At 49.5% G+C, this 57,671-nt stretch carries 48 protein-coding genes and 2 tRNA genes (1 of these 50 only partly in view); 18 read left to right on the top strand and 32 right to left on the bottom strand.

From position 1 onward, the window contains the following. The 4 genes in view from C9I99_RS13780 to C9I99_RS13765 are tightly spaced (at most 28 nt apart) and all read right to left on the bottom strand, a layout consistent with a single transcriptional unit that may run on beyond the window. Nucleotides 1–383 carry the start of a glycine betaine ABC transporter substrate-binding protein gene (locus tag C9I99_RS13780; protein ID WP_107349464.1) on the bottom strand. Its footprint begins 505 nt before the window's first position, so the window shows 383 of its 888 coding nt (coding positions 1–383); it begins with the start codon at nt 381–383; the stop codon falls past the left edge of the window. Between the two features lie 17 nt (nt 384–400). Next, nucleotides 401–1,135 carry an ABC transporter permease gene (locus C9I99_RS13775; RefSeq protein WP_107349463.1) on the bottom strand — a complete coding sequence of 245 codons (735 nt, stop codon included), beginning with the start codon at nt 1,133–1,135 and terminating at the stop codon, nt 401–403. A gap of 3 nt (nt 1,136–1,138) precedes the next feature. Beyond that, on the bottom strand, nt 1,139–2,260 hold the full coding sequence (locus tag C9I99_RS13770; protein WP_107349462.1) for an ABC transporter ATP-binding protein: 1,122 nt from the start codon (nt 2,258–2,260) through the stop codon (nt 1,139–1,141). A gap of 28 nt (nt 2,261–2,288) precedes the next feature. Beyond that, nucleotides 2,289–2,945 (bottom strand): ABC transporter permease, encoded by a 657-nt coding sequence (locus C9I99_RS13765; RefSeq protein ID WP_039458410.1) that lies wholly within the window; start codon nt 2,943–2,945, stop codon nt 2,289–2,291. A gap of 484 nt (nt 2,946–3,429) precedes the next feature. Between C9I99_RS13765 and C9I99_RS13760 the strand changes: the two genes are divergently transcribed. Both C9I99_RS13760 and C9I99_RS13755 read left to right on the top strand, forming a co-directional pair. Beyond that, entirely contained in the window at nt 3,430–3,927 is a 498-nt protein-coding gene (locus tag C9I99_RS13760; protein WP_107349461.1) for a putative pterin-binding protein, read from the top strand. 11 nt (nt 3,928–3,938) lie between these two features. Beyond that, nucleotides 3,939–5,090: a GGDEF domain-containing protein gene (locus C9I99_RS13755; RefSeq protein WP_107349460.1), complete on the top strand. Its 1,152-nt coding sequence runs from the start codon at nt 3,939–3,941 to the stop codon at nt 5,088–5,090. A gap of 85 nt (nt 5,091–5,175) precedes the next feature. Here the strand turns inward: C9I99_RS13755 and yiaY are convergent, their stop codons facing one another. The 7 genes from yiaY to cobA form a co-directional block, all read right to left on the bottom strand. Then, nucleotides 5,176–6,324 (bottom strand): L-threonine dehydrogenase, encoded by a 1,149-nt coding sequence (yiaY, locus tag C9I99_RS13750; RefSeq protein WP_107349459.1) that lies wholly within the window; start codon nt 6,322–6,324, stop codon nt 5,176–5,178. Nucleotides 6,325–6,682: 358 nt separating this feature from the next. Continuing rightward, nucleotides 6,683–8,191: a lytic polysaccharide monooxygenase gene (locus C9I99_RS13745; RefSeq protein WP_107349458.1), complete on the bottom strand. Its 1,509-nt coding sequence runs from the start codon at nt 8,189–8,191 to the stop codon at nt 6,683–6,685. A gap of 288 nt (nt 8,192–8,479) precedes the next feature. Then, on the bottom strand, nt 8,480–10,324 hold the full coding sequence (locus C9I99_RS13740; protein WP_243734521.1) for a bifunctional protein-serine/threonine kinase/phosphatase: 1,845 nt from the start codon (nt 10,322–10,324) through the stop codon (nt 8,480–8,482). Between the two features lie 63 nt (nt 10,325–10,387). Next, a complete protein-coding gene (locus tag C9I99_RS13735) occupies nt 10,388–11,863 on the bottom strand; it encodes a NarK family nitrate/nitrite MFS transporter (RefSeq protein ID WP_107349457.1) in 1,476 nt (491 codons plus the stop codon). Between the two features lie 291 nt (nt 11,864–12,154). Then, a complete protein-coding gene (gene nirD / locus C9I99_RS13730) occupies nt 12,155–12,493 on the bottom strand; it encodes a nitrite reductase small subunit NirD (RefSeq protein ID WP_107349456.1) in 339 nt (112 codons plus the stop codon). A gap of 14 nt (nt 12,494–12,507) precedes the next feature. Continuing rightward, nucleotides 12,508–15,117 carry a nitrite reductase large subunit NirB gene (gene nirB / locus C9I99_RS13725; protein WP_107349455.1) on the bottom strand — a complete coding sequence of 870 codons (2,610 nt, stop codon included), beginning with the start codon at nt 15,115–15,117 and terminating at the stop codon, nt 12,508–12,510. Nucleotides 15,118–15,166: 49 nt separating this feature from the next. Then, entirely contained in the window at nt 15,167–16,012 is an 846-nt protein-coding gene (gene cobA, locus C9I99_RS13720) for a uroporphyrinogen-III C-methyltransferase (protein ID WP_107349454.1), read from the bottom strand. Nucleotides 16,013–16,432: 420 nt separating this feature from the next. On the opposite strand from cobA, the gene C9I99_RS13710 reads away from it, so the two are divergent. Next, nucleotides 16,433–19,156 (top strand): nitrate reductase, encoded by a 2,724-nt coding sequence (locus C9I99_RS13710; protein WP_107349452.1) that lies wholly within the window; start codon nt 16,433–16,435, stop codon nt 19,154–19,156. Between the two features lie 52 nt (nt 19,157–19,208). Here C9I99_RS13710 and C9I99_RS13705 read toward each other — a convergent pair whose 3' ends face one another. Then, the gene (locus C9I99_RS13705; protein ID WP_166645436.1) at nt 19,209–20,621 is read right to left on the bottom strand and encodes an anion permease; all 1,413 of its coding nucleotides are present in this window, start codon (nt 20,619–20,621) and stop codon (nt 19,209–19,211) included. A 291-nt stretch (nt 20,622–20,912) separates the two neighbouring features. Between C9I99_RS13705 and C9I99_RS13700 the strand changes: the two genes are divergently transcribed. Next, nucleotides 20,913–22,487: an ATP-binding protein gene (locus tag C9I99_RS13700; RefSeq protein ID WP_107349451.1), complete on the top strand. Its 1,575-nt coding sequence runs from the start codon at nt 20,913–20,915 to the stop codon at nt 22,485–22,487. Then, nucleotides 22,484–23,173, top strand: coding sequence for a response regulator (locus C9I99_RS13695; RefSeq protein WP_166645437.1), 690 nt, complete (start codon nt 22,484–22,486; stop codon nt 23,171–23,173). The genes C9I99_RS13700 and C9I99_RS13695 overlap by 4 nt, the downstream gene beginning before the upstream one ends. Nucleotides 23,174–23,324: 151 nt before the next feature. Here the strand turns inward: C9I99_RS13695 and C9I99_RS13690 are convergent. Both C9I99_RS13690 and C9I99_RS13685 read right to left on the bottom strand, forming a co-directional pair. Beyond that, nucleotides 23,325–23,415: transfer RNA gene (locus tag C9I99_RS13690), tRNA-Ser, on the bottom strand. A gap of 24 nt (nt 23,416–23,439) precedes the next feature. Then, nucleotides 23,440–23,527, bottom strand: a tRNA-Ser gene (locus C9I99_RS13685). A 272-nt stretch (nt 23,528–23,799) separates the two neighbouring features. Between C9I99_RS13685 and mscM the strand changes: the two genes are divergently transcribed. After that, entirely contained in the window at nt 23,800–27,096 is a 3,297-nt protein-coding gene (gene mscM, locus C9I99_RS13680) for a miniconductance mechanosensitive channel MscM (protein ID WP_107349449.1), read from the top strand. Nucleotides 27,097–27,140: 44 nt separating this feature from the next. Here mscM and C9I99_RS13675 read toward each other — a convergent pair whose 3' ends face one another. From C9I99_RS13675 to C9I99_RS13660, 4 genes are all read right to left on the bottom strand, one after another. Then, nucleotides 27,141–27,428: a hypothetical protein gene (locus C9I99_RS13675; protein ID WP_107349448.1), complete on the bottom strand. Its 288-nt coding sequence runs from the start codon at nt 27,426–27,428 to the stop codon at nt 27,141–27,143. 476 nt (nt 27,429–27,904) lie between these two features. Then, the gene (locus C9I99_RS13670) at nt 27,905–28,354 is read right to left on the bottom strand and encodes an L-alanine exporter AlaE (RefSeq protein ID WP_107349447.1); all 450 of its coding nucleotides are present in this window, start codon (nt 28,352–28,354) and stop codon (nt 27,905–27,907) included. A 701-nt stretch (nt 28,355–29,055) separates the two neighbouring features. After that, a complete protein-coding gene (locus C9I99_RS13665) occupies nt 29,056–29,475 on the bottom strand; it encodes a (deoxy)nucleoside triphosphate pyrophosphohydrolase (protein WP_107349630.1) in 420 nt (139 codons plus the stop codon). Nucleotides 29,476–29,479: 4 nt separating this feature from the next. Then, the gene (locus C9I99_RS13660; RefSeq protein ID WP_107349446.1) at nt 29,480–30,127 is read right to left on the bottom strand and encodes a YecA family protein; all 648 of its coding nucleotides are present in this window, start codon (nt 30,125–30,127) and stop codon (nt 29,480–29,482) included. A 192-nt stretch (nt 30,128–30,319) separates the two neighbouring features. On the opposite strand from C9I99_RS13660, the gene C9I99_RS13655 reads away from it, so the two are divergent. Continuing rightward, the gene (locus C9I99_RS13655; protein ID WP_107349445.1) at nt 30,320–30,991 is read left to right on the top strand and encodes a Rossmann-fold NAD(P)-binding domain-containing protein; all 672 of its coding nucleotides are present in this window, start codon (nt 30,320–30,322) and stop codon (nt 30,989–30,991) included. A gap of 125 nt (nt 30,992–31,116) precedes the next feature. After that, nucleotides 31,117–32,067 (top strand): tRNA dihydrouridine(16) synthase DusC, encoded by a 951-nt coding sequence (dusC, locus tag C9I99_RS13650; RefSeq protein ID WP_107349444.1) that lies wholly within the window; start codon nt 31,117–31,119, stop codon nt 32,065–32,067. 121 nt (nt 32,068–32,188) lie between these two features. Here the strand turns inward: dusC and C9I99_RS13645 are convergent, their stop codons facing one another. Together C9I99_RS13645 and C9I99_RS13640 are read right to left on the bottom strand one after the other, a co-directional pair. Next, complete coding sequence (locus C9I99_RS13645) at nt 32,189–32,743, bottom strand: hypothetical protein (protein ID WP_133638234.1); 555 nt, start codon at nt 32,741–32,743, stop codon at nt 32,189–32,191. 208 nt (nt 32,744–32,951) lie between these two features. Continuing rightward, nucleotides 32,952–33,386: a YcgN family cysteine cluster protein gene (locus C9I99_RS13640; RefSeq protein ID WP_107349442.1), complete on the bottom strand. Its 435-nt coding sequence runs from the start codon at nt 33,384–33,386 to the stop codon at nt 32,952–32,954. A 232-nt stretch (nt 33,387–33,618) separates the two neighbouring features. Between C9I99_RS13640 and C9I99_RS13635 the strand changes: the two genes are divergently transcribed. Further along, nucleotides 33,619–33,867 (top strand): YkgJ family cysteine cluster protein, encoded by a 249-nt coding sequence (locus C9I99_RS13635; protein ID WP_107349629.1) that lies wholly within the window; start codon nt 33,619–33,621, stop codon nt 33,865–33,867. On the opposite strand, the gene C9I99_RS13630 is transcribed toward C9I99_RS13635, so the two are convergent. Further along, a complete protein-coding gene (locus C9I99_RS13630) occupies nt 33,864–34,109 on the bottom strand; it encodes a TIGR02647 family protein (RefSeq protein ID WP_107349441.1) in 246 nt (81 codons plus the stop codon). The genes C9I99_RS13635 and C9I99_RS13630 overlap by 4 nt on opposite strands. 165 nt (nt 34,110–34,274) lie before the next feature. Continuing rightward, entirely contained in the window at nt 34,275–35,153 is an 879-nt protein-coding gene (locus C9I99_RS13625) for a Tim44 domain-containing protein (protein WP_107349440.1), read from the bottom strand. A gap of 195 nt (nt 35,154–35,348) precedes the next feature. Between C9I99_RS13625 and C9I99_RS13620 the strand changes: the two genes are divergently transcribed. The 4 genes from C9I99_RS13620 (at nt 35,349) to C9I99_RS13605 (ending at nt 39,914) form a co-directional block, all read left to right on the top strand. Further along, entirely contained in the window at nt 35,349–35,747 is a 399-nt protein-coding gene (locus C9I99_RS13620) for an NINE protein (RefSeq protein WP_107349439.1), read from the top strand. A gap of 274 nt (nt 35,748–36,021) precedes the next feature. Beyond that, the gene (locus C9I99_RS13615; protein ID WP_107349438.1) at nt 36,022–36,618 is read left to right on the top strand and encodes a TetR/AcrR family transcriptional regulator; all 597 of its coding nucleotides are present in this window, start codon (nt 36,022–36,024) and stop codon (nt 36,616–36,618) included. A gap of 154 nt (nt 36,619–36,772) precedes the next feature. Then, nucleotides 36,773–38,641, top strand: coding sequence for an MFS transporter (locus tag C9I99_RS13610; RefSeq protein WP_107349437.1), 1,869 nt, complete (start codon nt 36,773–36,775; stop codon nt 38,639–38,641). 247 nt (nt 38,642–38,888) lie between these two features. Then, on the top strand, nt 38,889–39,914 hold the full coding sequence (locus C9I99_RS13605; RefSeq protein ID WP_107349436.1) for a polysaccharide pyruvyl transferase family protein: 1,026 nt from the start codon (nt 38,889–38,891) through the stop codon (nt 39,912–39,914). A gap of 208 nt (nt 39,915–40,122) precedes the next feature. Here C9I99_RS13605 and menE read toward each other — a convergent pair whose 3' ends face one another. The 5 genes from menE to C9I99_RS13580 are packed head-to-tail and all read right to left on the bottom strand — an operon-like array spanning nt 40,123 to nt 46,435. Next, complete coding sequence (gene menE / locus C9I99_RS13600; RefSeq protein WP_107349435.1) at nt 40,123–41,586, bottom strand: o-succinylbenzoate--CoA ligase; 1,464 nt, start codon at nt 41,584–41,586, stop codon at nt 40,123–40,125. After that, nucleotides 41,574–42,548 carry an o-succinylbenzoate synthase gene (menC, locus tag C9I99_RS13595; RefSeq protein WP_107349434.1) on the bottom strand — a complete coding sequence of 325 codons (975 nt, stop codon included), beginning with the start codon at nt 42,546–42,548 and terminating at the stop codon, nt 41,574–41,576. The genes menE and menC overlap by 13 nt, the downstream gene beginning before the upstream one ends. Before the next feature lie 38 nt (nt 42,549–42,586). Beyond that, a complete protein-coding gene (gene menH, locus C9I99_RS13590; protein WP_107349433.1) occupies nt 42,587–43,423 on the bottom strand; it encodes a 2-succinyl-6-hydroxy-2,4-cyclohexadiene-1-carboxylate synthase in 837 nt (278 codons plus the stop codon). Further along, a complete protein-coding gene (menD, locus tag C9I99_RS13585) occupies nt 43,407–45,122 on the bottom strand; it encodes a 2-succinyl-5-enolpyruvyl-6-hydroxy-3-cyclohexene-1-carboxylic-acid synthase (protein ID WP_107349432.1) in 1,716 nt (571 codons plus the stop codon). The genes menH and menD overlap by 17 nt, the downstream gene beginning before the upstream one ends. Next, complete coding sequence (locus tag C9I99_RS13580; protein WP_107349431.1) at nt 45,119–46,435, bottom strand: isochorismate synthase; 1,317 nt, start codon at nt 46,433–46,435, stop codon at nt 45,119–45,121. The genes menD and C9I99_RS13580 overlap by 4 nt, the downstream gene beginning before the upstream one ends. 544 nt (nt 46,436–46,979) lie before the next feature. Between C9I99_RS13580 and C9I99_RS13575 the strand changes: the two genes are divergently transcribed. The 3 genes from C9I99_RS13575 to C9I99_RS13560 all read left to right on the top strand — a co-directional run bounded on the left by C9I99_RS13575 (nt 46,980) and on the right by C9I99_RS13560 (nt 50,492). Then, nucleotides 46,980–48,194 carry a pyridoxal phosphate-dependent aminotransferase gene (locus C9I99_RS13575; protein WP_107349430.1) on the top strand — a complete coding sequence of 405 codons (1,215 nt, stop codon included), beginning with the start codon at nt 46,980–46,982 and terminating at the stop codon, nt 48,192–48,194. 337 nt (nt 48,195–48,531) lie between these two features. Then, nucleotides 48,532–49,116 carry a 5'-deoxynucleotidase gene (gene yfbR, locus C9I99_RS13565; protein WP_107349429.1) on the top strand — a complete coding sequence of 195 codons (585 nt, stop codon included), beginning with the start codon at nt 48,532–48,534 and terminating at the stop codon, nt 49,114–49,116. Next, nucleotides 49,116–50,492, top strand: coding sequence for an anti-phage deoxyguanosine triphosphatase (locus C9I99_RS13560; RefSeq protein ID WP_107349428.1), 1,377 nt, complete (start codon nt 49,116–49,118; stop codon nt 50,490–50,492). The genes yfbR and C9I99_RS13560 overlap by 1 nt, the downstream gene beginning before the upstream one ends. A gap of 71 nt (nt 50,493–50,563) precedes the next feature. Here the strand turns inward: C9I99_RS13560 and C9I99_RS13555 are convergent, their stop codons facing one another. Further along, nucleotides 50,564–51,184 carry a tRNA-uridine aminocarboxypropyltransferase gene (locus tag C9I99_RS13555; protein WP_107349427.1) on the bottom strand — a complete coding sequence of 207 codons (621 nt, stop codon included), beginning with the start codon at nt 51,182–51,184 and terminating at the stop codon, nt 50,564–50,566. A 10-nt stretch (nt 51,185–51,194) separates the two neighbouring features. On the opposite strand from C9I99_RS13555, the gene rrtA reads away from it, so the two are divergent. Both rrtA and C9I99_RS13545 read left to right on the top strand, forming a co-directional pair. Beyond that, nucleotides 51,195–51,755, top strand: coding sequence for a rhombosortase (gene rrtA / locus C9I99_RS13550; RefSeq protein ID WP_243734527.1), 561 nt, complete (start codon nt 51,195–51,197; stop codon nt 51,753–51,755). Nucleotides 51,756–51,828: 73 nt separating this feature from the next. After that, complete coding sequence (locus C9I99_RS13545; RefSeq protein WP_107349426.1) at nt 51,829–52,023, top strand: hypothetical protein; 195 nt, start codon at nt 51,829–51,831, stop codon at nt 52,021–52,023. Nucleotides 52,024–52,100: 77 nt separating this feature from the next. On the opposite strand, the gene C9I99_RS13540 is transcribed toward C9I99_RS13545, so the two are convergent. From C9I99_RS13540 to lon, 4 genes are all read right to left on the bottom strand, one after another. Further along, complete coding sequence (locus C9I99_RS13540) at nt 52,101–52,397, bottom strand: ComEA family DNA-binding protein (protein ID WP_107349425.1); 297 nt, start codon at nt 52,395–52,397, stop codon at nt 52,101–52,103. Between the two features lie 134 nt (nt 52,398–52,531). Beyond that, the gene (gene ppiD, locus C9I99_RS13535; protein WP_107349424.1) at nt 52,532–54,415 is read right to left on the bottom strand and encodes a peptidylprolyl isomerase; all 1,884 of its coding nucleotides are present in this window, start codon (nt 54,413–54,415) and stop codon (nt 52,532–52,534) included. Nucleotides 54,416–54,688: 273 nt separating this feature from the next. After that, complete coding sequence (gene hupB / locus C9I99_RS13530; RefSeq protein WP_107349423.1) at nt 54,689–54,961, bottom strand: nucleoid-associated protein HU-beta; 273 nt, start codon at nt 54,959–54,961, stop codon at nt 54,689–54,691. Between the two features lie 212 nt (nt 54,962–55,173). Then, nucleotides 55,174–57,546, bottom strand: coding sequence for an endopeptidase La (gene lon / locus C9I99_RS13525; RefSeq protein ID WP_107349422.1), 2,373 nt, complete (start codon nt 57,544–57,546; stop codon nt 55,174–55,176). Between the last annotated feature and the right edge of the window lie 125 nt (nt 57,547–57,671).

Here is a 57,671-nt window from a genome sequence, read left to right as displayed (position 1 = left end):
ATTGCCAGCGCATAAGTATTGTTTGCCTGTGATGGGTCAAGCCAGATCAGGCCGACTTTTTCATCCAGCGCTTTTACCCGCTGGTAAGTCTCAGCCGGGCTCAACTTCTCGACCACTTTGTTGAACGTCACCAGACCGGTACCGGTATATTCCCAGTACAAATCAACCTGACCGTTCAGCTGCGCGGTACGCAATACCGTTGAGCCCATACCATCACGCTGGTCTACATTATAACCAAGGCCAGCCAGGTATTGTGCCGTCATCGAGGACATGATCAGCTGCTCGGTATAGCCCTTACCGCCAACCACAAGCTTGCCAGCGGCCTGTGCCGAAAAAGCACACGTCATTGCCACGGCAGCCAATAGAGAGATAACGCGTTTCATCTTTGTTTCACTCCGTGTCATTCGTTACGGTTAGGGTTCACACCCTTGCTCACAATCAAGAAGGTTACCATACCCAGTATTACATCCATGATCAGCGCCAACACCGCAGTCGGGATCGCACCCGCCAGCATCATCGGCGTGTCATAGAGATCGATACCGGCAAAGATCAGCTCACCCAGACCAGTACCACCAATCTGGAACGCCAGAGGCACCGTACCGATATTGATAGCAAATGCGGTGCGGATACCCGCCATAATGACGTACATCGCATTAGGCAATTCCACTTTCACCAACTGCTGAGCCGGCGTCAGACCAATACCGGTAGCCGTTTCTTTCAAGTGCGCCGGCACAGAAAGTAAGCCGGTGTAGGTATTGCGCAAAATAGGCAACACGGACGCAAAAGCCAGGGCAAATACTGCCGGCTTATCACCAATACCCAAAAAGCTCATCGACAGCGCCAGTACCGCCAGCGTCGGTACCGTGGTACCGATATTGAAGATCTGCATCACCACGTCAGCCGATTTTCGGCAAGACGGACGGCTAAGAATGATACCGACCGGCACACCCACAAGGATCGCAATTGAACCAGAGATCAGCGTCAGCTTGATATGGTGGCCTGACAGATACAGGATTTCGTCCCAGTAATAGACAAACTGCTCGACAAAGCCAGATGACTGCACCCAGATCCCTAATAGGAATACCGTGACCAGCAACAGTGCGTTGAAGTAAGGGCTTAAGTTAATTGACTTCATCCCTTACCCCTTTTTACGGAAACTGGCTCCCAGGTGGTGTGTAATACCACGCTGTGAAATCTCGCCACATAGCTGGCCCTGCTCATCAACGACAGCCAGCCAGCTAATATCATGGGCAAACATCTTGGAAACAACAGCACGCAAATCCTGTTCTTGCTTCATCAAGATAGGCAAGCCGTCGTAATGGTCGCTACATAACCCGCGCTGGCTCATCGCCACCGGTTTGGTGATCATACCGACAGGCTGCTGCTGGTTGTTCACCATCACAATCATGCCGTGGCCGTAATCATTCATGCGCTGCAGGGCAACCTCCAACGAATCACTCGGCGATACCGTTGGCACCTGACGCTCCATTACGTCACCGGCCGTCGATAGCTGAAGGCGCTTCAACGTGCGGTCGGTTCCGACAAAATCAGCGACAAAGTCGGTCGCAGGATGCGCCAAAAGCTGATCCGGGCTTGAGTACTGCTCAAGCTGGCCATCGCGGAAGATTGCTACTTTGTTAGCCATCTTCACCGCTTCATCAATGTCGTGAGACACAAACATGATGGTTTTCTTCAGCTCTTTGTTCATCTTCAGGAATTCTTCCTGAATCACTTCGCGATTGATTGGGTCGATTGCACCAAAGGGTTCATCCATCAAAAGTACCGGTGCATCGGCCGCCAACGCACGGATCACACCCACACGCTGTTGCTGGCCACCTGAAAGTTCATTCGGGTAGCGCTTCATGAAGGCATTGGGGTCCAGTGCCACCATATCCAGTAGATCTTTCGCTCGCTGGGTACAACGCTTGGCATCCCATCCCATCAGCTTCGGGATCAGGCTAATGTTCTCTTCAATGGTCATGTTCGGGAACAGGCCAATCTGCTGGATAACGTAACCGATGTTACGGCGCAGCGTCACGGTGTCGATACCGGTGGTATCTTCGCCATTGATCAATACACGGCCAGATGTTGGAGTCACCAAGCGGTTAATCATTTTTAGCGTGGTGGTTTTACCACAGCCAGACGGACCCAACAGGACACAGATTTCGCCGGTCGGTACTTCCATGTTGATATGATCGGCCGCTGTCACCACACCCTGTGGTGTTTCAAATACTTTTGTCAGGTTCTCAAGTTGAATCATGAAAACGCCCTCTTAAATTCGTATATCTTTAGCCGTGAACGACGACACCTTTCGGTGTGAATTTCTTCTGGATTTTCGCCAAAACCGTGTCGGCAAAAATAGCCAACAGGCTCACAGCTACCGCACCAACAATCAGTTGGCGTGGGTCAGACTGGCTGATCCCTCGAGCAATGAAGGTTCCCAGACCACCGGCACCAATGTATGTGGCGATTGCCATCACGCCGATATTCATGACAACAGCGGTACGTACACCCGCCATAATCACCGGGATCGCGAGTGGAATTTCCACCAGTCGCAGGCGTTGCATGTTGGTCAGGCCGATGCCCCTTGCCGCTTCGCGCAAGGCTGGGTCAACGTTGTTAATTGCGGTGTAGGTATTACGGATAATGGGTAACTGCGAATACAGCAAAACCGCAATCACTGCAGGCAGATAACCAATACCCTGGCCGATAATCGACAGCACAGGGATCATGATCCCAAACAAGGCAATAGAAGGGATCGTAATGATAATGGACGCAACGTATAGCACCACATTGGCGACACGCTGATTCTGGGTAATTGCGATACCAATAGGTACCCCTGTCATCATGGCAAGACCAACGGCCAGGCTCACTAATGACAGATGCTCTACAGTTCGAGAGACAATGACATCCCAGTTGTCCAGAACGAAATTGAAAATTTCCAATTTGCACTCCTGGATTTACGAGTTGAACACAGATTGTTTAATGATTATTTCCGCTTAGGCGCCGGAAACATTGATACAACCACAAGGTTGTCAAAACAGGGGCTCCGCCCTGATAGACATGGTTTTCACCATAAGCATCACTTTTCTGACCACTAGTCATACAAGTGAAAAAGGAAGGGGGATTCTAGTGAGTTACCCTGACTACCTCAAGTTTTTTCAGAAATTATTTTGATCTCACCACTTATCGCCGTGCAAAAAACAAACATAAATTACTTAACATTCTGATTATTAATAAAAACTAAAAATATAAAAATACAATGAACTCGTTGTATTTTGTTGGGGATTCTTTGACTCATATTTAAGATAAGCAACTACAATTATACTCAGGTGACTTGACGCTACAGGGTTTAGCAGTAGCTTGCGGAACCAAGCACCTTGAAATTAACAAAATATATAATTCAGGATGAATGTTGTGGGAGGGCCAATGCCGCGAGCATATTCGAAGCTAATGATGTGTTATCTTCTTTTTTCAATAGGGCTTTTCGCTGCATTCGGAGCATGGAGTAAACCGATCCCACTGGCGATTACGGGTCAAAGCCTATCAGGTGACAAACTGACACTTGAGCTCGCGCGCGACCAACTCGAGCAGCTCCCCCAAACTACACTGTCAACCCATCTGCCTTGGCTTGAGCAGAGTGCCACCTTCGAGGGGGTCCGATTACTCACCCTCATCGAGCATTTGAATTTGTCGACCCGCAAGTTAAAGCTACTTGCCCTCAACGATTATTCCGTCGTTATCAGCCATGACTACATCACACAATACAATCCGTTACTGGCAATAAAAAAAGATGGCCAATATTTAAAAGTGCGCGATTACGGTCCTTATTGGCTCATTATCTCACTCAATGAGCACCCGGCAGCCGAAGAAACCAAGCATCTTGCCAACATGGTTTGGCAACTGACTGTTATTGAAGCCCACTAGTGAGTCGTAATATGGGAAATTGTCGTAGCCGTAAAATCACCTCCCTGCTCACCTACATAACCCCTCTGCTTATTATCAGTATTTTGATTGCGGTGGCAGCCTTAAAACGCAATTCAGACACCATTGCCAACAGTCAGAATGAAGCAGCGTGGTACGTGCTTCAGCTCAACAAGGAATATGCCGAGTTTCATCACCAACTGCATCGTTACGCATCCGGCAACAGTGATCACAATGATATGATGTTGCAATATGAAATCTTGTGGAGCCGATTTACAACCATTCTGACCAACACCCATATCAGCCACCTTTATCACTTTGATGGTGCCTACCACCAAATCAGCAAACAGTTTGCTTATATCCAGTCCATCGAACAACAACTCATTGCCCTAGAACCGGGCGATCCTGAACAAGCATTGATCACGCAAGTAAAAGAACGCTACGAAAACCTGGTGGTTTTCCTCAGCCACAAATTCCGCCTTTCTAGTGGGGATCTGTTGAAACGGGTAGAAGCGACCCAAACAATGAAATTACTTATCTACTTCCTACTATGTGCCATCGTTCTGCTAGGCGGGATTTTATTCTGGGCGCTATGGCGCGAATCAACATCCATGCGCAAGCTGGCGATGAGCGATACCCTAACCGGTATCCACAGCCGGTTGTGGCTCAACAATCACCTTAACGAGTTAGTTGATGCTCAGCAGCCCTTTCGGTTCTACCTTGTTGATTTAGATGGTTTCAAGCAGATCAATGACACCCAAGGGCATCACATAGGTGATCAACTGCTGAAAGTGGTGGCGACAAGGCTGGCGGCACTCAGCGGAGAGCATTACCACGTCGCCCGTATGGGCGGAGATGAGTTTGCGGTTATCGAGTCCCTCTCGGTTCAGCACGAAATCAATATCAGCCAAAAACTCCTCAACAGTTTCCAGCAACCAACAGTGTTGAATGGCAGGACTTTCGCAATTTCCGCCAGCATCGGCAGCAGCGAATTCCCACTCAATGCATCGAGCGTGAGTGAAGTCCTTCAACAGGCTGACTTTGCAATGTACGAGATCAAACAGCAAGGTAAAAATGGGGTACTGCATTTTACTTCCCCCACGATACAGACAACGAAGCCCGGTAGCACTTCTTCCAAAGTAAAACCATTTTCGAGGGGGATCTAAATCACCTCTAAACCTAAGCAATAAAAACAAAAATGCCCACCAATTGGTGGGCGAAAGTATCAATAATGCAGTGGTTGAAAAAGGCTTACATTGCCGCAGCGAAAATAGAAGAAATCTCTTCGTGGCTTGCTTGTTTAGGGTTAGTGAAACCACAAGCATCTTTCAGCGCATTATCTGCCAGCACAGCAATATCTTCTTCTTTGGCACCCAACTGCTGAAGACCCGCAGGAATACCAACATCTTTAGACAGTACCTGAATCGCTTCCAGTGCCGCATCTGCGCCCTGCTCTGCTGTCATACCTTCCACATTTACGCCCATCGCTTTTGCCACATCTTTTAGACGCTCTGGACAAACCTGTGCGTTGTAACGCTGAACATGTGGTAGCAATACGGCATTACATACACCATGTGGTAGATCGTAAAAACCACCTAGCTGGTGCGCCATCGCGTGTACATAGCCTAGCGAGGCGTTGTTGAATGCCATACCTGCCATGAACTGTGCGTACGCCATTTGCTCACGGGCTTCAATGTTCTGGCCATCCTTCACCGCAGTACGTAAATGGGCTTGAACCAATTCGATAGCTTTAATTGCAACAGCATCGGTAATTGGCGTTGCCGCAGTCGACACATAAGCTTCAATCGCATGAGTCAACGCATCCATACCGGTTGCCGCAGTCAAAGATGCCGGTTTAGCCAACATCAGCTCAGGATCGTTAACCGACATCAGTGGTGTGGTGTTTTTATCAACAATAGCCATTTTGATGTGGCGCGCTTCGTCTGTAATGATGCAGAAGCGGGTCATTTCACTTGCCGTACCAGCAGTCGTGTTTATTGCAACCAGCGGCAGCTGAGGTTTCGCTGATTGATCAACACCTTCATAATCGGCAATCTTACCGCCATTGGATGCCACTAATGCAATCCCCTTGGCGCAATCGTGTGGAGAACCGCCACCCAATGAAATGACAAAGTCACATTCACCGTCTTTCAGCAGTGCCAAGCCCGCTTCCACGTTTCCAATCGTTGGGTTTGGTTGTGTACCGTCAAAGACAACAGAATCAACATCACGCTGTGCCAACAACTCCGCTACCTGCTTGACCATACCAATTTGGCTCAGCACTTTATCAGTTACAATCAAGGCTTTTTTAAAGCCATGCGCTTTCACCGCATCAGCGGCTTCAGTCAGGCAGCCCGCGCCCATCAAGTTTACCGCTGGAATAAAAAATGCACTACTCATGATAGATTACCCTTAATTATCAAAAACTAATTACCTTAACCCACTTACAAATAGCATCTTTGTTTATGCTCAAACAGGCTAGACGTAATCCGTCTCACTCTTTGCGAATAAAAACTACCACCTGAAATGCGTGCAACAAATTGATCTTGGACAAGTTATAAATCGCCAGGAAAAATGCATCCTGTGTAGTTTGAACCAGATCACCAAATCAACAGGTTACATATCAACATTGTCCACCGCAGGAAACGCTGATATTCGATTTATCACTAAACATGACGGTAATTTGTGATTTGACACTCATAAAAAAACGCTGGCTTATGCCAGCGTTTATCTGATCCAACACATCGTTAGTTATTGTTTATTGCTTGATCCAAGCGTCTTGCCAAGCAGAACCGAATCCCGGCTCATAGTGATATGGCGAGTCAATATTACACCAACCCCCTTCAGGAAAAGGACGACACTGATAGGTGCTGCCATCACGACCCAGCACCACCGTCTGGCCAGGAACATAGCTACCGATCCCCTCCGGGTAAGCGTAGTCATAATCGCCACCACCTGAGCTATCCTTGATAGTCAGTGACTTGCTCTCAACCACCTTATGTTCACTGCTGTCTTGTTCGGCAGCAGTCACAACCACACTGAACGATCCGGTTTGGGTCGTAAACAGCGACAAGTCAATCTGACCGTTGTCGACAATATCACTGGCCAATGCCAACTGGTGACCAGTACTATCTAGCAGCTTCATATTGATTAAATAGCGGCCTTCAGACCCCACTGTGGCATTGATGTCGGTTTTACCGTCTGCGCCCTGGGTATAAGTGCTTTCTAAACCTTGAACTGTTACCGGGGCAGGTTCAATCACGTCCCCGTCGCGTACATCCAGGGCATAGTTGTATTCCGCGTTGATGACAAAGACTTGGTTGGTATACAAGTCCGATGGCTGATAAATGATGTCGCCTGATGCTTCTTCAATACCTACTTGGGTAACAGTCGCGTATTTCTCGTTGATCAACTGAGCCAGTTCATAGGACCACGTATTGATATTCTCGTTCGCTGCCGTGATAGCCAGTTTCTCGAATACAATCTCCGAACCTTGCTTATTGAAGAGGCGGAACCAAACGCTATCGCCATCTTGGGCTTCAACACCCGGTTTAACGTACTGGCCTTTGGAGGTCCACTCAGGTGGCAACACTTCACCATCAAAGCGAATATCACTGCAGTTATAGAAGCCCTCACCGGCTGGGTCATTGCGCTGCCAGCGAGAGACCAGTGTCGCTTCACCGCTGCGCCCGCTCGGAAGCGTTACATCGATGTAGTAGTATTTGCCGCTGCCTTCTTGTGTCACTTCCACGTTACCCGCAGTATCAATCAACTCCAGATCATCCCACCCCAAACGGCTATGGGCGGCATTGTAGCTAGGCTTGGACAGGTAGAACTGCCAGAAGCTCGGGTTATGCGGTGCCGTTGCACGATAACGCAAGGTAAAGGTTTCACCGGCTTTCATATCCGTACGCTGCCATTGCTGTGACGCAACACTCATCCCGCTCTTACGTGGATCGCCACCGGAGCAGATAGTCCCGTCTGGTACCGCCGCTTTGACCGCATCCATATTGGTGTAGTCCTTGGTCAAAGCCGCAAATTCATTCTTCTGCACCAAAGGATAAGTACCAGATTCCTGGAATGCAGCACGACAAGCTTCATTAGGGATCTGCGAGCCATCCGATGGCCCCCAGTGACCGCCATCTGATTCACAGATCACTTGACGTGCCGCCGGGAAATCGGCCCAGCCGTGAGCACTGGCATATAACGGGGAAAGGGCTGCCATGACCGACATAGCCCCCAAAGAAAGGGGAATTACTTTTTTCATGTTTAGATTCCATTATGATTATTTTGTTTAGCCTTCAGCTGACGATATATAAAGATAAGTCACTTCAAATTTGGTTCAAGTTGAACCGGTATATTGAAATGACTTAGGTATATTTATAGATTGTTTTCAATTGCCAGCAAAAAACAGTAATTAGTAATGGAAGGATGATCTCATTTAATTTCTATTTATTAAGATTAATAAAAATAATTTGCTGTAGTGAAATATTTAATTCATCAAAAATCATTTACCTCACCAATAATAATAGCGGCTTAATTTAAGTGGGTAATATTAGCCAACCATGATGAAAAGCTGAACAAGAACAACAAAAAACAAACAAAGCGACATTACTTTCCAGAACTTGACCGGACTCTTACTCTTCAATGGGCGCTTACTTGCCTGCTTTATTACCTGAGAAGATGGGTGATAGATATCACTCACTATTTCAGATAATGCCTCATAACGCTGGCTGGCTTGAGGGAAACAGCCTTTGCGGAGCACCACATCCAGCCACGAGGGCAAGTCATCACGATAATTCCCCAAGGGAATATATTGAGGCCATTGATTTAGTGACGTTGATGATTTTGATCGCTCTGAGGACTTAGGTGCAAGCGGTGAGAAAAATGTCGTTGGAAATGAATAGGGAAAATAACCAGTCAACATCTCGTAAATAATGATAGATATTGAATACATGTCAGACCTCATAGTTACTTCTTCCCCTAATAAACCTTCTGGTGATAAATATTTAATATCGCCAACAGGGAGGGTTTCTGTTACAAGAGTGTTTAGTTCATCAAAATTTTCTGAATGCACTGAGCCAAAGTCAATAATGATAATTTGATCAAATTGATTAACGATCAAGTTTTCTGGCTTAATATCACGGTGAATAAGTCTGTGACGTTGTAAAACTCGAACGGACTTAATTATTTCCTCCGTCATTACTCGCACTTTTTCCAAGTCAGGAAAAGGGTTATCTTCCATCCATTGACGTAGTGATTTGCCTTCTATCCACTCACAAACATGGTAGAGAAACGATGAATGGCGAGAAAAAGGATAAATCTTCATGATTCTGTGATGGGATACCTGTTCACCGATCCAACCTTCACGGACAAAGCCTTGCAAGTACACGTAATCTTCTGCAAAGTTCATCGAAGGCATCTTCAGCACATAGCGCTTATTATCAAACTCACTGACTGCCAGGTAAATATGGCTGCGCGGCCCACTGTGCAAGACCCGTAAAATTCGGTACTGATCAATCCGATTCCCCTCTACCATCACGGGGGGAATGGCCCGCCTTGTCAGCTCCTCGATATATTCATCCATAGTCAGCGTGGGAAGAGAAGTCACCTCCAGCAGCAAGCCTGATGCATTATCCTGACTTCCAGCTTCTAGCGCGGCATCCACCAACTGCGTTAATTGTTGTTCGGCAGGCAACGCTGATGGCGATAAAGCCGCTGAAGATAAATGGTGTTGGATCTCCGCTTCTCCCAGCCATTCATGAACCCCATCGGTCACCATTAGCAGGCGATCACCTTGTTCTACCCGTAATTGCTGGAAATCCACTTCGATATGGCTGTCCATGCCTAGCGAGCGGGTTAAAAAATATTGCTGGCCATATTGATGACGACGGTGATCTTGAGTGAGCTGGATCAGTGCCTGATCGCGGTATAAATAGACGCGGGTGTCCCCCACATGCATGATATAAGCGGTATTAGATTTAATGATCACCGCACAGAAAGTGGTTACCATGCCATTGTGCTGCAGTTCACTTTGGCTACCTTGGTTAAACAGCCATTGGTTTAAAGCATTAAGCACTTTTCCTGCTGATTGCTTTACCCCCCATGTTTTCGGGGTTGCATAGTACTCTTCGATAAACTGGGTGACGCATAATTGGCTCGCCTTCTGGCCTTGATCGCTACAGCTCACGCCATCGGCAAGGCAGGCGACAATCCCCTTGTGCAAACGCTCATCACGCCGCTTGGGCTGGTAAACCGCAAAGGCATCCTGATTGCTGGATTTACGCCCCGCCACCGAACACCCGCCAATATCCAGTTGCAAGGTATTGGTTTCCTTAACCTGTTGATGATTTTCCCGCTTCAAGTCAGCGGTTACTTTCGGGTGCATTATCTCGCTCATACACATCACCTTTCAAACTACTTAACCGGCTTACTCAACCGTTGCCGAGTAAGCCGGAAAGGCTTATCGATTAGCGACATCAATCATCATGATACTGCCGTCTTCATTCACTTCCGCAATCTGTCCTTTTGGCTCTTCCATCATCAACAAGGTGATAAAGCCGATTACCGCCGTTGCTGCAATCACATAGAAGAAGGTGCTGTAATCAACCACTGATAAAATAGTGAGATAACACACGGCCCCGACATTACCGTAAGCACCGGTCATCCCGGCGATCTGTCCGGTCATCCGGCGCTTGATCAGTGGTACGGTGGCAAAAACAGCCCCTTCACCCGACTGGACGAAGAAAGAGCATGCCATCGCGGCAACCACCGCTAGCCAGACCGGCCAGCTGCTGTCGACCTGCCCCATCAGGAAGTAACCGGCAGCCAATCCGGCAGTCAAGATAAGCAAGGTGGGTTTACGGCCAAACTTGTCAGAGATCCAGCCTCCGCCAGGACGAGACATTAGGTTCATAAAGGCATAGGCAGACGCAACCATCCCTGCCATCACAGGGGTTAACTCAAAGGTTTCCGAGAAAAACAGCGGCAGCATTGAAACGACAGCCAACTCAGAGCCAAAAGTCGCAAAGTACAACACGTTCAACACCGCAACTTGCTTGAACTTGTAGCGATGTACCTCGGGAACCGGTTTTTCAAACACGTTTTTATTGACGCGCCACACCTGTAAGACTTCGTAGCAGTAAATCAAGGCTAAAACGACATAGGTCCCCATGACGGTATCATCACCAAGCATTCCGATCCCCGACGGTGACAGTTTCCAAGCCAACAAGGCCAACGCCCCATACATAGGCAACTTCATGAAGAGCAACAGGAAGAAGTCACCTTTGGACGTCACCTCCATCGCTCCTAACTGCTTCGGCTTAAAATAGGTCGCCCCTTTTGGTGTGTCCGTCACGTTGGCATAAAACACAAAGGAGAAAAGCAGGCTCATCACACCGGTAATAGCCATGGCATAACGCCACCCATCTTCGCCACCGAACATAATAGCGACAGTGGGTAAGGTAAAGGCAGCAGCAGCCGAACCAAAGTTACCCCACCCGCCATAAATGCCCTCGGCCGTGCCCAGTTCATTATGTGGGAACCACTCAGAGACCAAGCGGATCCCGACAACAAACCCAGCACCAATAAACCCGAGCGCAAAACGGGCTATCGCAGCCTGAACAAAACTGTCGGCAAGAGCGAAGACAAAGCAGGGAATAGAGCAAACAGCTAACAGTGCGGAATAGACTAACCGTGGTCCGTATTTATCGGTGAGCATCCCGATAACCACTCTTGCAGGAATGGTAAAAGCCACATTGAGGATCAATAGGGTCTTTATTTCTGCCGTGGTTAATCCTAATGAGCTTTTTACCGATTGAAGTAGCGGAGCGAAGTTGAACCATACGAAGAAGGTAATGAAAAACGCAAACCAGCTAAGGTGGAGAATTTTCATTTTCCCTTTAAACGAAAAGATATTGAACTTGCCTGTTTCTGACATCTTGGTGTTTCCTTTTAATACTGACTTACCAATATCAATGCATTGTTCATACCAATATTATTAATCACAAAATATCAGCAACTTAAAATCAAATAATAATAATTACCAGATATAGAGCACCATAATGTAACAAAGCTTTATTAATAAGCACCACTATGAACCATGACAATATCTAACAGACACTTTATAGCATAACAAACAATTATAATTATCCATTATAAATATAAGGTTATGAGTAATATGTAAAAAAAATCACAACAAGCGCTGCGATTTTTCCATTAACTCTACTTCCTACACATTAAGTTGAATTTCATCCCCTTGGCACCTAACCGCGTACGTTTTCAACTTCATCTCTGGCAGTTCAATACATTGACCCGTTTGCAGATTAAAGTGCTGCTTATACAAGGGAGAGGCGACAACAATGTCATCCCCCTGCGATCCTAAGATCCCCCGTGACAGCACATTGGCCTCGCCAACCGGATCATAATTATCAACCGCATATAATGAATCCGTGCGATGACAGTAAAATATTGCCACTTGTTCATGCCCCCACAAGACACAAATCCCCGCGTTTTTACTTAATGCATCTCGATGGCACACGGTGTACCACTTTACCTGCTTCTGCTCCATGTTCACCCCACCCTCTACTTAGTAATATCAATGACATTGATTTGTTCGCCGACGATGCGTTGGGACAAAATCCCTTGCGGTAAATTGCCCTGCTGCCCCTTTTTATTCTCTGCCCTTTCCTTGCTCGTAAGCGGCCTACGCTGTCCCCGCTCTGACACATAGGCCAGTTGGCTATCTTGCAGCTCGCTATTGATAAAGTGTTTAAAGCGCAGCAGCTTCTCTGGCGAGGCCAAGGTCGTTTTCCATTCACACTGATATTGACCGAGCGTACGGGCCATCTCCTGCTCAAGCTCTTCAGCCAGACCAAGATGATCATCAACCACCACCTTTTTGAGATAATCCAGCCCACCTTCTAAGTTTTCCAACCATACCGATGTTCGCTGCAGGCGATCAGCAGTGCGGATATAGAACATCAGCAACCGGTCGACATAGCTCACCAAGGTATCGGCATCCAAATCCGTCGCGAGCAAATCGGCATGGCGAGGGCGCATTCCCCCATTACCGCAGACATACAGGTTCCAACCATTCTCCGTCGCAATCACGCCGATATCCTTAGACTGGGCTTCGGCGCATTCACGGGTACAGCCTGATACGGCAAACTTGAGCTTGTGAGGCGCGCGCAGCCCTTTGTAGCGATGCTCGAGCTCAATGGCAAAGCCGACACTGTCTGCCACACCGTATCGGCACCAGGTACTGCCGACACAAGATTTGACGGTGCGCACCGACTTGCCATAAGCATGACCGGTCTCAAAGCCGGCATCGATCAACAAACGCCAGATTTCGGGCAATTCATGCAACTGGGCACCAAACAAATCCACCCGTTGGCCACCGGTGATCTTGGTATAGAGGTCGAACTGTTTCGCCACCTGCCCCAGCACAATCAACTTATCCGGTGTGATCTCCCCGCCCGCGATCCTTGGCACCACCGAATAAGTGCCGTCTTTTTGCATGTTGCCAAGGAAGATATCATTGGTATCTTGAAGCTCCAGATGTGCGTCGGCCAACACATAGTCGTTCCAGTACGACGCCAGCATCGAACCCACCGCCGGTTTGCAGATATCACAGCCCAACCCGCTGCCGTATTCTTCGAGCAAAGTACCAAACGTGGTGATCTTTTTTACTCTGACCAGATCTGCCAGCTCCTGACGGGAATAGGCAAAGTGCTCACAAATATGATTGCTTACCTCGACGCCCATTGCAGCCAGCTCGACATCCATCACTTGTTTTGCCAATGCCGAGCAACCGCCACACCCGGTTGAGGCTTTGGTCGCCGTTTTCAGATCAGCCATCGATGAACAACCGTCCGCCACAGCCTGTCTGATTTGCCCTTTGGTCACGTCATAACATGAGCATATCGAGGCGCTATCGGGTAGAGCTTCTACACCCAACCCTGCGCCTTCCCCTTCGAGCTGGGGCAGAATTAATACTGCTGGATTTTCTGGCAGCGGCATATCATTGAGCTTGATCTGGAGCAATGACTGGTAGTTGCTGACATCCCCCACCAGCACGGCCCCCAGTACCTTGTCACCATCGGAAGATAGAATTAAGCGCTTATAGACTTGTTCCAAATCATCGCTGTAGGTGTAGGACAGCGCGCCGGGGGTTGCACCACTGACATCACCAATGCTGGCAACATCAACCCCCAGTAATTTAAGCTTGGTGCTCATATCTGCACCGACAAAAGACAAGCCGGTGTTAGACTGACAAAGATGGCCGGCCAGTACCTTTGCCATTTGGTAGCCCGGAGCCACCAGACCAAAAATCCGCTGTTGCCACAGGGCACATTCACCAATGGCATAGACATCGTCGGCACTGGTCTGGCAATAGTCATCAATCACAATACCGCCCCGCTCTCCGACTTCCAGGCCACACTGACGGGCCAGCGTATCTTGCGGCCGGATCCCTGCCGAGAACACAATCATATCGGTTTCCAGATAGGAGCCATCAGCAAAGTTCATCCGATAACGACAGACTTCGCCAGCGACAATCTCGGTGGTGGCCTTTTCGGTATGTACCGATACACCCAATGATGCTATTTGGCGCGCGAGTAAGTCTCCCCCGCCCTGATCCAGCTGGACCGCCATCAGGCGTGGCGCAAACTCCACCACATGGGTCTCGACTCCCAACTGTTTGAGGGCATTGGCAGCCTCGAGTCCCAGCAAACCGCCCCCGACAACAACACCCACTTGGCTCTGGGCCCCCGACTCGGCAATGGCATCCAAGTCTTCTATGGTGCGGTAAACATGGCAATGCGGTTGGTCGTTACCGGGAATTGGCGGGACAAAAGGGTAAGATCCTGTCGCCAGCACCAATTTGTCATAATGTTCACGCTGCCCACTTTGGGTAACAATGATCTTTGCGACGGTATCTATCTCGCTAACTTGCTCATTAAGCAGGTACTCGACCCCATTATTTTGATAATCCACTTCATTGGCTAACGCCAAATCTTGCGCGCTGTTCCCGCTAAAATAACGACTTAACTGCACTCGGTCATAGGCCAACCTTGGCTCTTCGGAAAAGGTCAGGATGCTGAACTGCTGTTGCTTGTCCTGAGCCAACATATCTTCAATGAACTTGTGCCCGACCATACCGTTGCCGACCACAATGATTTTTGTCTTATCCATTTTTGCTCTCCCCTGAGCGACTGACTTCATTACTTACTCTCTTTCGCTCTTACGCCGACAGCTGGAGCTGTTGTTCGGCAGCCTGGCTAACCCACTGCAGTTGTTCTGATAGGGCTACCACCTTACCGACAACAATCAAAGCCGGTGAAACCACCTGATGACGCTGCACCAGTTCTGGTAAATGCTGCAATAATCCGGTCACTGTCCGTTGCTCGGGGCAACACCCTTTCTCGATCAAGGCCACGGGGGTGCTTGGCTCTGCGCCACCGGCAAGTAGCTTGTCCCGGATCATGGCTGACTTACTGACCCCCATATAAAACACCAAGGTATGATCAAGCTGCGCCAGCGCATGCCAATTAAGATCCAATGACTGCTCGGCATGCCCAGTGACAAAGGTACAACCTTGTGCATAGCCCCTGTGCGTCAGCGGGATACCGGCATAGCTGGTGCATCCGGCGGCCGCCGTGATCCCCGGGACTACCTCGACAGGCACATCTGCGGCTTTCAATGCGAGCATCTCCTCACTACCACGGCCAAAGACAAAGGCATCCCCTCCTTTGAGCCGGCAAACCGTCTTGCCCTGCCATGCCAATTTGACCAACAGCCCATTTATCGACTCCTGACTGGCGCAGTGCTCCCCCTTCGCCTTGCCGACATACAAAGCTTGGGTGCCCGCAGGAAAACGTGCCCGTATCTCTTGGCTCACGAGGCGGTCATAGACAATGACATCCGCCAGCTCAATACTTTCTATCGCCTTCAGCGTCAGCAACATAGGATCGCCCGGCCCGGCCCCGACCAAGTCCACTTTCCCGACCCTACGCCCGGTTAAAGGCGATGCTCCTATTTGGACACTCTCTGCTGGGTAGATCCCAGCACGTTCTCTGATCGTTGGCATACATCTCCTACCCGTTCATATCCGTTGAAACTGTTACCAAGGTAGTGAGCAAAGACGATGCCAGCTCAAAAAAAAATAACCGACCAGGTCCAAAAAAAGATTTCAAATCATTGTTATTAATACCTTTAATCCAGTTTCTTCAAACATACCGCGATGACAATAGCCGCCTTTTTCCTCCAATCACTGCCCAGTCCCCGTGCAACGAAAGCCCTTTTTTGCACCAAAACAGCCACTCAGAAAGTACTTTATACAAGTCGGTATACCACTTTGGAGGTATCAACAGACTATTGAACTAAAAATACGCCACAAAGCCATTATATCCACCAGAAATAGAGCCAATACCAGTATCCAGAAAGCTGGCCTGGTTATTGCTCAACTCTTGCTCGATACACTGAATGTCAAAGCCAAGGAGACCAACAGGTGAGCCCAAAAGAAAATACCTGGATTAAATCGACCTGTGCCTACTGCGGAGTAGGCTGTGGCATTGAAGCCAGAACAAACAGTCATGGCAAATTGGAAGTTCGCGGCGATAGTCAGCACCCCGCCAATTTAGGCAAGCTATGCTCGAAGGGGTTGGCCTTAGGTGAAACCGTAGGGATAGAAGGAAGGCTGCTAAAGCCGCAAATTAACCAGCAAGATGTCTCATGGGAAGAAGCACTGGCTGATGTCGCAGGACAGTTTAACCGTGTTATTGAACGGCATGGCAAGGAGGCAGTGGCCTTCTACGTCTCGGGGCAATTACTGACGGAGGATTACTATGTCGCCAATAAACTGATGAAGGGGTTTGTTGGTAGCGCCAATATCGATACCAACTCTCGCCTTTGTATGTCATCCAGTGTCGCTGGACATAAACGGGCGTTTGGGGCCGACATTGTCCCGGGCTGCTATGAAGATCTCGAAATGGCAGATTTAATCATACTGACGGGCTCGAACCTGGCTTGGTGCCATCCCGTTCTCTTCCAGCGTCTGCGTGAGGCTAAAGCCAAACGACACTGCAAAATCATCGTGATCGATCCGCGCAAGACACCGACCTGCGATATTGCCGACATGCACCTTCCCCTCTTACCGGGTAGCGATATTGCCCTGTTCAACGGCTTGCTGGCTTTCCTCAGTGAAAATAACTCATTGGATTTTGAGTACATAGAAGCGGCGACCGAAGGTCTGGATCTGGCATTGGCGACAGCGTTCCGGTTTGGCGATATCGAATCAGTACAGGCTGTGACAGGGCTCGATAAAGCGCAGATCCTTACTTTCTACCAACTTTTTGCCGCCAGCAAGAAAACCGTTACGGTTTACTCGCAAGGCGTCAACCAATCCACATCAGGTACCAATAAGGTCAACAGTATTCTCAACTGCCATCTGGCTACCGGCCGAGTGGGTAAACCGGGCAGCACGCCCTTCTCCGTAACCGGCCAACCCAATGCGATGGGGGGACGCGAGGTGGGCGGACTGGCCAACATGCTGGCTGCCCATATGGATTTTGGCAACCCGGAGCATACTCAACAGATCAGTGCATTTTGGCAAACAGATAACCTCGCGTCGGCACCGGGCCTCAAGGCTATTGATATGTTCAACGCCATCGAGAGCGGGCAAATCAAAGCCATCTGGATAATGGCAACCAACCCCGCCGTCAGCTTGCCAGAAAGCAAGCGTATCAGCACCATCTTGGCAAATTGCCCTTATGTGGTGGTGTCCGATTGCATGGCCGATACCGATACACTGCGCCATGCGAATGTGGCACTCCCCGCCCAAGGCTGGAGTGAAAAGTCAGGCACCGTCACCAACTCGGAGCGGCGGATCTCCCGCCAGCGACGCTTATTGCCGTCACCCGGCGAGGCCAAACCCGACTGGTGGATCATCTGTGAAGTGGCCAAGAAAATGGGCTTTGGCGATGCCTTCGACTACCACAATGAAGCCGACATATTCCGCGAATATGCCCAGATGACAACGCTGGGCCAAAAGGAGGCAACGGCCGGTATGAACAGGCACGGTGTCTGTGCACTGTCCAGACCGCTGAACCTGTCAGGGCTTACCGGCTTGACGGCAAAGCAATACCATCAAATGCCGCCGCAACAATGGCCGGTCACAACCTACAACCAACCGACGGTACGGCTATTTGGTAATGGCGAATTTGCCACACCATCGGGTAAAGCGCAGTTTATCGCCACCGACCACCGGCCGATCGCAGCAACCACCTCCCGCCAATACCCTTTACTGTTGAATAGCGGCCGGATACGGGATCACTGGCATACCATGACCCGAAGCGGGTTATCCCCCCGCCTCAGCGAACATATCAGCGAGCCTTTCCTCGCCCTGTCGCCGCAGGATGCCGAACGGTTTTCAATAAAGCCTAACGCCTTGGTTAACGTCATCAGCCGCAAGGGTGAAATCTTGTTGCGGGCACGGATCAGCAAGGAGTGCCAATCCGGTCACGTCTTTGCCCCGTTTCATTGGAACAATTGCACCACCAGCATGGGCAAAGTGAATACGCTTATCGCCGATCAGCGAGACCCTCTCTCAGGGCAACCGGAGTTCAAGGCAACACCGGTGAGGATTGAGCCATCGCCCTACCAGAGTGAAGCGCTGCTGATCACTCAGGACAAGCACATTGCAACCAGCATGAGCCCCCAGCAACATTGGACGAGCCAGCGCACCCATAACGGTCACCTTATTCGGGTGACATCCCAACAGCAACCTGAGCAATTACATACCTGGCTAGCGGCGCAGATGACTCATGTTCAGCGCTACGCTCAGGTTAAAGATCAGCAGCTTATTAGCATTGAAGTGAACAATGAAAGCCGTTATGCCCAATTTCAAGGCAACCAGCTCCACAGCGCCTTCATCGTTAGCGATGACTTACACCCTAGCGATTATGATTACTTGTATACCTTGATTGGCAGGCCGTTATCAGACCCGCTCGTGCAAGCCCTGTTTACCGGCAAAGCACCACCGGGGCATCAAAACGGCCGGCTGGTTTGCGCGTGCAAGCAAGTAGGCGTCAAAACTATAGAACAAGCGATTCGAGCAAAGTCTTGCTGCTCGGTAAAAGAGATCAGCGATGCGACCCAGGCGGGGACAGGATGCGGGAGTTGCTTACCGGAGCTGACATTGATGCTTGAAGAAATACAGATCAAGCCAATATGAAAAAAGCCTCGTCTTTAGACGAGGCTTGGATAAATCGATCACGCCGCTATGGTTACCATAGGCCAATCAGTTTCCACCACGCTCCGCCAATAACCATAAATACGGGAATAACCACCAAGGTGAAAAGAAAACCAATTTTCCACCACTGCTTGAGCGACATGTAACCGGCACCAAACAAAATCGGTGCAGGACCCGACGAGTAATGCGTGGTTGACATATACAAGTTACTGAACATCCCCAAGACAATGGCCGCCAGCATCGGCGGCGCTCCCGCACCGATCGCAATAGCGAGAAACGCAGAGTACATCGCACTAATATGAGCCATTGCACTGGCCATCAGGTAATGGCTGTAGAAGTACACCAACAGCAATATGGCCAAGGTGACAATCCAACCAAAGCCAGCCATGGAAGCGCCGACCTGATCACCAAACCAGTTGATGAAACCGAGTGAATTAAGCTGGCCTGCCATCATCACCAGTACTGCAAACCACACGATGGTGTGCCAGGCTTCTTTCTCTTTCAGAATATCATCCCACTGGATAGTTCCTGTGACGAGCAGGAACACCAGGCCCGCCAGTGCTGTCACTGTCGCATGCAGCGACAATACCGGACCGAACACCCACAACGTGACCATACCGACGAACGTGGCGGCGATCAGCCATTCGGCCTTGCTCATGGCCCCCATCTGCTTGAGTTCATCGCGAGCCATCTGACGCATTTCCGGGGTGCGTTTTAGCTCGGGCGGGAAGAATTTATACATAACCAGCGGGATCACCGCCAGGCAAACCAGACCGGGAACAATCGCCGCCAGTGCCCAACCAGCCCAGGAAATCTCCACCCCCTGCTCCGCAGCGAAGTTTGCCGCCAGCGGATTACCGGCCATTGAGGTCAAAAACATTGCACAGGTGATCGCATTGCACTGGAAAATGCACTGCACCAGAAAAGCACCAATTTTATTCTCGGTCCCTTTCTCGGGCGTCGAATCATACGCTTCTGCCACCGAGCGGAACAGCGGAGAGATAATTCCCCCGCAGCGAGCGGTGGTACTCGGGGTTGCCGGGGCAAAAAGCAAATCCGTCAACACCAAGCCATATGCCAACCCCAACGAACTGTGGCCGAGCTTGCTTATGAACAAATAACCGACCCGGCGACCAAAGCCAGTTTGGATAAACCCGCGCGAAATGAAGAAAGCCGCCGCAATCATCCATATAGTCGGGTGTGAAAAACCTGACAACGCAGTCCGGATTGGCAACAGCCCAGTCAGCGTCGTGGCAGTCAGCCCGATCATCGCCATCGCGCCCAGCGGCAACGGTGCGATAATCAAGCCGAGCACTGTCGCGACGAAGATTGTCATCATTTGCCATGCCTCGAGACTGAGCCCGTCGGGAACCGGCATGAACCAAATCACGGTACTGAGTACCACCAGCACCGCCAGTCGGGCGCGGGAAGATTGCAACCATTGCATCGTAAATCACTCCTTAGGAAAGTAAACTACGCCCGAATTTACCCCGCCCGACAGCAAAAAAGTTGTGTTAGGTCAGTTTCTTGAACATCCACCCCAAGGCATTTTTAAAAATGTTTTTGCCCTCATCTTCCGATGAAATATTTATTGAGAAAAGAGTAATTAAGACTGTTAACAACATAAAAAAAAGAATAAAAACCATAAAAACCAGAGTGTGAGCCGGGTAATATTTCCGTACGATAGCGCTGCTTGGTAGTCATCATTCACGTAATCTGTCCCACACAGGGAGGGGATGTGTCGTTCAATAAGAAAATTATGATCTGCCTGCTGCTGGTCTTGGCCGCGCAGGCACTGGTCTGGTGGTGGTTAGTCACCCCCAAGGCGATGGTGGTCCTGCGCCAAGAAGTGGCAACTCGTGCCATGGTGCAATCACGGCAGATCGCCGAATTGCGTCCATTGCAGCGCAGCGTGGCAGCCGGTGATATCGAGGCAGTTGTCGATTTGGTGGATGATCTCTACGCCAATAGCGATGCCGATTTCATTGTGATCGGCGATAAACAAGGTATTCGCATGGCGCACCCGATTGCCGAGCGTATCGGCTTGCCCATCATGGGCGGTGATATCGATGCAGCCCTGACAACCGGTGCCCACTACCTGTCCGAGGGCGTCGGCTCGCTGGGGCGTTCTCTGCGCTACATCACCCCGATCAAAAATGATCAGGGCGACATTATCGGGATGATCAAGGTCGGTTACCTGATTGATACCCTCAGCCAGTGGAAGCGGCTGTACTGGGCACCGATCTGGATTGCGGTGATCACCACCATTGCCTTTTCCGCCATGCTCACCTGGCTGATCTCGCAATGGATCCGCCGGGGCATGCAGGGGATGGAACCACAGGAGCTGCTCCAAATGCTCGATGTCAAACGGGCGATCCTCAATGCTACCCACGAAGGGATTATTGCTCTTGATCACCAAAACCATATCCTCGAATGCAACCACAACGCACGGCGCTGGCTGGGGCTGAGCGAACGTCCGTTGCTCGGCCACCCGGTGGGCAACATATTTTCCAGCGAGGGGTTTTGCGATGCCCACCGCGCCAGCGTGGCCGATCAGATGGCCCAGTTCAACGGCCATGCGGTGTTGGCCAGTCGGATTTCTCTCGCTGCAACGAATGGCGGCTGTGTGATCAGCTTCCGTCGCCGTGACGAAATGAGCCTGCTTACCGAACAACTGAGCCAGATCCGCCAGCATACGGAAAGCCTGAGGATCATGCGCCATGAGTACGCCAACAAACTGACCATCATTGGCGGGCTGATCCAAATGGGCAAAAGCGACAGTGCGCTTCAGCTTATCAATACCCACTCAGAGGGGCTGCAGCAATTGGTTGATCGCATTGCCCGGGTATGCCAACTCGATATGCTCGCAGGCCTGTTAATTGGCAAGTGCCACCGTGCTATGGAGCTACAGCTAGACTTTGGGCTCAGTGCTGACAGCACCATCAGCCGCCTGCCGCCCCGACTTACCGAGGAGGCCCTGTGCGCCATCGTCGGAAACCTGGTCGACAACAGCTTTGCAGCCTGTCACATGGGCAGCGGCAAGATTGAGCTGACCATCATTGACGAGGGGCCAGAATTGATGATCACCGTGTGCGACAATGGTTCCGGCATTGAGCCGACCATGCTCAATCGCATCTACGAGCTTGGTATTACCAGCAAGCAGACTGACGGCCATGGTATCGGCCTGCATCTGGTCAAAACCTATGTAGAGGAAGCACAGGGCTATATCGATCTCGACAGCGAGCCGGGGGCAACGACTTTCGCCCTCTATATCCCGTTTCCCCAGCCGACCGAAAATAAGGATGTATCGTGATCAGCGTATTAATCGTCGAAGATGAAAACACCATTGCCGATTTGCACAGTCAATTTATTGGCTCGCTCGACGGCTACCGGGTCGTAGGGATCGCCAGCACCGTGCAGCAGGCCACAATGATGCAACAGGCCCTAACACCTGATCTGATCCTGCTCGACCATTTCTTGCCAGATGGCCAAGGACTTGGTTTGCTGCGGCAATGGCGTACTCTTGCAAGCATGCCCAATATCGTTTTCGTCTCGGCAGCTAACGATGTCGAAGTGATCCGCGATGCCCTCGCACTGGGGGTGTTTGACTATCTAATCAAGCCAATTGACTACCAGCGCCTGCGTCATACCCTAGATCGTTTTCAGGCCTATCGGCACTCGCTGACCAGCGAACGGCCACTCCAGCAAGAGGAGCTGGATCAACTGCTGATAGCCAACAGTCAGCGCCCGCACAATCGCCGTGAAAGCCACGGGGTCGACCCGTATACCCTGGATCAGGTCATGGCCTGCTTCCGCTATGTCACCGAAGAGCACAACGCTTCCACGCTGGCAGAACAGGCGGGGCTGAGTAAAACCACCGCCCGGCGCTATCTCGACTACGCGGTTCGTCAGGGGCGGCTAGTCGCCCACTTGCAGCACGGCAGCGTCGGCCGGCCGATCCGCACCTACCACCGCCCCCACCCCTCGCCATCCCCCTAGTCCATGTGAAGCCTATTTTGTCTGGCCGAACGACAGATGTAAAAAAGCCAGCAATTAAGCTGGCTCTTTTGAATATGCCGGAGTGCTTTGTCGCTACACCGTGCGACAAATGCAAAAAAGCCCAGCATTTCTGCTGGGCTTCTTCTAAATGTGGCGGAGAGATAGGGATTTGAACCCTAGATACGCTACAAACGTATGCCGGTTTTCAAGACCGGTGCTTTCAACCACTCAGCCATCTCTCCGAATTGTATCACCTTAAAAGATGATGGCGGTGAGGGAGGGATTCGAACCCTCGATACGTTGCCGTATACACACTTTCCAGGCGTGCTCCTTCAGCCACTCGGACACCTCACCACATTGTTGTTTAGACGCTGTGCGTCTCAACGGCGGCTAATGTAATCACTTAGCGTATCAGGGTCAAGTGCTTTTACCGAATTCTTTGCCAAGTGGTGAGGAATGGATCAAATTGTACCAATGTCCAGCAAAACGCTAAGCCAAATATCTATGGCGCGTGCTACATACGCAAGATACACTACAATTTAACACGTATTATCAATCTATTATCTCTCTGGCTAATTATATCTAACTATCTCATTCGCGCTTGAATCAATTTTTTTTGGAGTGTTATGATCTTCCGGCTATTTTCTGCTTTCGCCTTTCTCACACTGGGCCTGACAGCCACCTTCAGCTATGCGCTCGAGGGACATTATGATGTTTGGAACCAAACGCTGGATGAGCAAATCGAACAGCTTAGCGCCCAGGACAATACACCTGAAATCGTCAAAGAGCTTGATACCCTGCAGCATGCCAAGGGGATGATAGAGAACGCGGCCAGTTTTGATGATAAAACGCAAAGCTACCGCCAACTGATTGAAGAATTTCCAGCCCTCAGCGAAAAGCTAAAGCAGCAAGTCAACCACTTTTCCACGACCAAATTTCCTGACTTCAGAGCACTGTCGCAAAAGGAATTGGCCAATGCCATTAAGCAGCAGGACGCTAAAATAAAGCAGCTGGAGCAAACCCGTAACAGCAGTAAAAACGAGCTGGGAGCGATTGAAAAAGGGATTGACGAATTTTCGACTCGCTCCAACCAACTGCGCGATTTAATCAGGCAGGAAGAACAAGCGCTGCGGCAACTAGAGAATCAACCGGATACCAATAACCAGCAACTGGTCCATCAAATATCCCATCAATACTATGTCAGCGAACTGTATATGCTAGAAGCAGAACAGCTCAGTGCGGGTAACCGCCGCACCCTCGTCAAACAACGTATCGAACTACAGAACTTAGAGATCGATGCCCGGCAGGCTTATCGCAACACATTACAACGTGAACTCTCGCGTCAGCAGCGTCTTGATACCGATATATCCTCAGAGGAAAACGATCAGTTTGATTTAGATCTTGACGGTCAGCCCGATGGCCTCCGTCAGCTGACCATCGACAACAAACGTTACATTACGGCGTTAAAAGGCATCACATCACGAAGCGAGCAGGTTCAGCAAAACCTGACCACCACTCGCGAACAAATCCGCCAAGTCGAAAGCACTGCCGACGATCTGGAAACCATGGCTGAATGGCTCAAGCTCAGCCCGGCATTCAGCGAAAACTTACGCACCCGTATCAGCCGCTTACCGGCCAACCCGCCCATTGTTCAGCTTGATAAGGATATAGCCCAAAATCAAATCAAAAAATACGAATACCAACAACTGGCTGACTCACTTAAAGAGAATACCTCTTTCCCCGACACTCGCAATCTGAGTGAAGAGCAATTCTTGCAGGAAAACGCTCTGATTGAAGCCAACCAAATACTGCTCGAAAAACTCATTGACCAAACCGATACCCTGATTTATCAGCAAGCCACACTGAAAGTCTCCTACGAGCAGCTAAATAGTAATCTCAACGACCTGCAAACGTCAGCAAGCAAGCAATTGTTTTGGGCACCTGATACCAACCCGGTCAACATCAGCTTTGTTATTGCCACCTGGGAAAAGCTCAAGTGGTTCTTTTCTCCTTATCAGTGGATTGGCTTTATCAAGTTTCCGGCGGTTGCGGACAAGGTGAAACTGTCGTTTGCACTGACCATTATTGCCGTGATCATCCTGGGCCTAAGCTGGTGCCGCAAATATTGGAAGCGCTACCTTACCGATACCAGCAAGAAAATCGGCAAAGTCACTCAAGATACCTTCCGCTATAGCTACGGCAATGTCTTCTTCTCGTTTCTATTGGCATGGCCGATCCCAATCATTGTCGGTTTGGTTGGGCTGACATTCTCCAGCGGTTGGCAATACCCATTTGTTCACCATCTCGGACAGGCGCTGACGCTACCTATGGCCCTGGTTATGTTCTGCTTCATGCGCGAATTAGTTCGCCCCAAAGGTTTGCTCGTTAGCCATTTTGAATGGGAGCAAGGGCTTATTGCCCGCTGTTTTACCCATTATAAGCAACTACTTTGGGTATATCTGCCGATGATGGTGATCCAGCAATTTGCCCACCTCTACAGCGACATTGATGTAAATGCCACCTTAGGCCGGTTGGCATTTATCATCAGCAATATCTCGGTCAGCTATTTCTTGTGGCGGATGTACAACGAAAGGCTGCCGATGACCTATGGCAGCCTACCGGAAGGCAAAGCCCATATAGGCCATCACCTGTTTTGGTGGATACTGATCCTGATCCCGCAGGGGCTGAATTACACGGCACTCAAAGGCTACCTCTCTTCATCCCAAGATGTGATGGGCAAGCTGGAGTTCTCCGCAGTCATCGGGGTGATCACTATCTTGATCTACTACCTTATCAAGCGGCTGATGCTGATCCAGAAACGGCGCCTGGCTTTTGAGCGTGCCAAAGCCAAACGTCAGGAAATCATCGCCCAGCGGATCGCAGAGGTAGAAGAAGATAAAGAGGAGCACTTCGGCAGCAACGAAATGCAAATTGATGTCGAAGAGCCGGAAGTAGATCTGGATAAAATCAGTGCCCAGTCACTTCGCTTATTACGCTCGCTGCTGCTCTTGATTTATGTCGCCTGCCTGTCTTCGGTTTGGGCCGACTTCTATCAGGCTATATCCTACCTTGGCGATGTGACCCTGTGGGATGTGAGCAATAAAATTGATGGTATTGACGAACTCAGTTCCATTTCGGTCAGCAGCGTATTACTGGGATTCCTTGCTCTGTGGCTCACCGCTATCGTTGCCCGCGACTTGCCCGGCGCAATGGAGTTGCTGATCCTCCAGCACCTCGACCTGTCACCGGGTACAGGCTATGCCATCACCTCTTTAACGCGATATGTCGCTATTATCATGGGGATCCTGATTGGTTCGGGATTAGTGGGATTTGACTGGTCCAAAATGCAATGGCTAGTCGCCGCACTCGGCGTCGGCCTGGGCTTCGGTCTCCAGGAGATTTTTGCCAACTTTATTTCTGGCTTGATCATCTTGTTTGAACGACCGATTCGAATTGGGGATACCATCACGATCCGCAACCTGACTGGGATCATTGCCAAAATCAATACCCGCGCGACCACCATTGTTGATTTCGACCGTAAGGAAGTGATAGTGCCGAACAAAGCATTTGTCACCGAGCAGTTCATCAACTGGTCACTGTCTGATCCTATCACCCGTGTCACATTGTCAATCAGTGTCAATTACTCGGCCAATACCGATGTGGTCACCAAGTTGCTGTTTGAAGCTGCGGAAGAATGTGAATTGGTACTGGACAACCCAGCCCCTGAAGTCTTCTTCCTGACCCTGACAGCCGACAGCCAGAACTTTGAAGTGAGGGCCTATGCTGCTGAAACGGCACACCGCCTGAGTTTGACCCATGACTTGCACAACCGGATCAAGCAGAAGTTCAACCAGTACGGCATTCAGATAGCCAACCCTCAACTTGAAATCCAAATGAAACGCCGCCGCAACTCAACGGCATGATGCCGGTACTTCAATACTAAAAAAGCCCCTTTCGGGGCTTTTTTTTAATTCTTGCTTCGTTCTGCAGCGCGCTCGTTTTGCATTTGAATATAGCTGCCCAAATGCATCGAGGCTGGTTTGCCGCGTAGGATGTAGGGTAATTCAGAAGGTGCCATGGCCGCTTTGCTGGCTGGACGCATTCTCACATACATAACCCGAAACATATTCTTGGCGACCCCCTGACAACAGCGATCGACCCAAGAGAAGAAGCGACCGAAAAGACCAATTTTCAACCATAGAATAAACTGGCTAGCGCCTAACATTGCTGCTAGCGACCAATGTACCTCAATCATTTTACTTCCCCGCTATTTATCGTTTTGCTTGCAGAACTGACTGAGGTAACTATGCCAATAAAATCATGAATAATATGCCTATGGCTGTAACTGAATTTAACCTGAACTGGCCTCTCCCATCGAGCAAAAACCATTTTTGAAATCAAAGATCTCAATGATGAAAACAAAACAAACCATTAACATGGAAAGCCGCCTGAAACATAAGGGGCTGATTTAACAGTCAATCACTAAAAAAACAAAAGACAAGACATAACAAAACAACAACAAACCAATATCGCTCAGATCAGTTCATTGATATAAATCAACTCATCAACCTTTCACACCCGTCACAAACAGAGATATGTTTTTACAATTGGAAACAGCCTGTTCAATGCTTTTCCGAGCATTTTATTGCAACTTAGACACCAATAAACGCAAAAACCCCTGAAGGCATAAGCCCTCAGAGGTCATAAAATTAAATCGTCTTGCGTTATCTATTAAGCTTGCTGGCAGTAACCCGGTACTCGGAACATACGGCGGCACATTTCTAGAAACTGGCCATAAACCACTCCAAGCGCACCCGATACAAAAGCGTTACTTGTCACAGCCGTGATGATCTGATCAAAATCAGCACCGACGACCAACAAGATACACGCATATACTGGCGACTGAAACATCACGTAGGCCAACATATCTGATAGCCCTTTCATCCAACCCGCTGATGATAGCTTCATCCCTTGTCGGATCATCATGTCGCGAAAAACACCATAAGGCCAAGCTATCGCTATATTTACAGGAATCGACAAGGTTCTTGAGGCGAGTGACTGTTCGAATGTCATTCCAGAAACGAACACTTCTATCATCATGCCTGTAATAAAACTAAAAATTACCATCGCAAAAGTATCGGCGGCAGCACTTCTTACGTTAAATTGCCCTTTAACAGACATAACAAAACCTCAAATATAGTAAATATAACCAGACATTGAATACTGAGCAGTGAGATGAACTGGGTATCAAGCAATAACCCAGCTGATTTGCGTATTAGAACAGGAAATTTAAAGAATTACCCACCAAAGATCGCAATCGTTTGTAAGTTTACAACTAATTATGGCTCAGTCTTTGGCATGATCGGCTACCCCGGCACCACTGACGTGCCACAAACGTAAACAGCCATACCTCTAACCGCCAAAAACAAACATCTTCTTGGCAATCGAGGCGGTTTAATCGCTGGTTTAATGATGGTTTCAGAGGTTACAACCAATATTAAGCTAAAGACAAACGAGGTAACAATGTCATTATCCCGTTATACACCACAACAAAAGACAAACCGTAAGCTTTTGATTTAAATGAAATATAATAAAAATTAAAAAACATACCGTTGAGGAATAAATCTCATCAAATATTAATCCATATTTAATCCGTACGTATCAGATGAAAATTTCACAAAAGATAAGCTTTTATTCATCACGATTGCTAATAATGACAATAAGCAGCAATAAAAAGCAATTAACTCTAGAGGGGCGTAAGGGCCTTATTGGCTAGAAAGCATCAAAGTAGAAATAAAAAGCCCCAGCAAATGCTGAGGCTTTTTACCGATCCCCAAGCACCTTAACGTTACTTGGGTATCGACGCTGTGATTCTAAAACAGTCACTCTCGTGGCAGTGATTCTAGTACCTCAACAATGGGGTAATCAGCCGGACAGAGCGTGAACGCCTTGATCTCATCACACTCGACCCATGTCGCATCCTGATGGCTATGAAGTACTAGCTCACCGGATACCCAATGGGTCAAATAACCTTTGAGGTGAACGACTTTATCACCGTAGTCAAACACGCTGTCAGCAAGAAACTGCCCAGTTGCGCTTTCAATCGCCAACTCTTCCCGCAGTTCCCGCTCCAATGCCTGTTGGTCGGTTTCTCCGGCTTCCACTTTACCACCGGGAAATTCCCACAACCCGCCTTGGCTAGCATGCTCGTGACGCTGAGTAAGCAGGTACTTACCTTGTTTTTCTATCACGCCCGCTACCACCAATATGACCGGTTTGCTGTTACTCGACTCTGATGCCATCACATCATTTTCCACAGCACTGCTTGAACTTCTTGCCACTCTCACACAGGCAGGGATCGTTCCGGCCTATCTCTTTATAAGGGTTCACCGCTTTAGCAGCATTGCCCTGCTGAAGGTCGTCCGCCGCCATAACGACTTCGGTTAACATCAACGGCAACTGAGCATACAGTTCAGCAGGTGCTGGCATTCCGGTGACACCGGCTTCTTGCATCTGGGCCAGGGTATGTTGCTCATCCATCATCAGCATTACTGTGGTGATCAATGCCGATAACATCCGCATTGTGCCGTCAGTCAGCGGCTGCTCAGCCCAGTTTGGCTCAATATGTGGCCATACAGCCAAGAAACCTTCTGCAAATTGCTGCATTGCTTCGGTCAATTCACCCGCATCTTCAAAGCTTAGCTCTGGAGGGAGTGCATACTCACCGGCTTTGATATGGCGATACTGCAGTTCAAAATGGTTCAACACCGCCATTTTGTCATCTTGGCCCAGCGCAACCGGCTCACCTTCATCAATACCACCAGTCAGCAGAACGGGCAGCCAGGTTTCTGGCGCTAGTGGTTTTGGGTTTGCATTGGCAGCCAACAGCGCACCTTCAATAAAGGTTGCCGGCATTCCTTCCCAAGCCTCAGGTAACGTCATTAGTTGTGTCATGGTCGGTTCTCGTAGTCTGTTTCGTGGGCTGATTATATACCCAAGTCACCGCAAGTTGCAGGATTCGCGATTTACTTGGTCATATCGCTTTTTGCGCCAGAACAGAAAAATGCTGACAAAAAGACAAACCAGTTGAACTTTGCAGCAATTGGTGGCAAAAAGAAGGGGTTATCATCAGGATGGTGGAATTAAATGACAGGTAGCAGTGCAATCATCGCTGGCGGCAGTGGATTGGTCGGTGATGAGCTTTTACATCTTCTTCTCAAGCAACCGGACATAATGGCTGTTTACGCTCTTTCCCGGCGCGAACTGCCTCTGCACGGCAGCAAGCTTCATCAGATCATCCATCCCGAATTGCGTATCACTGAATGGGAAGACTCCTCCCCAACCCCAACCATCGGATTTATCTGTCTGGGTACCACCAAAAAGCAGGCTGGAACCCAAAAAGCCCTGGAAGCGGTGGATTACCAGTTGGTCAAAGACGTGGCAAAAAACATGAAGATACTGGGTGTCAGGCATATCGTAGTGATATCCAGCCTATTTGCCAGCCCTTGGTCCCCCTCTCATTACCTGCGTTGCAAAGGGAAAATGGAGCAAGCGTTGGTGAAAATGGACTTTGAACATTGTATTTTTGTCCGTCCAGGTCCGCTCAAGGGCGATCGTAGCAAGCCAAGAAACGACGAGCTGCTGGTACAAGGGCTCTTCGATGTCATCCATCCGTTGGTAATTGGCCCTCTCGCCAATCTGGCTCCTATCCCTGCCGAGCAAGTTGCCCAAAAAATGTTAACCCTAGCCCAAGAGGCCCAAAGGCACGAACTACCGAAAGTATTTTCCCTCTCGGGACGTATGCTTGCCCCAAACTAAGGAATATTCTGGTATTGGACAAGCCCGCCATTACCCACTAGAATCTCGCACCCAACAGGCACGACGCTGACAGCCCGGATCAGCCCTCGCCTATACTTTTGCACACTGCACAAAAGAGAAATCACATGCGAGTAATTCTAGGCCCGATGGAAGGTGTTCTTGACCACCTGATGCGGGAAATGCTGACAGACATCAATGATTATGATCTTTGCGTCACGGAGTTTGTCCGTGTGGTTGATCAGTTATTGCCAAGCAGTGTGTTTTACCGCTTGTGTCCCGAATTACGTCAAGGCGGAAAAACCGTCGCCGGCACGCCAGTTCGCGTCCAGCTTTTGGGGCAAGACCCTCACTGGCTGGCAGAAAACGCCCATCGCGCGGTTTCCCTTGGCTCTCCCGGCATTGACATCAACTTCGGCTGCCCGGCCAAATCGGTCAATAAAAGCCGAGGCGGTGCAGTTCTCCTCCAAGACCCAGACTTAATGTACGACATTGTCAAAGCAGTACGTGCCGCAACCGATCCCCGCCTGCCGGTCACGGCCAAGGTCCGTTTGGGCTGGGATGATCCCAACCACTGCTTTGAAATTGCCGATGCCGTCGCTCAAGCGGGTGCCGACGAGATTGCCGTTCATGCCCGTACCAAGACCGATGGCTACAAGGCCGAGACCATCAAGTGGGATTACATCCACCAGCTGAAAGAAAAAATGACCACGCCAATCATTGCCAATGGCGAGATCTGGAATTACCAAGATGGCCAGCGCTGCGTAGCGGCCACCGGCAGTGATGCCCTGATGGTGTGCCGCGGTGCGATTAACCTGCCAAACCTTGGCAATGTGGTGAAATATAATCAAGAACACATGCGCTGGGAAGAAGTGCTCCAGCTCTTGCTGAAGTACTCCACCTATGAAATCAAAGGGGATAAAGGGCTGTATTACCCGAACCGCATCAAACAGTGGTTTGCCTACCTGCGCCATCAATACCCACAGGCCAAAGCACTGTTTGCCGATATCCGCAAACACAACAAAGCGGGCCCTATTGTCGATATTCTCCAGCGCAGCTACGCCGAGCTCGCAGCCTGATTGCCAGCACCAACCAAACATAAAAAAGCCAGCAACATGTCAATGTGCTGGCTTTCTCTTTTTTGGCTAAATCGCAACGTGCGATAGTTACTTGAGCTGGTTTTAATGTAACGTATTTTTATCAAGCCCTGCGCTCACGTCGAATTTGCGCCAAGGCGTCCTGAACCGTATCCAGTTCGTTATCGGTTAATTCGCTAAATGCCGCCAAATAAGCAAGCCGGGTCACTTCCGTTTTGCGACGCCGCTCTTCGTGCTCATGCACCTTGTATGACCGGTTTGCTTGGAAGTGCTGAAAAAAACGTTCGATATCTTCCCCCGCCAAACTCGATTCCGGTTTGAGGTAGTCCGTCATAATTTTAACGAAGTCATCCGGCAGGTGGATATTGAACTTGGGATCCATCGAATAGATAAACGACAGTTCCATTGCCTGCCTGTTCTCTTCCCGGCAACGCCAGAACTGCGCTGTACAGCCATGGGTGATCTGGACATCCCCTACTTTATGCAGAGATTGCAGCGCTTTTCCTACGTCTGTCGCACTGCCCACCAGCAAACATTCAAATCCCTGCGAAATGGCATACACTCCGCACTCCCGTGGCAGTGTCTCACGATTGACCATTGAGCACTGGTGGCTTGGCATTGGAATTCTTGGCTTGTATGCCCGCCTCAGAGCACTCATTGCACTTACCCTACATCATCATTTTGAGTAAGTATCCATATGCAGACATTTTTTTCAAGAGTTTGATGCTAAAAGAAAATATAAATAAAAGTTTAAGTTCTGGGACTTAGGTCGATTTCAACCGAGGAAAGGGGAATTAAGCAAGCTTATCACCTCCCCTCTTGCGCATTATTGGCGATCAAAGAGGGAAGGAAAAAAGTGTTAGAGGTTAGCGATTCGGATGGTTCAGGATGTGGTCTTCCCAATCGATAACGTCAATCTCATACACCACGCTATCACGTACCGACTCATTCGCGGCATGCATGGCATCTTTCGAGCCAGTGAGCAATGGGTGCCATTCAGGCAGTGCTTTGCCTTCAGCCAGCAAACGGTAGGCGCAGGTTTCCGGCAACCAAACGAACTCGTCGATGCGATCGCGGGTCAGCTTGAGGCACTCTTCACCGGACTCAAAGCGGTTTGGGTAGTCTTTGCAAGAACAGGTCTTGTTGTCCAGCAGGCTGCAGGCAACATTGGTGTAGTAGATTTCATCGGTATCATCATCGATCAACTTGTGCAGGCAGCATTTGCCGCAGCCGTCACACAGCGCTTCCCACTCCTGATCGGTCATTTCCTTTAAATCTTTCTCTTGCCAATAGTGCGTCATCACTTTGCCTTCTGTTGCTCTCACCTTGCGACTTGCCAAGGCCTATCATGGAGGCGGTTTTATAGCTTCCACACCCACAAAGTGCAAGTACTTCTGGCCCTTTGCCACCAATATCACCATGTAATAAGAATCACTCTTATCCCTAACCGGTAAAGTCACATTTTTTTGATCCCGTGCGGAGAGAGTGGTAACGTTCGCAACCGTTTTAATTAGTGTAGATGAGTGGTAAATGATGGAGTGTCGATTAGGCTGTGGAGCGTGCTGTATTGCACCAAGTATTTCTTCGCCGATCCCCGGTATGCCGAAAGGGAAACCTGCTGGCGTTCGCTGCATTCAGCTTAATGACAATAATCTATGCAAGATTTTCGGCCAGCCAGAACGGCCCGCCGTCTGTCATCAATTTAAAGCCTGCTCGTCACTGTGTGGGAGTAGTAACAAGCAGGCATTGGATAATATTACCGAATTGGAAAGTCTGACCTAAACCGAAACCTTGCCGGTTAAGATACGCAAAACAGACTTGGCGTGCTCAACGGCCTGATGGCCTGAGTGCGTAAGGTAACCGCCATCTTCCTGTGTCACCAACCCTTTCGCATACAACCGCTGTGCTGCTTGTACCAGCTCAGGCATGGCATCACTGCGTACTTTTATCCCCTCCAAATCACTGTGCATTGGGAATTTCACTAGCAAGTTCATCTCGTGAACTAAATCGGCATTGTACGGCATGCTTTTCTCTCTTACTGAATTAACCTAACAATAATATTAGCGGCTTGGCAGAATAATTGTAGGTGTTGAGATCAATTCAGTGACATCACGAAAGCGAGCAAGATCATATTTTTGCTATAAAAAAACCGCCCAAAGGGGCGGTTTATTCAATCTTGCGCTTAACCGTTATGCTTGGATACCAACAATCAGCCAAGGCGCATTAGCTGCACGCAAATCACGCTCAAGGTGCCAGATATCAGTAATATCCTCTTCAACACCTTCCTGACGATCTTTGTAGCGGCCAGAGAATTTAATACTCAGCTGCGCGATATTGGCATCGTAGTCAGCACGTACCAGCTCGGCATCAACGTACATGACTTCGGTATGCTGTTCACCGTCAAGCTTGGCGCGCTCGGCAATCAAGTCATCAAGCAATGCCGGGCTGACATACTCGCGGATTTTGCCTAGCTCATTATGGTTCCATGCACCTTGGATTGTACGGTAATGTTCACGAGAGCCGTTTAGGAATGCATTCATATTAAAGCCTGGAGGCAGATTGAATGGTACGTCGCTATCGGTTGATACGTACTCTTCCTGCGCCATGCCACCCTGATTCGCCTGCTGGCGGAACTGGTTCGGTTGCTGCGGCTGACGTGGGGCGTTGCCGGCATACGCTTCGCGGTGACCCATCGGGGTCGATTTTGCGCTACGCATGGTTTTAAATAATTTGAAGATAACAAAGGCAATTAAGCCCATAATCAGAATATCCATGAACTGGATACCTTCAAACGCACCGCCGAAGAAGGCTGCAAGCAATCCACCGGCCAAGAGACCGCCCATCAGGCCGCCCATTAGTCCTTTCTTGCTTGATGTTGCTGCCTGATTCGCGCCTGGTTGCTGCTGCTGTCTCAGGGTGTCCGTTTGTTGCGGTTGTTGCTTTTTCACTGGCGCAGTTTTAAAGCTTTTGCCAAATGATTTACCGCCACCAAATCTCTTTGCCTCAACCTCTGGCGCGATAAACGCAACCGTTAAGATCAGGGCAAATATTGTGAAGATGCGTTTCATTTGAATGAATTACCTTTGCCTTATATCGAAGGTTGCATCGTAAACCGCTTCAACTGAATGTCAACCAAACCACATAAGCAAATTGTTACTAATATTTAGTATCGACGAAATTCTGTCTTGTCATGCTAGACTGGGTTAAGTTTTAACCTTAATAACTTCAAAGTGTTAATAATTTTTATCTAGACGGGATCATATATGCAAGATACTCACAGCAAACTGATCGGATATCTATTGTGGATTTTCGGTTTCACCGGTGCCCACCGCTTTTACTACGGCAAGCCGGTCACCGGCACTATCTGGTTTTTCACGCTGGGACTGTTCGGCATCGGGTGGTTGATTGACCTGTTCCTGATCCCTTCCATGGACAGAGAAGCCGACCTGCGTTTCCAGGGCGGTGATATCGACTATACCGTTGCCTGGCTACTACTGACGTTCCTGGGCGTCTTTGGTGTGCACCGAATGTACATGGGCAAATGGCTGACCGGTCTCTTGTATCTGTGCACCTTCGGCTTTTTCCTGATCGGAATCTTAATCGACTTCTGGACCCTCAACGATCAAGTCTCGATTCAAAACCAGGAGCGGCGCCGAACCTAGCGATGCTGTTAAAATAGTCAATAATAATGCCAGCATTCAAATTAGTGCTGGTATTTGCCATGACTAGGCTCACAACTCACCAAGTAATTGTCAGAAATAGTTACCGTAAAAGATAAGCCACTTGACCTATTCTTGTGGTTAACACTAGAATATCGAACAATGTTCTAATTATTTTTTGCCTTTCTGCAAAAAAACTTATTTTGCATCATACCCACTTGATTTGGGCATATTACAATTAAGCAAAATAAGACTTATTCGATTAAGAGTAACTTTGATGGCAAGACGAAACGACCATACTCGTGAAGAGTTGGTAAGTATGACACTGGAGCAAGTCAAAAACTTTCTCGCTGAACACCCCCACCATGAACTTAGCCTGCGCAAGGTTGCGGCAATGATTGGCTATGTACCAAGTACATTGGTTAACGTGTTCGGCAACTACAACCTGCTACTGCTGCACGCTGTTGCTCAGACTCTTGATGAGCTGTTCGCGGAAGCAGAAGCAGAAATGAAAGAAGCCTCATCAGCGGAAGATGCCCTAAAGCGCCTTGCCTTTTGCTACCTTGACTTTGCCTCGCGAAACCCATACCGCTGGCAGTTGATTTTCCAACACACCATGAACGGTGAAGAACTGCCTGAGTGGCAGTCGGAACGTATCAACAACATGACAGGTATGCTGGAAACATTGATCCAACAGATCAACCCTCAGCTTAACAGTGATGAAACCCTTGAAGCGAGCCGAGTGATCTGGTCTGGCGTTCACGGTATCACCTTGCTGTCAGTTGATGACAAACTGTTCACCTCCGTTCCTGTCGATGGTAAAGCATTGATTAATAACCTACTAGGCACTTACCTTAATGCTTGGAAAGGCTAATTAGCAGCGTGTAATTATGCCGTATCTGGCCTTCTATGAGGCCAGATACTTATATTCTCATGTCAACAAATGATAGTGATAACGTCATTTTTCAACCCGCAATAGCTGCGGTGATGACTTTCGGTGATCAAATCGAACTCAGGCTAAAGTATTCATGTCAGATCAGTCTCGACTTCTAACCCAGCGGCGATTCCTGCCCTACTTCCTTACGCAAGCCTTCGGGGCCTTCAACGACAATGTCTACAAGAATGTCCTGCTTATCCTGATCGCCTTTGCGGCACCTGGCACCCTGCCAGTCGACAGCGATCTGGTCATCAATCTGGCTGCGGGCTTATTCATTTTGCCTTTTTTCCTGTTTTCCGCGACCGCTGGTGTGATCACCGATAAGTATGACAAGGCCAGCATCATGCGGGTGGTCAAAATGGCTGAGATTGTCATTATGTCACTGGCGGCCTTTGCTTTTATCAGCGAAAACTACCTGATGTTGCTCATCCTCCTGTTCCTGATGGGTACCCAATCAGCATTTTTCGGCCCGGCGAAGTATGCCTTGCTACCCGAGCAACTCAAAAAAGAAGAACTGGTTTCGGGGAATGCTTTGGTCGAAACCGGCACCTTCCTCGCCATTCTTATCGGCACCCTGCTGGCCGGCGTCATCGCCAATGAAGAGCAGGCAGCCTATATCGCAGCAATCAGCGTGGTCAGTTTTGCGGTTATTGGCTATCTGTGTTCACAAGGGATCCCCTCGGTTAAACCGAGTAACCCCGATCTGAAATTCAAGTGGCAACCAATACGACAGACCCGCACAACGCTGGCTATTGCCCGCCAAGATAAAACCGTCTTCCAATGTATTTTGGGGATCAGCTGGTTCTGGTTCCTCGGTGCCAGCTACCTGACACAGTTTCCGAACTTTGCCAAACTGCACTTGGGGGGCAATGCCGCCTCAGTCTCCTTTCTACTGACTCTGTTTTCCATTGGCATCGCTATCGGTTCGCTACTTTGTGACCGGTTATCGGGCCATCGTATCGAGCCGGGGATAGTCCCGTTGGGCAGCATGGGGATCACTCTATTTGGTGCCGGACTGATGTTCAGCACGCCTAGTTCAATGCCTGAAACCCAATCCATTATCGAATTTGTCACCGACCCGCAACTACTTAGCGTATTTGTCTGCCTGACCATGCTGGGGGTATCTGGCGGGATCTTCATTGTGCCGCTGTATGCCATGATGCAACACCGAGCCAAGGAAACAGAGCGTGCCCAGGTGGTGGCTGCCAACAACATCTGGAATGCGATTTTCATGGTCATCAGCGCAATCAGCGGGATTGTGGTACTCGCAGTGCTGGAATTTACCATCCCGCAGTTCTTCCTGATCCTCTCGGTGCTGAACCTTGTCGTGGTGGCCTACATTTACGTTCAGACTCCCGACTTCTTCTGGCGCTTTATGGTTTGGCTGGTCAGTCATACCATGTACCGGGTAACCCATAAAAACTTAGCCAATATTCCAGAGAAAGGCGGTGTGCTGATTGTCTGCAACCATGTCAGCTATATGGATGCCCTGTTGCTCGCCGGCGCCTGTCCACGCCCTATCCGCTTCTTGATGGACAAGGACATTTACAGCTTGCCGATGATCCGAAGCTTCTGCCGTGCCTGTAAAGTGGTCCCTATTGACGCAACGGACAGAAGGTCGATCATGAAAGCCTTTGTCGATGTCAGCAAGCGTCTTGAGCGTGGTGATGTGGTCTGTGTTTTCCCTGAAGGTCAACTGACCTATGATGGCGAAATGGGGCCTTTCATGCGAGGTATCGATCTCATTATCAAGCGCTCTCCTGTTCCGGTCGTCCCTGTTGCAATTCAAGGGCTATGGGGCAGCTTCTTCAGCCGAGAAGGCGGTCGGGCATTACTGAAAATACCGAAACGTTTCTGGTCAAAAGTGACGATTGTTGCCGGTGAGCCTATTTCGCCTGAAGAGACTAACAGTAGCCATTTGCGTGAGGAAGTGCTGAATTTGCGGGGGGAAAATCGATGAATATCCTAGTTGTTAGTTCCCAAAAGAGCTAAAATTCGATATGTTAGTCGGCTTTATCAACGCACTGTCAGCACTCTCATCAACCCCTTGGTTCATTGGTTTGAGAAACGTTACGCTAGTCCAAATCATTAAGCCCTAGAACAGTTCAGTATTAATTTACAACTAATTTTTTGGGATATGACCGTGCTTAGACATAGTGCAACTAAAGATAAAAAGAATAAAAGCTTAGGTTTAGACAGGTATACATATGAAAAAAGCTGTTATATTAAATGATACTGCATTTGAATCGCATCATGGTTGTGAAACAGTTGTAAAGAACATAAAGGAGCTTTTACTTAAAAATGGAATAAAAACTATAGACACTCACCCAGTGGGAAAACCATGGGTCGAGAATAAAAGCTTTATAGTTAGTATGTCTCAAGCTGATATTGTCATTGTTAATGGTGAAGGAACTTTACACCACTCACAACCCAGAGCTAAAGACCTAATATCAGTTGGAAATTATGTTAAGGAAAAATTAAATATACCTGTAGTACTTATTAATTCCACATGTCAAGAAAATAACAGTGAAATTATTGAGAGTATAAAGTGCTATGATTTAATTTTTGTACGAGAAAGCTTAAGTCAGCAAGAATTAGCCAAGTATGATATAAAGTCAAAAGTAGTCCCAGACATGTCATTTTACTCTAAGTATGACTTGTCAAAAAAAGAAACTACCGGGAGAGTAGGTATTACAGATAGTGTCTATTTCGACTTAAGTGAGAAATTGTATCTTTTAAGTTTAAAAGAAGGATATGAATTCTTGCCAGCTAAAACGAACAGTAAAATTAGAAAAATTACTGTTAATTCTTTATTTAAACATGCTGAATCTAATTTATTCAAAGCAATAAGGTACCCATTTCACAAGCTAAAACTAATTAAATTTAAATATAAAAAAATCAGAAAGTTTTACTATTTAAATGACTACGAAAGCTATGTTAATAAGATAGCTAGTTCAAAGTTTATGATAATTGCCAGATATCATTCTCTTTGTTTCGCATTAAAAACCCTAACACCATTTTTAGCATTAAAATCTAATTCTCATAAAATTGAAGGTATTTTATCAGATGTCGGTATTGATAAATCAAGAATCGTATCTGAACCAGAGGTAGCCTCTTCAACATTTAAAGAACTTACTTCAGAAGAGGAGTCAAATATTTTAAAATATATAAATGAGGCACCTAGAAAGATAGAGGGTATGTTCAAAGAGATCAATAGCTTGATTGATAAATAACGATAGCATTCTGTCAAGGTGTTATTACCCTACACCTCTTTAATATATCAAGCTGATAAACCGAACCTTTTCTCGATTTATCATTATAAATAGCCATTCCAAATAGCAAGTAAAACTTGGGTTCGTGAAGTCGCTGTCACTTCCTCATAATTACAGTAGCAGTTAAGGCCCGAGGTGATCACCTCGGGCTTTTTTATTTGGGGGAAGATTAGTGTTGTTCAGTCAGCCATTGTGCAAGCTGCTTGCGAGATATTTTGATCCCCCCAGCACAAAGATGTGAAGGCAAAAGCAAATATTTCACCGGACGGCACAGGCCCATCACCTGTTGCTTCATGTAACCGTCTAAATCCTCATTTAGCGTTTCATCAAGTTCCGGTGAGGTAGACACGATAGCGACGGGGCGTTGCCCGTACTCCTTGTCTGCCATCGGCAGGACAAAGGCCTGATCGACCGCAGGGTGAGACAATAGCACTTTCTCAATCTCTTCCGGCTGGATATTCTCGCCACCGGAGATGAACATATTGTCTTTACGGCCAAGGATGAACAACTCTTCATCATGCCAACTGGCGAGATCTTTGGTCGCAAACCACTCCTGTTCAGAAAAAGGAAAGATAGTCCGATTACGGTAATACCCCATCCCCGACGCTTTCCCCTTCACCAGCACCTCGCCATCTTTGAGCATCAGCTCACGGTGTGGCAAAACAGCACCGACGCCAGCACTTGTATCGGCCAGCTTGGCCGTTACTGTCGAGGCCATTTCGGTCATGCCATAGCCGCACCAACACTCGATACCGGCTTGCTTGGCACGCTCGGTCAGGCTGACCGGGATCACCGCCCCGCCCAGCAATACTCGCTTCAATGACAGAGATGAAGCACGGTTATTCTCCAGCACCCGCTGGAGCTGAGTCGGTACCAATGATGCGTGGGTAACTTTACCCAGTGCCACGTCCAAATCCTGCGAGGAGGCAACAACAAGTTTCGCGCCGCGATATAACCAACGCCAAACAATCGCCATACCGGAGATATGAAATAGCGGCAATGACAACAGCCAGCTATCCTCACCATCAAATGCCATCCACTGAAGCAAACCTGCGGCACTGGCCAAATGGCTCTGGGCATTATGCACCACCGCTTTGGGATGACCGGTCGACCCCGAAGTCATGGTCAGGGTCGCCGCGCGAGATGCTTGCCAGGTGACCGGCACCATTCGCGGCGTTTGTGGTGGAAGCAGCTGTAACCGATGAGGCAACGCTTGTTGACCGGCTTGCTTGCTACCTTGGACACGGTCCAATGCGGCACCGGATTTGGCCGGATACCAAATAAAGTCACACTCAAGCAGTGCCAGTTGGTTGGAGAGCGCTTGCTGGCTCAAATGCGGGTTAAGCCCGACATAGCGGGCCCCGGTTCGCAAGATGGCTAACAATAACCAGATCACCGATACCGAGTTAGGGGCGACGACAGCCACCAGCTGATCACGCTTCAAGCCCTGCTCAACCAAGCCTTTGGCATATTCATCGACTTTTTCTGCCAATTCAGCCCAGCTAAATTGCTGCTCGTCAAACGAGAGAGCGACCGAAGACGGCCGCTCTTTTGCCCAGTGTTGCCATGGCCAAGTGGAAAACGTCACGTCCGCGACGGCCTCCACATGAACAGTCTTTCTTATTTCGACCATGCCACATCCAGATCAGACAAGGTTTTCAGCGGCAACTCACAATGAGGCCATGGAGTCTCCAGCTGGCTGAGGAACAACTGCATGGTATCAAGGCCAGGGATCACATCTGGCGTTTGCCATTCGGCAAAACGGGCTAGCTGGTTCAAGCCAAGGCTGCTTTCCATGCTTGAGCTGATCACCGCTGTCAAGCCTTGTTCGTTCGCCTGTTTAACCAGTTCGATACAGCGCTGTACACTACCGATCAGTGTCGGCTTAATCACAATTGCTACCACGCCCGGTTCAGCTTTTACCTCGAAGCCCTCATCACGCACGGTTTCATCCCAAGCAATATTAATGCCGGTTTCCTGCGCAAAGGCCAAGCTATCGGCTGGCGACTGGCAAGGCTCCTCAAGAAACGCGATACCACCTCGGTTCTCCGGTTTCATGTATTTGGCAAACTGCTGGGCTTTCAGTGGTGTCCACTGGCGGTTGGCATCCAAACGCAGGCGGATCCCCGGAATGGAGTCGACAAACATATTTGCGACCATGCCATCGCGCACGGCTTCGTACATGCCGACTTTGATTTTGGCCACTTTCTCGCCCGGCATGTCATTCAAGGCAATCACCAGATCATCGGGATCCCCCGCACAAAGCGGAGCAACCGTATAGTTACCGGCTTGTGGCAAGCCACCTTGAAGTTCAAGCTCTGCCATGCTCAGACCAAACGCCACAGATGGAAGCGCTTTTTCTAAATCGATCGCCTGACCTGATACCCACTGCTCCAGCAATGCTTGCGCCTGCTCGCCAGCTTGCTCTGCACTCTCTTGGCTAAACTCAGGCAATGGCGCGATTTCACCGTAGCCTTTTTGATCGCCGTCCTGCAGCTCAACAATCCAGCCGTCGCGATTCACCAATCGCTGGGTACGCAGGATCACACCGGAGTCCATAGGAAGCTGGTATTGGTATAGTTTCGCGCTACGCATCATAAAACTCCATCTGCCTTATTCTTAAAAGAATAAGCTTAAAATAATCTGCTTAAAATAAAATTGTCTACTGCTCTGGCAAAAGCATATGGCTGTTCAGCATGAACATTATGGCCGGCGCCTTCAATTATCTGGTAAGACAAACCGGAGCCTTCGGCCAGACGCGTAAACTTTTGATCTTGCTCTCCGCAAAGATAATGTACCGGTATGGTTAACCCGGTTAACTGAGACTGCAGGAGAGGTTGTTTGGCTAACGATGTAGCCAGCAACATATGTGCTATAGAAACACCAAGGTTATCACTGCGCTTGGCGATCAAACCTTGTCTTTGGTCATGATTCAAAGATGAAAAAACCGGTTGCCGGTACCAATCGGCCAGCACATCAACAATGGGCTGGGAAGCAAATCGTTGCGCCCAGCGCTGATCATTGTCCAACCTTGCAGCCCGCTCACTTTGCGGTAGCCCGAAATGCCCGCCTTCCAAAACCAAACCAACCAGTTTTGCTTTCTGTTCAACATCCTGATGGCAGGCATGATACATCGCCACCCTCGCGCCGAGTGAGTAGCCAATCAGGATATAGCGCGTCACTCCGCGCGCGCTCAAGGTCTCGGTTAGCCATTGGCTGGCTTGAGCGAAACCTTGCTGATCGCGGTCTTCAGTTTGCACTAATCGGCTATGGCCATGGCCGGGCAAATCGACGGTCAGGCAGGGATACTTCCCGCTCAGTTGATTAACGACCTGTAACCAGTCGCGGCCAGCCCCCAATAAGCCATGCACAAACACCAGTGTAGGTAGAGACGGTTCCGCTTGGGGGCTTAGGTCCTGATCTTTGGGATCGGGAGCTTTTGCATAAAAGGTTTCAGAGTAAAGTCGCATGCTTGATCTCGCTAAATATCGCGCGCAGCAATTGGCCACTTTCCCCGGCTGGAGTCTGCACTTCAACCAGTGTCGCTCCTGCCGTCGCCAACCCCTTTTCAACAGCCTGCTTGGCATCATCCAGTGTCGTCGGGCAGGCATACCCTAACCCGAACATTGCTGCGGCATGAGCAAAACTTAGGCCATGGGGCATCCGGTATAAGCTGTCTTTCTGGCTATCCGGTACCGGCAGCAAATCAAAGATCGCCCCACCGTCGTTGTTGGTCACCAAAACCACAACCGGTTGCTCGACATTGTTAAGTAAGGCCAGTGAATTGAGATCATAAAGCAACGAAGTATCACCCAAGACACACAGCATCGACTGCTCATCGGCACGCTGCACACCGGCAGCCGTGGCTATCAAGCCATCGATACCCGATGCACCACGGTTAGCAAACGTCGCGGCTCTTGGCATGCGACCGCACATGTCCAACAAGCGGACAATCAGGCTATTGCCCAAAAACAGGCTTGTGTCTGGGCTGACCCAATCCATCACATTGGCGGCCAAGCTCACTTCATTAAGCGCGGTATACTTGTTTTGGATAGTGCTAAGGCAAAGGCTTGAAGCCTGTTTAAGGTTATCAGCCCAACCACTCGTATTTCCGCCGGTTGCATGTTCGGATAGAAGGGTGGCAAAGCTGACGGTATTGACCTGGATACGGGCCGTTGCCGCAAAGCTGGGATCAAGCGCTGCTGGCAATGGGTCCACCAGCCAGTAATGTTGCCAGTTTTTCGAGCCCAGTAACTGTCCCAATCGTTTGGACACCAAACGACCGCCAAACTGAATAATACTGTCCGCTTGCAACAAATGCTGACGACATGCCTCGTTTTGCAGCCAGACATCAAATCCGGCCCAGTCACTGCTACCACCGGCTTGCGGGTCGGCCAACAGCGGCCAACCAAGCGCCTGTGCCAGTTCACCAATAGCCACAAGTTCAGTCGGTGCTACCCGCCCTGCAATCACAATCCCTTTCTTACCTTGCATTGCTTGCCACTGCTCAGCATCGAGAGCAACGCCATTTCGCTCGGCATCAACATACTGGGTAAAGCGTGAATGGTTAGATTGCCAATATTGGACCGGTTGGAGATAGTCAGAAAAGTCGCCCTCCTCACCATAGAGCGGCTCGGGGTAATGGCAATTGAAATGGACTGCCCCACCACGTTGTGCCTGCTGGTACATGGCTTTATCTACGGTAGATAGCAGCCATACCGGACTGATATCTTGAGTCGGAGAAGGAATATCTTCAAATGCGGTGACATGGGTAGAGAAAATACCATGCTGACGGATAGCTTGGTTGGCCCCACAATCGATCAGCTCAACCGGGCGATCTGAAGTGAGCAATACTAGCTTTTCCCCAGTCAGGCCACTTTCGGCGACGGAAGGTAACAAGTTGGCCACGGCGGTACCGGATGTCACCACGACCGCGACAGGCTCATGGGTTGCTTTGGCAAGGCCAAGGGCCAAAAACCCCAGGCCACGCTCGTCAAAATGAGTATGAATGGCCAATTTGCCGTTTTTAGCGGCTGCCAGTGTCAGTGGTGTAGAGCGAGAGCCAGGGGCAATACAAATGTGCTTTACCCCATGGCGCACTAATTCTTCGAGCATCAGCCCTGCCCACAACTGGTTCAAGGCAGCTCTTGTCGAAACCCCATTGTTCATGCCGTCTGGCGCTCCCAATCAGGCTCATCACTGGCCAGTAAACTGCAAAGCGTCGATGTTTTACGATCCAGCTCTTTCCACTCACTGTCTGCCGTCGATCCCGGAACGATTCCGGCTCCGGCGAACAAGTGTAACTCGTCACCCATGATCAACGCACTGCGGATAGCGACACAGAATTCACTGCGACGCGCGCCCAGAAAACCGACCGCACCACTGTACCAACCACGGGCAAAGGGTTCATGCTCGCTGATAAAGTCCAACGCTTTATCCCTTGGCAGACCGGCAATGGCCGCCGTTGGCTGCAGGCTATCGAGCAGTTCCGAGTTTTCAACGCCGTCATTAAGCTGGGCATCGATTCCCCGCTTAAGGTGCTGGACCTTACGCAGGCGGATAAGCTCCGGCGTCTGAGCCACATTCATGCTGATACAACGGGGAACCAAACGGTCAACGATATCATCAACCACTAAGCGGTTTTCATAACGGTTCTTGTTGTCATCAAGCAGCCATTGCGCCAAGCGGTTATCTTCCGCCATGTCTACGCCACGGCCGATAGTACCGGCCAGCGCCTCGGTAAGCAGATCTTGCTCTTGGCGCAGGAACAACCGCTCCGGGGTAGAACCGACAAAACAATGCTTGGCATCAAGCGCCATCATGAAATGGAAGCTGTTATGGTTGTTGTCGCGGCTTGCTTTTAGCAGCTGGGCCGGTGAGACAGGCGTATCAAGGGTCAGGGTCGTTTTACGCGCCAAGACCACCTTCTCGAACACTTTCTGAGAAATGGCATCGAGGGCGTTGCCTATCATCTGTGACCACCCCGCGAAGTCGGGGCTATATGTCCGGCCTAAAATCTTACTGGTGATCTGCGGAACTTCAACCGTAGCAAGCGTGAGCTGGGCCAAAGCCTCAACCACTTTTCCTCGGCTCTCGGCAGACAGGTTCACCGCAATATTCCAGCCACCGTCCAAACGGAAGATCTCCAACAACGGCAGGAAGAAGAAAGAAGGCATGCATCGTCTGTTACGCTGGGTGCGACCATCAAATGAACGCCCCCCCCAAATACGCTGATCGTCCGCCAAGATTTTCTCGGCAGCTTTAGGATCGGTAAATGTTTTAATTTGCCCGAGCGCCACTACTTCCTCGCGACAGTCACGGGACTGCCAGTAAAACTTAGGAAACAGGGGTTGGGATTCCATCCAATCAATCAGATCGGTATTGGCTGGCAGATCCAGCTTTACCGTGATTCGTTGAGTTGTTGGCGTGGATTGTCGAATTTTTTCAAGCAGTAACTCAACGGCTTTTTGTAACGCGGTCAAGGTAACCTCACTCAGCTCTCAAGCACAAAATTGGCTCATCCCTGGCTGATGGTAAATGGCTAATCAATTAGCATCTTTCGCCCTGTATGTGGTCCCCCAGCAAGTCACACAGCTGAAAGCAATAGACCACATACCGAATGTTCGCATTCTACCCCAGAACTCCCATTCTGACTAATAAAGTAATGACTCAACATGAATCTTCATATCTCATCACAATTCAAGACTCCGGCCCCATAATTACCGAGCTGAGCAGATAGCGGGCTAACGAGATATTATTTCGCCGTCAATTTCGACAATTCCGGCCCAAATAGCATCATTTTTTGCTGAAATCTCCAGCAATTCCCTGCAATGTAATATTTTATTCTACTCAAGGAGCTAAATACCCCCTGTTTCGCCAGCCAGCCAGTGGATCCCACCTGACAAGTTAGAATTTAATTATACAAACCACTATTTTACGCTACTTATTCCTGCAGGGTGTTTATTTATTACGGTTTTATAGTGTAATTTGTTGTAATTAACGGCTTGAAACAGGATACCACCACTAATGCAAAACATCGGGATGTCATCAAAACTCAACAATGTCTGTTACGACATTCGAGGTCCCGTTCTGAAGCATGCCAAACGCATGGAAGAGGAAGGGCATAAAATTCTCAAACTCAATATCGGCAACCCTGCGCCGTTCGGTTTTGATGCCCCTGATGAAATTCTGGTGGACGTGATCCGTAACCTGCCAACATCGCAAGGCTACTGTGATTCCAAGGGCATCTACTCAGCCCGAAAAGCGGTTGTCCAACATTACCAAAAACGCGGGATGCTTGATCTGGACGTAGAAGATGTCTATATCGGCAACGGGGTGTCCGAACTGATTGTGATGGCAATGCAAGCGCTGCTCAACAACAATGACGAAATGCTGGTGCCCTCTCCGGATTACCCGTTATGGACCGCCGCGGTATCACTGTCTGGCGGCAAAGCTGTACACTATACCTGCGACGAGCAATCCGACTGGTATCCAGACCTCGACGATATCCGTAGCAAAATCACCCCGAATACCCGCGGTATTGTGCTGATCAACCCAAACAACCCAACAGGAGCGGTTTACAGCCGGGACTTCCTGCTGGAGGTGGTGGAGATTGCCCGCCAGCACAAGCTGATCATTTTTGCCGATGAGATCTATGACAAGATCTTATATGAAGGTGCCCAGCACACCTCGATTGCCCCGCTGGCCGAAGACGTATTCTGTGTGACCTTCAACGGCCTATCCAAGTCGTATCGGGTATGTGGTTTCCGTGCCGGTTGGATGGTCTTGTCCGGCCCGAAGCATGTCGCGAAAAGTTATATCGAGGGGCTTGAGATGCTCTCATCGATGCGATTGTGTGCCAATGTGCCGATGCAACATGCCATCCAAACCGCACTCGGTGGCTACCAGAGTATCAACGAGCTGATCTTGCCGGGCGGCCGTTTGCTGGAACAGCGTGATCGTGCCTATGACTTACTGACATCGATCCCGGGCGTCTCCTGCGTGAAGCCCAAAGGGGCTTTGTACCTGTTCCCGAAACTGGATCAGAAGAAATTCAACATTATCGATGACCAGCGTTTCGCTTTGGACTTCCTCCAGCAGGAGAAAGTACTGGTCGTCCATGGTACCGGCTTCAACTGGAAGCAACCTGATCACTTCCGCATCGTTACCCTGCCTCGGGTCGACGACTTGGAGATGGCAATGGGACGCCTGGAGCGCTTCCTGCACGGTTACCGCCAGTAACGTGGCGATTGGCGATTGGCGATTGGCGATTGGCGATTGGCGATTGGCGATTGGCGATTGGCGATTGGCGATTGGCGATTGGCGATTGGCGATTGGCGATTGGCGATTGGCGATTCAGAAAACTATAGGGCAGGATGTCGAAATCAACCCCCTGCCCTTTTACTTAACAAATAACAGATTTTGGGCTCTTTTACCCAGAGCCTCTGGCCGCTCTTGCCCCTAGCCTCTAGCCTCTAGCCTGCTTCCCAACATTTTATCGTTTGCTTCGAGATAAATTCTGTTACCTTTAAAAGATATTTCATTTTGTATCCAGCCCTCACCGCCAAGAAGTATCACTATGAAACAAAGCCATTTTTTTGCTCATCTTGCCCGAATGAAACTGATCCAGCGCTGGCCGTTAATGCGCTGCGTCGAAACCGAAAATATTTCAGAGCATAGCCTTCAGGTCGCTTTTGTCGCCCATGCCCTCGCTTTGATCAAAAACCGTAAATTCGGCGGCAATACCAACCCTGAACGCATCGCACTACTGGCCATGTTCCACGACTGCAGTGAAGTGCTGACCGGGGATATGCCCACGCCTATCAAGTACTACAATCCGGCCATTGCCGAGGAGTACAAAAAGATAGAGCTTGCCGCCGAGAAGAAGTTACTGTCAATGCTGCCCGAAGAGTTCCGTGATGACTACGCCCCGCTGCTCGATAGCCATCAGGTAGACAAAGACGACTATGCTATCGTCAAGCAAGCCGACAGCCTGTGTGCTTACCTAAAATGCCTCGAAGAGCTCAATGCGGGAAACCACGAATTCACCTCGGCCAAGAATAACCTTGAGCAGACCCTGAATGCCCGAACAACTCCAGAAATGGAGTATTTCCTGAAGACGTTTGTCGACAGCTTCAACCTGACCCTTGATGAGATCAGCTAATGACAGTTATCTCCCTCCCACCTGAATTCAGCCAACAATGGGAAACACGCAAAAGCAATGAGCAGAAAATGCGGCGCAACGACCACCGCTCGGCGTACCAGCGTGACCGTGCCAGGATCCTTCATTCCGCCGCGTTTCGGCGGCTGCAGGCGAAAACCCAGGTCCACGGTGCCGGGCATCATGACTTCTACCGCACCCGTCTGACCCACTCACTGGAAGCATCACAAATTGGCACCGGTATTGTGGCGCAGTTGAAGATAAAACAACCGGAATTTCGTGACCTGTTGCCGTCTAACAGCCTGATGGAAAGCCTTTGTCTGGCTCACGATATCGGTCATCCCCCTTTCGGTCATGGCGGTGAAGTCGCCCTTAACTACATGATGCGAGAGCACGGTGGGTTCGAGGGAAACGCCCAGACATTTCGGATCGTCACCCTGCTCGAACCGTATACCGAGCAGTTCGGTATGAACCTGTCACGGCGAACCTTACTCGGACTTCTCAAATACCCCGCTTTTATCAGCCATACCCGGGCGACAGAGATCCCCGCGGATGTCCATCATTTCCGCCACCTCAAGGCCAAGGACTGGTATCCCGCCAAAGGCATTTACAACGATGACAGTACAACCTTTGACTGGGTATTGGCCCCCTTATCCGACCATGACTGCCAGCTCTTCGGCCAAATGCGCGGTGAGCGCCCCAAGCCGAGTGAGCACCTGAAGACGCGTTTCAAATCCTTGGATTGCTCTATCATGGAGCTGGCCGATGATATTGCCTATGGCGTGCATGACCTGGAAGATGCAATTGTGATGGGGATTGTCACCCGCGAGCAATGGCAGGAAGTGGTTGCCAGCAAGCTGGCCGACTGCGGCGAACCGTGGTTGGAAGAGCGTATCGGGGTATTGAGTGACCAGTTGTTTGGCACCCACCACCAGCGCAAAGATGCGATAGGGGCGATGGTCAATGCCTTGCTGACCTCTATCCATATTGCCCCAACGATCCAAAATGGCATCGATAGTTTCGAGGCACCACTATTACAATGGAATGCGTTCTTATCTGAACCGATGGAGCTGGTACTTGACGTGCTCAAACAGTTTGTCAGCCAATATGTGGTCCATAAGCCCGATATCCAATTACTGGAATACAAAGGCCAACAATTGGTGATGGAGTTATTCGAGGCCTTTGCGTCGGATCCCGAACGCTTGCTGCCGGAAAATACCCGTGAACGCTGGCGCCACAGCAATGACAAGGGAGAAAATGCCCACCGGATCATCGCCGATTATATCTCAGGCATGACCGATGGCTTTGCCCAGCGGCTATACAGCACCTTGTTCCACCCAACGTCCGCCAGCGGCATTGGGTTTCATGGAGGGGATTGAAAGTAGGAGCGAGAGCCTAGTTCCTTGATCCTAGAGGTAGAGCCCAGGGCCTAGGAACTCGCATCCAGGAACTAGGATCTATAGTTTTTTTCAAACACCCCTTGCGGCATCTGCTGGATCTGGAACTCGATCATCTGGTTGAACGCTTCGAGCAGCGGGGCGAATTTATCGTCGTCCCCTTCCAAGGCGCTCAGGGCGAGGTAGCCGGCCTCTACGGTCGACACGCCCTCTGATTTAGGCGATTTTCGAATACGGTAATTGCCCTGATCGACATGACCAAGCGCCACCGTGGGCAATTGCTGCAAGTTTGCCGATAGCTGCCACATTTTGTAGGCTTTCTTCCAAGTGCCATCAAGCAAAATCAATGTCCGCTTGGCTTGCATAGCGTGAGTTTGCTCAGCGCCAACAAGGCTCGAAATAGGCGCCGCTCCTTCTCCCGGATACACCACCCATGCCTGACGACCCTGTTCAGCCAGCAAATGGTTAATTTCCTCATGCTGTGAAAAGTCTTCCCCCACCCACAGTTTGGCGTTAGGAAGCGACAAGGTCAGGATCCTTGCGGTACCAATTGCACGCTTTACTTCCGATGGATGTTGTAAAATCCACAATTCAGTTTTAGCATCAAGCTGTTGGATCCAGCGGCAAATACATGCCTTGGTTGCTTTACCGCACTTTTCACAATATCGACTCATCGAGGTAGCCTTGTCTATTCGTATCTTCGTTTTCATTATCATCGCTATGATGACCGTTGCCCAATTACCCAGTATCCAGCCACTGCTGGTTTGGCTGCGCCCTGCTATCACGCATGGCGAAATTTGGCGGCTAGTCAGCGGGAACCTGACCCACACCAACTGGGCACACATGATAATGAACAGTCTCGGCTTGGCAATCATTACCTTCATCTTTCGCCGCTATCTTAGCGCAACACGCCTTGCCTTCCTGATCCTATCCACCGCAGGCTTTATTGGTGTGGCCTTGTGGTTCAGCCCGATGCACTGGTATGCAGGGCTATCAGGCGTACTCCACGGGGTATTTGCCTGGGGGGCGATACAAGATATCAAAGCAAAAGATAAACTCGGCTGGCTATTGCTGTTAGCCGTTATCGCCAAGGTAATATGGGAGCAGGTAGCAGGCGGTTCAGCCAGCTCAGCCGAGCTGATTGGTGCCAGAGTCGCTGTTGAAGCGCACTTGGCCGGTACGTTGGCCGGGGTGTTTTTTGCCGTTGCAGAAAATATAAAAAAGAAGATTGCCATTGATAATTAGTTGCACTTAGAATACACCTTTTCAGAGAATACTTGAGTATTTAAGATCAATCAGGATAAGTGTAGGTATTCCAATGTCATTATCGTCTGAAGCTTTGTACCGCATCAATATTTCACTGCCAACAGGTATCGTGAGAGTGGGCTCAAGAGGTAAATACAAATTCCCGCTCGAGGCAGCCAAGCGTATTGCCAAAGAGTATGAAGCTGATGGCTACCCGATCCACTTTTCACCGGCTAGGCCACGTTTTAGCTATCGTGCAAGCAAATAAACGGTACAACAAAGGAGAACAACTCACCTCTCTCCTTTGAAACTAAGCAGCCGCGCAATGTAATGATAAGCGGCTAATTATTGTAGCTTAATGCGTTCACGGTTTTTCTCAACCGTCGACGCGCCTATCCCCTTCACCTTACTCAACTCATCCGCTGACGAGAAAGGTCCGTTCGCGTTGCGGTATTCAATAATACTGGCCGCTTTGTCTGGCCCAATCCCCACCAATAACTTATCCAGCTCTTCTGCATTGGCATTATTGATATTTATGGTAATTTCAATTCCCTCATGACTATCACCATTGGCAGCAACGGGTAATGCCAAGCCGATGCCCAATGCAACAACCAACGACATAGATACGATAGTTTTTTTCATTATCTTTCTCCTTGTGTAATTCAGGAGTAAGGGTGGCGTTAGTCTGTCTGGCTGTACATGAGAAATATTATCCTTTGCACAAAAAAACGACGGGCCGCACAATGGCGGCCCGTCTAGCAACGTATTAGTTACACTTAATTCGTTGTTGTATCTAGCACAGGGTAAGACACCTTGGCAGCATTACGCAATACATCTAACGTTGCCATGACATCTTGCTGGGCATGCATTTGCTCAAGTTGTTGCGCCATCTGCGGGTCAACACCCTCAACATCCGCTTCAACCACTTTGTCCAACGCGATGATTAGCATATTACCAGCCGTATCACGGGTCACACCGTATACCGATGACTCTGCTGCAGGCTTGGCAAGACCAAACGCGACTTGGGCAACCAGGCGGTCAGCCCCCATACGGTTGATCAATTCAGGCTCAGAGAAGCTCAGGCCTTCATCCGCCAATACATCGGTACTGCCGGCACGCAAAGCAGCAACAAGCTCATCCGCCTTCGCGTTAGCCGCTTCCTCACCTTTAACAGCCGATAGCTGCTGCTTCACTTTCGCCGACACCTCGTCAAATGGCAGGACCATTTCTTCGCGAGAGTCATCGACACGCACAACAACAACATGCTCTGGACCGATCTCGATAATATCTGAGTTCAGGCCGTCTTCACGGACTTCAAGGCTGAACAACGCTTGCTGTACTGCAGGGTTGGCTAGCACGCCTGGCGCATCAAACTGGGAAATGAAATCCGTGGTCTGAATCGTCGCATCCACGGCTTGCGCAGCGTCTTCTAGTGAGTCAGGCATTTCGAATGCTTTCTCAGCCAGTTGAGTCTGAAGATCGTAGAACGCTTCTGCCGCGCGCTGCTCACGCAGCTCAGCAAGGATTTCATCGCGAACGTCAGCAAATGGTTTCACTGTCGGCTCTTTGATGTTGTCCAGTTTGATGATGTGGTAACCGAAGTCAGACTCAACAACACCAGAGATCTCACCGTTGTTCAGGGCAAATGCCGCCTCTTCAAACGTAGGATCCATCACACCACGCTCAAACCAATCCAGCTGACCGCCCTCTTTACCGCTGAAGGTATCATCAGAAGAGGTTTTCGCCAGTTCAGCAAAGTCAGCGCCGTTATTTAGCTCAGCCAACAGGTTTTCAATCTTGGTCTTCGCTTCGCTACCTTTGCCCTGAACCAAGATATGGCTTGCTTGGCGTTGCTCTGCAGTGCCATATTTGTTTTGGTTCTCGTCGTAGTATGCTTTCGCATCGTCTTCCGAAACGCTTAGCGTCTCTTTCAGGTTGGTACCTGACAATTCGATGTAAGCCGCTTTCACTTGATCTGGACGAGTAAACTGCAGCGGGTTCTGCTCATAGTAAGCCTGCGCTTCCTCGTCAGTCACCTCAGCCTTGTTGGTAAACTCAGCCACATTCAGTGTCAGGGTACGAATTTCACGCTCCTGACGCTCAAGCTTGGTCAGTGCCGCCACTTCGTTACCCAATGCAAAGTCACTGCCTTGGATAGCCAGCAACAACTGCTGACGAAGCAAATCAGTACGCATGGATTCCGCAAACATATCAGGCGTTAGACCCGAACGGCGAAGCAGAGCATTGTACTGCTCATTATTAAAGACACCATCACGCTGGAATTCAGGCATAGAAAGAATAACCTGAGTCACCTGCTGATCGCTGATACGCAGACCAAGTTCATTGGCACGCTGTTCGATCAACAGGTCATTGACCATGCGATCTAGCACACTGCGGCGGAACTGCTGTACGTAAGCAGGATCACCCATCAGGGTCGAGAAATAATCGCCCAGTTGTGCCTGCATGCGGTTACGTTCGTTCTGGTAAGCCATTTCGAACTCGCGCTGGCTAATCTCGCGATCGTCCACTTTCGCAGCAACTTGCTCGTTTCCGCCAGCAAGGTAACTACCTACCCCTGCAAAAACAAAAGAAAAAATAATCAGACCAAGAATAATCTTGACCCAAATACTGCTCGCGCCTTCGCGCATACGCTCCATCATAATTTGCCGTATCTCCTACCTATTCGATTTGGCATGGTAATACCAACCTGGGATAAGCCTAAAAGACTGGTGAAGTCTGGATGACTTCGAAACCATCGCTTACCTGTATTGATATTAGTGAAGAATGCTAACAGGCGAAGACCTGAAAAATTCACACTTTTCCAAAGTAAAAAAAGCGCACCGACAGGATGCGCCCTTTATCATGCCAGACTGCCCATTAAGACAACCTGAATGTTCGTTTGTTCACACAAACCGGCGGGCAATGCCCCACGCTTAGTTTACAGAATCTTTAAGCGCTTTACCTGCTTTAAAGCCAGGTACTTTCGCCGCTGCGATTTGAATTTCTTCACCAGTCTGTGGGTTGCGGCCAGTGCGCGCTGCACGCTCACGTACAGAGAAAGTACCGAAGCCAACAAGCGCAACCTGATCGCCAGTTTTCAGGCTATCAGATACCGCATCGATGAATGCATCCAGAGCACGACCTGCAGACGCTTTAGAAATATCTGCGTTTTCAGCGATTTTATCAACTAGTTGAGTTTTGTTCACGATCTATCCCCTCTATGAACATTATCCGTTTGCAGCCTTCATGGCAAAATATACATCACGGACAAAAAGAATCAGTTTCATTATATCAACACCGAACACAGGTTCACGTGTAGACATTGATTTTATTGAGCTAACGGCAAATTAGAACACACTTATAGCCACACAAAAAAACGCTGACAAGGTTTTTATCCTCGAAAGCGTTTTTTCATATCTTAACTTTGCTGCACGTCACTGTTTTGGGCGTTTACCAGCTCAATACCCGTTGGATTATTCTGCAGTGCAACGGTTAGCACTTCATCAATCCAACGCACTGGTCGCACTTCCAGATCCGCAATCACGTTATCCGGAATCTCCTCCAGATCACGCTCGTTTTCCTTCGGAATCAGTACCGTTTTGATACCACCGCGGTGAGCTGCAAGCAGTTTCTCTTTCAGGCCACCAATAGGTAATACCTCACCACGCAGGGTGATCTCACCGGTCATGGCAACATCGCCGCGAACCGGGTTACCAGTCAGGCTAGAAACCAACGCCGTACACATGGCAATACCGGCACTCGGTCCGTCTTTCGGTGTCGCCCCTTCAGGCACATGGACATGGATATCGCGCTTCTCGTAAAAATCAGGCGCAACACCCAAGCGCTCGGCACGGGTACGAACAACCGTCATCGCCGCCTGAATCGACTCCTGCATCACATCACCGAGGGAACCGGTGTAGGTCAGCTTGCCTTTGCCCGGCATCGACTCGGTCTCAATGGTCAGCAGATCGCCGCCCACTTCGGTCCACGCCAGACCGGTAACCTGGCCAATACGGTTATTTTCTTCCGCTTTACCGTAATCAAAGCGCTGAACACCCAAATATTCTTTCAGGTTATCCTGAGTAATAACAACTTTTTTGGTCTCAGGGTTAAGCAGGATCTCTTTCACGGCTTTGCGGCACAGTTTAGACACTTCACGCTCAAGGCTACGTACACCCGCTTCACGGGTATAGTAACGAATGATACCAATCAGCGCGGAGTCATCCACCTCAATCTCGTGTGGCTTGAGGCCATTACGCTGGACCTGCTTCTCTAGCAGGTGGCGCTTGGCAATATTGAGCTTCTCATCTTCGGTATAGCCCGACAGACGGATCACTTCCATACGGTCAAGCAAAGGACCTGGGATGTTCATCGAGTTCGAGGTCGCCACGAACATCACATCAGAAAGGTCGTAGTCGACTTCGAGGTAGTGATCGTTGAAGGCATTGTTCTGCTCAGGATCCAACACTTCTAGCAAGGCTGAAGAAGGATCACCACGCATGTCCGATGACATTTTGTCGATTTCATCAAGCAAGAACAGCGGGTTCTTAACTTGAACCTTCGACATTTTCTGGATCAGCTTGCCCGGCATCGAACCGATATAGGTACGACGGTGACCACGGATTTCCGCTTCGTCACGTACGCCGCCCAGCGCCATACGGGTATATTTACGCCCGGTCGCGGCAGCAATTGACTGACCCAAAGAGGTTTTACCAACACCAGGAGGACCAACCAAACACAGGATAGGGCCTTTCAGCTTGTTGATACGGCTCTGAACCGCTAAATACTCAAGGATGCGCTCTTTGACGCGCTCAAGGCCGTAATGGTCGGCATTCAGCACTTCTTCGGCCTTGGCTAGGTTCTTCTTCACCTTGGAGCGCTTGTACCAAGGCACACTCAGCATCCAGTCAATGTAGCCACGCACCACCGTTGCCTCGGCAGACATCGGCGACATCATCTTCAGTTTCTGCAGCTCTTGCTCTGTCTTCTCGCGTGCCTCTTTAGGCATCTTCGACTCTTCGATTTTCTTCTTCAAAGATTCGAATTCGTCCGGTGCGTCATCCAGCTCACCCAGTTCTTTCTGGATAGCCTTCATCTGCTCGTTGAGGTAGTACTCGCGCTGGCTCTTTTCCATCTGCTTCTTGACGCGGCCACGGATGCGTTTTTCAACTTGCAGCAGGTCAATTTCAGATTCCATCATCGCCATCAAGAACTCGAGACGCTCTACAACATCGATGATTTCCAGCACCTTCTGCTTGTCAGCAAGCTTAAGGGGCATGTGGGCAGCAATGGTATCAGCCAAGCGAGCGGCTTCCTCAATGCCATTTAGCGAGGTCAGAACCTCTGGCGGGATTTTCTTGTTGAGCTTGATAAACCCTTCGAACTGATTGATTGCCGTTCGAACCAGCACTTCCTGCTCGCGCTCATCCATTTCCTCGGTAACCAGGAACTCGGCCTCAGCACTGAAGAACTCATCATCACGCAGGTTCTCGACTTTAGCACGCTGCTGACCTTCAACCAGCACCTTCACCGTACCGTCTGGCAGTTTGAGCAGCTGTAGAATAGTCGCAATCGTACCTACATCGTATAGGTCGGTAATCGAAGGTTCGTCGGTCGCCGCTTCTTTCTGAGCAACCAACAAAATTTGCTTGTTATCATCCATCGCCGCTTCAAGGCAGCGAATAGATTTATCCCGGCCTACAAACAATGGAATGACCATATGCGGGTAGACCACCACATCACGCAGTGGCAGAACGGGGATCTCAAGGCGTTCCGAACGCTCCAGGTTCATAATATTCTCTCTTCCGTTCACTCTTATTAAAGAGTATATGGGGGCATGGGCGCAAGATTCAACGGGATATGTAGCAGAAAATAAAAAAGGAGGCGATTGCCTCCTTTTTTTAACCGCTCTGGGCA

It is taken from the genome of Photobacterium lutimaris, assembly GCF_003025555.1.
GTDB classification, from domain to species: Bacteria; Pseudomonadota; Gammaproteobacteria; order Enterobacterales; family Vibrionaceae; genus Photobacterium; species Photobacterium lutimaris.
This window is presented reverse-complemented; position numbering and strand designations above follow the sequence as displayed.

What these genes read in the sequence shown, in the direction of transcription:
- C9I99_RS13655 (WP_107349445.1), top strand. Translation starts at nt 30,320, where the DNA reads ATGACAGGTAGCAGTGCAATCATCGCTGGCGGCAGTGGATTGGTCGGT.
- nirD (WP_107349456.1), bottom strand. Translation starts at nt 12,493, where the DNA reads ATGGAGCAGAAGCAGGTAAAGTGGTACACCGTGTGCCATCGAGATGCA.
- C9I99_RS13675 (WP_107349448.1), bottom strand. Translation starts at nt 27,428, where the DNA reads ATGATTGAGGTACATTGGTCGCTAGCAGCAATGTTAGGCGCTAGCCAG.
- C9I99_RS13545 (WP_107349426.1), top strand. Translation starts at nt 51,829, where the DNA reads ATGTCATTATCGTCTGAAGCTTTGTACCGCATCAATATTTCACTGCCA.
- C9I99_RS13635 (WP_107349629.1), top strand. Translation starts at nt 33,619, where the DNA reads ATGGAGTGTCGATTAGGCTGTGGAGCGTGCTGTATTGCACCAAGTATT.
- nirB (WP_107349455.1), bottom strand. Translation starts at nt 15,117, where the DNA reads ATGGATAAGACAAAAATCATTGTGGTCGGCAACGGTATGGTCGGGCAC.
- menC (WP_107349434.1), bottom strand. Translation starts at nt 42,548, where the DNA reads ATGCGTAGCGCGAAACTATACCAATACCAGCTTCCTATGGACTCCGGT.
- C9I99_RS13770 (WP_107349462.1), bottom strand. Translation starts at nt 2,260, where the DNA reads ATGATTCAACTTGAGAACCTGACAAAAGTATTTGAAACACCACAGGGT.
- C9I99_RS13760 (WP_107349461.1), top strand. Translation starts at nt 3,430, where the DNA reads ATGCCGCGAGCATATTCGAAGCTAATGATGTGTTATCTTCTTTTTTCA.
- ppiD (WP_107349424.1), bottom strand. Translation starts at nt 54,415, where the DNA reads ATGATGGAGCGTATGCGCGAAGGCGCGAGCAGTATTTGGGTCAAGATT.
- C9I99_RS13575 (WP_107349430.1), top strand. Translation starts at nt 46,980, where the DNA reads ATGCAAAACATCGGGATGTCATCAAAACTCAACAATGTCTGTTACGAC.
- C9I99_RS13540 (WP_107349425.1), bottom strand. Translation starts at nt 52,397, where the DNA reads ATGAAAAAAACTATCGTATCTATGTCGTTGGTTGTTGCATTGGGCATC.
- C9I99_RS13560 (WP_107349428.1), top strand. Translation starts at nt 49,116, where the DNA reads ATGACAGTTATCTCCCTCCCACCTGAATTCAGCCAACAATGGGAAACA.
- C9I99_RS13555 (WP_107349427.1), bottom strand. Translation starts at nt 51,184, where the DNA reads ATGAGTCGATATTGTGAAAAGTGCGGTAAAGCAACCAAGGCATGTATT.
- dusC (WP_107349444.1), top strand. Translation starts at nt 31,117, where the DNA reads ATGCGAGTAATTCTAGGCCCGATGGAAGGTGTTCTTGACCACCTGATG.
- menE (WP_107349435.1), bottom strand. Translation starts at nt 41,586, where the DNA reads ATGGTCGAAATAAGAAAGACTGTTCATGTGGAGGCCGTCGCGGACGTG.
- mscM (WP_107349449.1), top strand. Translation starts at nt 23,800, where the DNA reads ATGATCTTCCGGCTATTTTCTGCTTTCGCCTTTCTCACACTGGGCCTG.
- C9I99_RS13645 (WP_133638234.1), bottom strand. Translation starts at nt 32,743, where the DNA reads ATGAGTGCTCTGAGGCGGGCATACAAGCCAAGAATTCCAATGCCAAGC.
- C9I99_RS13640 (WP_107349442.1), bottom strand. Translation starts at nt 33,386, where the DNA reads ATGACGCACTATTGGCAAGAGAAAGATTTAAAGGAAATGACCGATCAG.
- lon (WP_107349422.1), bottom strand. Translation starts at nt 57,546, where the DNA reads ATGAACCTGGAGCGTTCGGAACGCCTTGAGATCCCCGTTCTGCCACTG.
- menH (WP_107349433.1), bottom strand. Translation starts at nt 43,423, where the DNA reads ATGCGACTTTACTCTGAAACCTTTTATGCAAAAGCTCCCGATCCCAAA.
- C9I99_RS13660 (WP_107349446.1), bottom strand. Translation starts at nt 30,127, where the DNA reads ATGACACAACTAATGACGTTACCTGAGGCTTGGGAAGGAATGCCGGCA.
- C9I99_RS13775 (WP_107349463.1), bottom strand. Translation starts at nt 1,135, where the DNA reads ATGAAGTCAATTAACTTAAGCCCTTACTTCAACGCACTGTTGCTGGTC.
- yiaY (WP_107349459.1), bottom strand. Translation starts at nt 6,324, where the DNA reads ATGAGTAGTGCATTTTTTATTCCAGCGGTAAACTTGATGGGCGCGGGC.
- C9I99_RS13735 (WP_107349457.1), bottom strand. Translation starts at nt 11,863, where the DNA reads ATGTCAGAAACAGGCAAGTTCAATATCTTTTCGTTTAAAGGGAAAATG.
- C9I99_RS13605 (WP_107349436.1), top strand. Translation starts at nt 38,889, where the DNA reads ATGAAAAAAGCTGTTATATTAAATGATACTGCATTTGAATCGCATCAT.
- C9I99_RS13705 (WP_166645436.1), bottom strand. Translation starts at nt 20,621, where the DNA reads ATGCAATGGTTGCAATCTTCCCGCGCCCGACTGGCGGTGCTGGTGGTA.
- menD (WP_107349432.1), bottom strand. Translation starts at nt 45,122, where the DNA reads ATGAACAATGGGGTTTCGACAAGAGCTGCCTTGAACCAGTTGTGGGCA.
- C9I99_RS13740 (WP_243734521.1), bottom strand. Translation starts at nt 10,324, where the DNA reads ATGAGCGAGATAATGCACCCGAAAGTAACCGCTGACTTGAAGCGGGAA.
- cobA (WP_107349454.1), bottom strand. Translation starts at nt 16,012, where the DNA reads ATGCCAACGATCAGAGAACGTGCTGGGATCTACCCAGCAGAGAGTGTC.
- C9I99_RS13625 (WP_107349440.1), bottom strand. Translation starts at nt 35,153, where the DNA reads ATGAAACGCATCTTCACAATATTTGCCCTGATCTTAACGGTTGCGTTT.
- C9I99_RS13620 (WP_107349439.1), top strand. Translation starts at nt 35,349, where the DNA reads ATGCAAGATACTCACAGCAAACTGATCGGATATCTATTGTGGATTTTC.
- C9I99_RS13670 (WP_107349447.1), bottom strand. Translation starts at nt 28,354, where the DNA reads ATGTCTGTTAAAGGGCAATTTAACGTAAGAAGTGCTGCCGCCGATACT.
- yfbR (WP_107349429.1), top strand. Translation starts at nt 48,532, where the DNA reads ATGAAACAAAGCCATTTTTTTGCTCATCTTGCCCGAATGAAACTGATC.
- C9I99_RS13665 (WP_107349630.1), bottom strand. Translation starts at nt 29,475, where the DNA reads ATGGCATCAGAGTCGAGTAACAGCAAACCGGTCATATTGGTGGTAGCG.
- C9I99_RS13610 (WP_107349437.1), top strand. Translation starts at nt 36,773, where the DNA reads ATGTCAGATCAGTCTCGACTTCTAACCCAGCGGCGATTCCTGCCCTAC.
- C9I99_RS13615 (WP_107349438.1), top strand. Translation starts at nt 36,022, where the DNA reads ATGGCAAGACGAAACGACCATACTCGTGAAGAGTTGGTAAGTATGACA.
- C9I99_RS13630 (WP_107349441.1), bottom strand. Translation starts at nt 34,109, where the DNA reads ATGCCGTACAATGCCGATTTAGTTCACGAGATGAACTTGCTAGTGAAA.
- C9I99_RS13755 (WP_107349460.1), top strand. Translation starts at nt 3,939, where the DNA reads ATGGGAAATTGTCGTAGCCGTAAAATCACCTCCCTGCTCACCTACATA.
- C9I99_RS13745 (WP_107349458.1), bottom strand. Translation starts at nt 8,191, where the DNA reads ATGAAAAAAGTAATTCCCCTTTCTTTGGGGGCTATGTCGGTCATGGCA.